This window comes from Pseudomonas sp. 2 (assembly GCF_056627435.1).
This window is the reverse complement of the sequence record NZ_JBWXNG010000007.1, coordinates 112,513-170,183: the sequence shown is the minus strand read 5'-3', so window position 1 is coordinate 170,183 and position 57,671 is coordinate 112,513. Positions and strand designations below refer to the sequence as shown.

Below are 57,671 nucleotides of genomic sequence, written 5' to 3'. Positions count from 1 at the left end.
CCGAAGGCACGATCACCCTGTCGGGTTGGCGCGAGGACGAGCACTGGCATCTGTGTTTGCAGGATGAAGGGCCGGGCGTGCCCGAGACAGATCTGGAAACCATCTTCGTGCCCTACCAGCGCCTGGACAACAGCAGCGAAGGCTTCGGCCTGGGCCTGGCCATCGCCCGCCGCGCGGTGCAATTGCAGGGTGGCCGCTTGTGGGCCAGCAATGGATCGCCGGGGTTGATCATGCATATGACGTTGCCGGGAACTAAATAACGCGAGCTTGCAAGCCTCATACCTGTGGGAGCCGGCTTGCTGGCGAATGCGGTGTGTCATCCTCAAGCTACTGTGCCTGACACTCTGCATTCGCCAGCAAGCCGGCTCCCACGGCCTTCGGCCAGAAGCCGACCCCGACCACACAGAAAATCCCGTAGCAGCACGGCTTGCCGGCGGGGCGTCCTTAAGATCGCCGCCGGCAAGCCGGACTGCTACGGGACGGATATCCGCCTGGCCAAAGTGTTTAGAAAGTTAATGCGCTTTACTCGCAAAAAGCAGTCATTATCATTCGTGATCTTCCTGCGTCATGTCGTTCCTTCGGAGATCATCGATGTCGTTGCGCCCCCTGCCCGCCCTTGCCCCTTTCCTGCTGCTGTCCAGCTGCCTGCTGACGACCGCCGTTCACGCTGCCGCTCAACCCGAGCCGTCCACCGCCCTCCAGTTGCCTGACCAGAACGTGGTCGCCACCGCCGAGGAAGAAATCAAACAGGCGCCGGGGGTGTCGGTGATCACCGCCGAGGACATCAAGAAGCGCCCACCGGCGAACGATCTGTCGCAGATCATCCGCACCATGCCGGGGGTGAACCTGACCGGCAACTCCAGCAGCGGCCAGCGCGGCAACAACCGCCAGATCGACATTCGCGGCATGGGCCCGGAGAACACCTTGATCCTGGTCGACGGCAAACCCGTCGGCAGCCGCAACTCGGTGCGTTACGGCTGGCGTGGCGAACGTGACAGCCGTGGCGACACCAACTGGGTGCCGGCCGACCAGGTTGAGCGCATCGAAGTCATTCGTGGCCCGGCGGCGGCGCGCTATGGCAACGGCGCGGCAGGCGGCGTGATCAACATCATCACCAAAAAGGCTGGTGCCGAGACCCACGGCAGCGCGACGGTCTACACCTCGTTCCCGACCCACAAGGACGAAGGCGCCACCAAGCGCATGAACTTCGGCCTCAGCGGCCCGCTGACCGACACCCTGAGCTACCGGGTCTACGGCAACGTCGCGAAAACCGACGCTGACGACGCCGACATCAACCAAGGCCACGAATCGACCCGCACCGGCAACCAGATCGGCACCCTGCCGTCCGGGCGCGAAGGCGTGCGCAACAAGGACGTCAACGGCTTGCTGAGCTGGCATCTGACGCCAGAGCAGACCCTGGACTTCGAAGCGGGCTTCAGCCGCCAGGGCAACATCTACACCGGCGATACCCAGAACACCAACAGCAACGCCACGGTGAAAAGCCTGCTGGGCCACGAGACCAACCGCAGCTACCGCGAGACGTATTCGATTACCCATCGCGGCGACTGGGATTTCGGCACCAGCCTGGCCTACCTGCAATATGAAAAGACCCGCAACACGCGGATCAACGAAGGCCTGGCCGGCGGCACCGAAGGCATCTTCAGCAACAGCGATTTCTACACCGCGACCCTGCACGACCTGACCGCCCACGGCGAGGTCAACCTGCCGCTGCACGCAGGCCTGGACCAGACCCTGACCCTGGGCAGCGAGTGGGTCGAGCAGAAGCTCGACGACCCGAGCGCCAACACCCAGACCACCAGCGAAGGCGGCGCCGTCACCGGCCTGACCAGCACCGGCCGCGACACCACCTCCGAGGCGCACATCTTCTCGCTGTTCGCCGAAGACAACATCGAACTGGCCCCCGGCACCATGCTCACCCCGGGCCTGCGCTTCGATCACCACGACATCGTCGGTGACAACTGGAGCCCGTCGCTGAACCTGTCGCACGCGCTGACCGACACCCTGACCCTCAAGGCCGGTATCGCCCGTGCCTACAAGGCGCCGAACCTGTACCAGCTCAACCCCAACTACCTGCTCTACAGCCGTGGCCAGGGTTGCTATGGCCAGACCACCAGCTGCTACCTGCAAGGCAATGACAGCCTCAAGGCCGAGACCAGCGTCAACAAGGAACTGGGCATCGAGTACAAGGCCAACGGCTGGGTCGCGGGCCTGACCTACTTCCGCAACGACTACAAGAACAAGATCGAGTCGGGCCTGTCCCCGGTCGGCAGCGCCACCGGTGGCACCGGCACCTACGCCAACGCCGCGGTTTACCAGTGGGACAACGTGCCCAAGGCGCTGGTCGAAGGTCTGGAAGGCACGCTGACCATTCCGCTGGCAGAAGAACTGACCTGGAACAACAACTTCACCTACATGCTGCAATCGAAGAACAAGGAAACCGGCGACGTACTGTCGGTGACGCCCAAGTACACCCTCAATTCGATGCTCGACTGGCAGGCCACCAACGACCTGTCGTTCCAGACCAGCGTGGCGTGGTACGGCAAGCAAAAACCGAAAAAATACGACTACCACGGCAACCGCGTGACCGGCAGCTCGAACAATCAGCTGTCGCCCTACGCCATCGTCGGCGTCAGCGGCACCTACGCGATCACCAAGAACCTGAGCCTGACCACCGGCATCGACAACCTGTTCGACAAGCGCCTGTTCCGCGAGGGCAACGCCCAGGGCGTGACCAACATCGACGGCGCCGGTGCCGCGACCTACAACGAGCCGGGCCGCACGCTCTATACCAGCCTGACCGCATCGTTCTGACAACCACGAGACTGCCTGATGAATGCCCTGATGAGACCTCTGGCGCTCGTCCTGCTGCTCGCCGCGCCGGGGTTGACCACCCTGGCGCGGCCCGCGCCGGATGAGCCGATGAACACGCAGATCCTGCAACGCCAGGACCTGCCCTACCGCTTCAACTCGTTCGATCTGGACTCGGTGGACGGCCAGCGCCACTACCGCATCTGGATCGGCCAACCGCGCACGCCTGCACCTGCCCAGGGTTATCCCTCGCTGTGGATGCTCGACGGCAACGCGGCGATCGGCGCGCTGGACGACAGCGCACTGAACAAACTCGCGCAAGGACGCGCGCCCCTGTTGGTCGCCATCGGCTACCAGACGCCGCAGCGCATCGAGCGCACGGCACGCACCCTGGACTACACCCCGCAACGCCGGGGCACCACGCTTCAGCAGGACCCGCTGACCCAGGTGCCCAGCGGCGGCGCGGATGCCTTTCTTGATTTGGTGCGCGACCGGATTCGCCCGCGGGTGGAACAACAGGTAAAGCTGGACGAACACGAGCAGACCCTCTGGGGCCATTCCTACGGCGGCCTGCTGGTGCTGCACACGCTGTTCACCCGCTCGCACCTGTTCAACCACTACGCTGCGGCCAGCCCATCGTTGTGGTGGGATGAGAAGCTGATCGAAGAAGAAAGCGGCCAGTTGCACACGCCCCATGCCAGCCTGCTGCTGATGCGCGGCAGCGCCGAACCCGCCACCCCGCAGGCGGCGCCCGGTGCAGGCGCGGACCGGTTGGCGCAGCAGTTGAGCAAACGGCTCAAGGGCATCGACGGGCTGAAGTTCGAGTATCACAGCTTCGAGGGCATGAGCCATGGCCAGACCTTGCCGGCTTCGCTGCGTTACGTCATGAACCGGTATCAGCCGTGATGTCTTGAGCGTTCGCCAGATCGCTGTCGCCGGCAAGCCGGACTGCTACGCAGATGGAGGTGTACACCGGATGTGTGTACGCCCCCCGGCCCCGTAGCAGTCCGGCTTGCCGGCGAGACATTTGCAGGGTCGCTATCGCATATCCTGGGTCGCCGCCCAGTGCCGCATCACCTCGGCAAACAGGCGCAACGTCAATCGCTGACAGCGGCGCGATGACATCCAGACAGGCGTGGCTCAGAGACCAGCACAATCCATGAGCCCTGCTCATGACTGCATTCGCTTTGCCCCACTTCGCTGCGACCCCTTTCGTGCGTGTCGCCCACGCACGAGAGCATCATCAGATCTTCTGGCTGACCGTCTGAACGACAGCGTTCTCGTTGTCGTCGGTCGATGTGGTCGGTAGCGACCTTGAATAAGACACGTAATACGCCAGCCCGACGAAAATTGCCCCCCCTACCGCATTGCCCAAAAATACGGCGCAGATGTTTTCAACGAAGTCGCCCCAGCTCAAGGCGTCGGCGAAGATGGCAGCCGGGATCACGAACATGTTCGCCACCACGTGCTGGAAACCGATGGCCACGAACGCCATGATCGGGAACCACATGGCGATGATCTTGCCAGTCACGTCCCTGCTGGCAAACGACAGCCAGACCGCCAGACACACCAGCCAGTTGCAGCCGATGCCGGAGATGAACGCCTGGCCGAAATCGGCGCTGGCCTTGGCTTTGGCGATGGCCAGGGTCTTGGCCAGGTACGCACCTTCGGTCAGGCCCAGTATGTGACCGAAGAAATAAGCGATGAACAGCGCGCCCAGCAGGTTGGCGAACGTCACCAACACCCAGTTGCGGACCACCGCGCCCACCGAAATACGTCCGGCGAACAGGGCCGTGGGCAGGGTCATCATGTTGCCCGTCAGTAATTCACCCCCCGCCAGGATGACCAGAATCAGGCCAACGGGGAACACGGCTGCGCCCAGCAGATTACCCAAGGAAGCCCACGCGCCAGGGATCATGGTGCTGACATGAATATCCAGCAGAAAGCCCAACGCGATGAAGGCACCGGCCAGGAAGCCCAGCACCATGATCGCCGCCACCGGCAGGTGCGATTTCTTGACCCCGGCTTCGATGGTGATCTCGGCGATCTGTTGGGGAGTATTGATGGACATGTTTTCAAGCTCGCACTCAATGGCCGACCGCGCAGCGTCGAGCCGCGTGCCAGGCAACGATTAATGAAGGGTTCAAGCGTCCGGTCTTGATGCGCGAACGTGCCAGCGGGCACGGCGCCAATCCTTTGGAAGGCGCGATGTGCGACTTCAAGTCACATCGCAGAAACGCCGAAAAAGACGTAATCAGTTGATGAGCAAGCTACCGATCCCACGCCAGAGCGTCCAATCGCTTGTTCCGATGAATCTATCGATCTCATCTATCGGTGCTGGATTGCTGGTGCCGATCCAGCTGACCAATGCTTTCTGCTACGGGTTGAACAACTGGCGACCGAGCCGCCGCCAGACCTCGCCCGCCTTTGCCCTGCTGGTCGAGGCCTTGCGTTATCGCGGCTGAGTCCGCGGGTGAATGAATCAGCGCACCTCTACCCGCTCGAAGCGCCCGGCCAGCACGCCATAGGCGAACACACCCAGCAGGCCGTGGGCAGCGACGAACCACAGCGCGGTGTTGAACGAGCCGGTGGTGGCGACGATGTAGCCGATCACCAGCGGCGTGACGATCCCGGCGATGTTGCCGATGCCGTTGAACACGCCGCCACTCAGGCCCACCATGTTTTTTGGCGCGGTGTCGGACAGCACCGCCCAGCCGACCGCCGCCAGGCCCTTGCCGAAGAAGGCGATGGCCATCAGCGCGATGACGATCCAGTTGGCGTCGGTGAAGTTGGCCAGCACCAGCACGGTGGACATCAGCATGCCGATCAGGAATGGCGTCTTGCGGGCAACCGAAGGATGAACGCCGCGACGGATCAGCAAATCGGAAAGCATCCCGCCCAGCACACCGCCGGAGAAGCCGCAGACTGCGGGCAGTGCCGCGACCCAACCCGCTTCCATGATGGTCATGCCACGGCCCTTGATCAGGTAGATCGGGAACCAGGTGATGAAGAAATAGGTCAGCGCGGTGATGCAGTACTGGCCCATGTAGATCGCCCAAAGGGTGCGGCTGGTGAACAGCTGACGGACTTCGTTCCAGTTGGTCTTGCCCTTTTTCTGGGTGCGGTTGAGTTCCAGGTCCACCAGTGCGCCGCCTTCGCGCATGTACTCAAGCTCCTTTGCGCTCAGACGCTTGTCAGAGTGCGGCTCGCGGTACAGGGCGAACCAGAACACGCTCAGCACCAGGCCCAGGCCGCCCATCCACAGGAACACGTGCTCCCAGCCCAGCGCGTGGGTCAACCAGGCCATCAGCGGGGTGAACAGCACCACGGCCATGTACTGCGCCGAGTTGAACAGCGCCGAGGCGGTGCCGCGCTCGCTGGTGGGGAACCAGCAGGAGACGATGCGGTTGTTGGCCGGGAACGCCGGCGACTCGACCAGCCCGAGCATGAAGCGCATGGCGAACAGGCTGATGGCCGCCGACGCGCCCATCAGGCCGAACCAGCCGACCGTGCCCTGGGCCATGGTGAACACCGACCACAGCACCAGGCTTGCGCCATACACCCGGCGTGCGCCGAAGCGGTCGAGCAGCCAGCCCCCGGGAATCTGCCCCAGCGCGTAGGCCCAGGCGAACGCCGAAAAGATCATGCCGAGCATGATCGGGTCCAGGCCCAGGTCCTTGACCACGCCGGTGCCGGCGATGGACATGGTCGCCCGGTCGGCGTAGTTGATCACGGTGACGATGAAGATCATCGAGAGAATCAGGAAGCGGTGACGGCCAACCTTCGCTTGCGCGTCGGCATAGTCCGCAGGAAGGGCTTTGCTGAGCATGGTGTGTCTCCCACCCGCTCGTGGGCGGGCATCTTGTTTTTGTTGTCGTACAACCTCGTCGCGATAATAGGAGCAGGGAACGATTCAGGTCTAACATAGAGACTGTATGGATTGATGCGGATATTGAATCGTGGAACTACATCAATTGCGCTGCTTCGTCGCCGTTGCCGAAGAGCTGCATTTCGGCCGCGCCGCCACGCGCATGCACATGACCCAGCCACCCTTGAGCCGCCAAGTGCAATTGCTGGAGCGGGCGCTGGGCATTCAGTTGCTGGAGCGCAACAACCGCTCGGTGAAACTCACCGCTGCCGGCACGGGCTTCTTGCGCGATGCGCGGCACATTCTGGCGTTTTCCGACCAGGCCGCCGATGGCGCGCGGCGTCTGGCGCGGGGTGAGGCCGGCAGCCTGACGCTGGGCTTCACCGCGGTCAGCGCCTATCAGATGATTCCGCAATTGCTGGCTCGCGCCGCCGAAGAATTGCCGGGGTTGCAGTTCACGCTCAAGGAGATGGTGTCCAGCGCACAGCTTGAAGCACTGGCCGCGCACCGCATCGATGCGGCGTTCGTGCGCCAGGTCAACGATGCCGAGGGGCTGGATATTCAGCTGATCAGCCGAGAGCCGTTGCTGGTGGTCATGCCCGACAGCCACCCGCTGGCCGGGGAAGCAGCGATTGCCGTGGCGGCGCTGGATGGTCAGCCGTTCGTGATGTACGCGCCAGACGAAGGCCGGTATTTCTACGACTGCATTGCCGGGCTGTTCGCCTTGCGCGGGGTCAAGCCGCGTTATGTCTACCACCTGGGCCAGACCCACACCGTGGTGAGCATGGTCAAGGCCGGTCTCGGTGTGGCGATCGTCCCCGCCTCCGCCGCGCAATTGCACAGCGACAATCTGGTGTTCCGGCCGTTGCTGGATGCGCAGTTGCACGCCGAGATGTTCATGGTTTCGCGGCGGGACAATGACAACCCGGCGTTGCCGGCGTTCAAGCAACTCTCTCAGGCAACGCATCACCTGTAGCAGTCCGGCTTGCCGGCGACGGCGTCCTCAAGATCGATCCCGCCGGCAAGCCGTGCTGCTACGGGATTGTGGGATGTTTACGATCAGCCTCTGGCCGAAGGCCGTGGGAGCCGGCTTGCTGGCGAATGCGGTGTGCCATTCGCCACATCATTGAATGACCCACCGCGTTCGCCAGCAAGCCGGCTCCCACAGGTTTAAAGCTCGACGGCTGATCCGGCACAACCATGGCCTACGACGATAGTCGCAATCGTCAAAATGGATTAACCGGTTGGTCCATTTTATGGTTTCATAGCGCCCGCTGACGAGCGCGCACGCGTGCTGCCTTTCTCCCACCGCCCTCACCCGTTGACGGCGGCCTTCGCATTTCAGGTCGATCAATGAGCAATTCTTCGCTACACCCCGCACATTCCGGCGTTCGCCGTGGGTTTCCTACGGCGCTGGTCGCAGGTTCGGTACTGGCCATGGCCTTCTCCGCGCCCGCGCTGGCCGATGACTGGATGGACCGCTCGACCATGACCGGCGACTGGGAAGGCAGCCGCAGCCGTCTGGCCGCGCAAGGGGTGAAGATCACCGGCGACTACAGCGGCGAGACCGTCTACAACGCCCACGGCGGCAAGCAGCGCGGCACCCGTTATTCGCAGAACATCAAGCTCGGCGCCCAGTTCGATCTGGGCAAATTGCTCGACCTGGAAAGCGGCGGCAAGGTGCAGCTGACCATCAACGACCGCCGCGGCAACGACGGCTCGGGCGACCTGGTCGGCAACCGCTTGCCAGTGCAGGAAAACTACGGCGGGCTGTACACACGCCTGACCGAGCTGAGCTACGAGAACACCCTGTTCACCAAAGACCTCACCTACAAGGTCGGCTACATGGCCATGGGCAATGATCTGGGCGGGCTGAGCACCGGCATCCTGTGCAACTTCATGAACGCCGGTTTCTGTGGCCACCCGCTGGCGATGTCCGGCGGCAGCGGCTGGAGCAACTACCCCAACGCGCACCTGGGCGGCATGGCCAAATACCGCTTCAACCCGAACTTCGCCGTGCAGGTCGCCGCGTTCAAGGTCGACGCCGCGAGCAACGGCGATTCCAGCCGTGCCTGGAATGTCACGCCCAAGGACAGCACCGGCAACATTCTGCCGATCGAGGCGATCTACAACGTACTGGGCGATATGCCCGGCGAGTACCGCGTGGGCTATTACTACGACACTTCGGATGCCCCGCGCATCGGCACCAACAAGGAAGTCGCCGGCCGTGAGGGCTCGTACTTCCTGATGGATCAGACGGTGTGGAATTCTGATGACGTCAGCGGCCGCAACGTGCACATGTTCGGCCAGTTCTCCAACGCCAGCGCTGCTGCGTCGCCGTTCCGCCGCTGGTACTCGACCGGTTTCGCGCTGAAGAAGCCGTTCGTCTCGCGCCCCAACGACACCATCGCCATCGGTTATGGCCGCGCAGTGTTCAACTCGCGCAGCCGCGACGTGCAGGAAAACGCAGCGCTGGCCCGTGGCGAAGACTTTCCGGACCTGGCCAGCGGCGAAGGTCTGGTGGAGATGACCTACGGCGCGCAAGTGACCCCATGGCTGACCCTGCGTCCGTCGGTGCAGTACATCATCGAGCCGGGTGCGTTCTACGGCGAGGACATCGACAACACCTTGATCGTCGGTTTGCAGGTCAAGGCGACGTTGTAAACCGCCACATCTGTGGGAGCCGGCTTGCTGGCGAATAGGTGGGTCATTCAATGATCTGGTGTCTGACCTGACGCTTTCGCCAGCAAGCCGGCTCCCACGGCCTTCGGCCAGAAGCGGGCGCAAACCTGCGATTTCCTTCAAACCGGTGGCAGATTCGCCAGAATCAACAACGCCCCCATCACCGTGATCGCCCCGCCAATGCGTGTGGAGATCTGTGCGAACGGCAGCAGTTGCATGCGGTTGGCCGCGGTGAGAATGGCGATGTCTCCGGTGCCGCCCAGGCCGCTGTGGCAGCCGTTGACGATGGCGGTTTCGATCGGGTACATGCCCATCTTGCGGGCGATCACCAGACCGGTCAGCACCAGGGTCAACACCGTGGTGGCGATGGTCAGCACGTTGCCGATGTGGAACGCGGCGCTCAGTTCGCTCCAGTGGGTCACGGCGATGGAGTTGGCGAACAGCAGCGGATAGGTCACGCAGGTGGTGAAGAACTTGAACAGCACCCGCGCACCCGATTCCAACGGCTCGGGCACCGCCTTGCACAGCTTGAGCAGCACCGCGAGAAACAGCATGCACACCGGCCCCGGCAGGCCGAACAGCCCATGCAGCAGCACCCCGGCCAGGTACAGGGTAATCGCGCACATGCCTGCGGCGATCACCTGATTGACCGTCTGCCCGTCGAACCCGCTCTCCTTCTCAAGCCCCGCGCCGGTTTCTTCCTGCGGCAATTCCATCAACTGCAAACGGCCGTTGCCGGTCAGATGCGGGAAGCGTTTGCCCAGCAGATCCAGCGCACCACAGGCCAGAATCGCGCACAGGTTACCCAGCAGAATGATCGGCAGCAGTTGCGCGAGGATCTTGCCTGAGTCCATGCCGAGGATTTCGCCGTAACCCACCGATAGCGGAATCGCCCCTTCACCCAGGCCCCCGCCCATCACCGGCACGATCACGAAAAACAGCACCTGACGCAGCTCCAGACCGCAGATCATGCCCACCGCGATCCCGGCGAACAGCGCCAGCACCGAGCCGACCAGCAGCGGCACGAAGATCTTGGCGAAGCCTTTGATGATCAGGTTGCGGTCCATGGTGAAAATGCTGCCCACCACCACCGACGACACGAACAGGTAGATGAAATTGCTCGACTTGGTGAAGGTGGTCACCGGCGCGATGATCTCCTGCGGCACCCAGCCCAGGCTCACCAGATACGAGGGCAGGAACGCCGAGACGATGGCCGCCCCGCCGATCTTGCCGAAGAATGGCAGGCTCTTGCCGATCTGCGCGCAGGTGGCGCCACCCAGGCCGATGATCGCCACCATGGTCGGCAGGTCGGCCTTGATTTCCTTGGTCAGCAGCAGCCCCGCCACCAGCCCCAGCAGCACCAGATACACCGGTAGCGGAATGAAGCTGATGCGGATTTCCATCAGGCGCCGCCAGAGCGTGGCCTGGCCGGCTTCAGGCGTGGCGACGCCGGGTTTTGCCAACGATTGGACGTTGTGCATGTGAACCTCGTTTTATTGTTGTTAAGGGTGTGCAGCGATACAGCAAACAGTGCTCAGGACAGCAGCAGCCCGGCCTGACGCGCCTGCTCGACGATCATCCGGGCGCGCAGCACGAACGGCGCGTCGACCATCTGCCCGTCCACCTGATAAGCGCCGATACCTGCCTCTTCGGCTTCATCGGCGGCGGCGATCACTCGCTGCGCGCGGTCGATTTCCTCAAAGGCCGGCAGGAAGGCCTCGTTGGCCATGTCGATCTGGGTCGGGTGAATGCAGGACTTGCCGGTAAAGCCCAGGCTGCGGGCATAGCGGGCTTCTTCGCGGTAGGCGTCAGCGTCCTTGATCGCGGCGAAGGCGGCGTCGTAGGCCTCGATACCGGCTTCACCGGCGGCCATGCGCACGGCCAGCTGAATCTGGCGGATCACACTGGCCTCGCGGCGGTTTATGCCCAGCGGCTCCAGCAGGTCGGCGAAGCCCAGTTGCAGGCCCATGACCCGAGGGTGGGCGCAGGCGATTTCAGCGGCCAGGCGCAGGCCGCGGGGGGATTCGATATTGGCGAGGATGCGGATATTGGCCGCCGAAGGATGCGCGGCTTGCAGACGCTCAAGGTCAGCCACCAGTTGCAGGATCTGCGCGGCGCTTTCGACCTTGGGCAGGTTGATGATGTCCAGGCGGGTGCCGACCAGCGCCTGCAAATCGTCCGCGTAATGCGCCGAGTCCTGGCCGTTGACCCGCACCACCAGGGTTTTCGAGGTGGGCGCAAGTTCCCTCAAAAAACCAGCCAACTGCTGACGAGCCGTCGCCTTGGCGCTTTCGGCCACCGCATCTTCCAGATCGAAACTGATGCCATCGGCCCGCGAGGCCACGGCTTTTTCGAAGAGTTCAGGGCGAGATCCGGGGACGAACAGTTTGCTGCGCATGGGCAATTCACTCGATGACGAGGCCCGTCGCAACGCGCGCCAGCCTCGCGCCGGGCGACAGGAGCAGATCCCATACCCGGCATTGTTCTTGGAAGCCGGGGATGCCCTTGAAAGGGGCCCACGGCGGATGGCCCATATTGCAAAAGCACAAAAGCTAACTAAAGTGCGTATTTCTACGTTTAGAATCCAGAATTTTTAGACTATGGACACGCGTTATCTCGACAGCTTCCTGCACGTCGCCGAACTGGGCTCCACTGCCGCCGCCGCGCGCAAGCTCAACCTCACCCCCACTGCCGTGGCCCAGCGGATCAAGGCGCTGGAACATGAAATCGGCCAGCCACTGCTCAGCCGCGCCGGGCGCAACATGCAGCTCACGGCTGCGGGCTCGGCGCTGCTGGCGCCGGCTAGCGAATTACTGCTACGCACCCGCGAGCTGCGGGCCATCGCCGCGCTGGACAGCGTCGCGGGCGAACTGCGCATCGGCTGTATCACCACGGCGCTGGCCTATCTGGTGCCCGACGTATTGGCGACGCTGATCAACAATTACGAACACTTGCACCCGCATGTGGAACCGGCGTTTTCCACCGAGCTGTACCGCAAGGTGCTGTCCGGCGAAACCGACATCGCGATGATGGTTGCGCCGCAGTTCGAGCTGCCCAAGGAGTTCGTCTGGCGCCCGGTGCGCGACGAACCTTTCGTGGTCCTCGCCCCGCGCCACCTGGCCGACCAGCATCCCCATGAAGTGCTGCGCAGCCAGCCGTTCATCCGCTATCACCGCCGCTCCTGGGGCGGCGTGCTGGCTGACCGGTATCTGTTGCAGGCCGGCATCCAGCCCCAGGAACGCTTCGAAATCGATGCACTGGACGCCATCGCCGCCATGGTCAAAGGCAACCTCGGGGTGTCGCTGGTGCCGCAATGGCGGCCGATGCATGCGCAGCTCAATGAGCTGGCGCAAATCCCGCTGCCGGGGGCCGGGCTTTATAGACCGATCGGTTTGCTGTGGAAGCGCAACTCGGCCAAGGAGCGCTTGATCGAGGTGTTCTGCAAAGTGCTGTTCGAGCAGATCAGGCTCTGATGAATCCATTTTTTATGGATTCTAAAGCCAGTCAAAACGCATTTTATTTCTCGATCGCGCTGACCAGAATGGCGCCATGTGCTGCCGGAGCTCGCGAATTCGTTCCGGTCAGCGATAACAAGATCGGAGAAACGCTTCATGTCGCACACTCCCCCGCAGGCCGCCAACGGTCCGCTTTCCGGCATCACCGTCCTTGATTTAAGTGCCTATATCGCGGGCCCCTACGGCTGCTCGTTGCTGGCCGACCAAGGCGCGACGGTGATCAAGATCGAACCGCCCACCGGCGATAACCTGCGCAAATATCCCTCCACGCTTGCCGCCGAAAGCCGGGCGTTCCTGGGCGTCAACCGCAGCAAGTCAGGCGTGGTGCTGGATCTGAAATCGCCGGGCGCTTTGGACGCGCTGCTTGAATTGGTGCGCCAGGCCGACGTGTTGGTCCACAACTTCCGCCCCGGCGTCCCGGCGCGGCTGGGTATCGCGTATGAGCAACTGCAGGCGGTCAATCCACGGCTGATTTACTGCGCGGTGACCGGCTACGGCGAGCACGGCCCGCTCAAGGCCAAGGCTGGCTACGATCAAGTGCTGCAAACCATGACCGGCATGTGCGCTGCCCAGGCCAAGCCCGACGGCGCACCGGAGGTGTTGTACGGCTCTGTGGTCGACTACTACGCAGCATCTCTGGTGGCGGGCGGTGTGGCCTCGGCGCTGTTCGAGCGTGAGCGCACCGGGCTGGGCCAGGAAGTCGGCGTCTCGCTGTTGCGCAGCGCCCTGGCGATGCAGTCGGCGCGGCTGGTCTGGGCCGACAGCGAGCCTCGCGAGCTGGACCGCGACATGCGCTCCGGTGGCATCACCGGCATTCATCCGACCCGCGAAGGCTACCTGTACCTGTCAGCCAACACCCCGCATTTCTGGCAGGCGCTGTGCGAGAAGACCGGCCTTGGCCATCTGGCGAGCGACGAGCGCTTCGACAGCGTGCGCAAGCGCGCCGCCAACCATGCACTGATCGTCCCGCAATTGCACGAAGCCTTGCAGAAACACAGCGCGCTGGAATGGGAGACGATTTTCGGCGAGGCGGTGCCTTGCGCTGCTGCGCGGCGGGTCGACGACATGTTCGACCACCCGCAATGCCAGGCCGAAGAGTTGATCACCGAATTCGAGCATCCCGTGGTGGGCCGCTATCAGGGCTTCACCCGGGCCATCGCCTTCAGCCGCACGCCCGGCCCTGCACCGTTCGCCGCACCGGTGTTCGGCGCCGACTCGGACCGGGTCATGGCCGAGCATGGCTTTACCGAACAGCAGATCGCCGACCTGCGTGCCAATGGAGCGTTGATCTGACCCAGACCACATGACCTGTAGGAGCGACCGGGGTGGCGCTCCACTTTATTCGCGAAAATCATTCGGGCGATAGAGATGCGTCGGATGTACCGGCCATTCGCGAATGAATTCGCTCCTACAGATAGATCCGTAATACGACTGCTTTTCCCACAAACACAATAAAAGGGATAACCCGATGCAACACACCCACACACTCCACCTGCTTGGAGGGCTGCAGGCATGACGACCTCCATCGCCGCGCCGCGTACCCTGCGCACCCGCTTTACCGAAAGCACCATCAGCCTGTTCGAACGCACGATCCCCGACCCGTTCGTGCTGGCGATTTTCATCACCGTGATCGTCGCCGTGGCGTCCTGGCTGGTCGCACCCAACGCCTCGTTCGATGCGCTGCTGGGTGGCTGGTACAAGGGCTTCTGCAACATCTTCACCTTTGCCCTGCAAATCACCCTGGTGCTGGTGCTCGGCCACGCGCTGGCCCATGCGCCGATCGTGCAGCGCTTCTTCACCCGCCTGGTGGCACTGGCCCGCACGCCGGCTCAGGCCGGGGCGATGATTTTCCTCTGCGTGGCGATCACCTCGTTCTTCAACTGGGGCTTTGGCCTGGTGCTCAGCGCCCTGCTCGCCCGGGAGATCGCCAAGCGCATGAAGGTGGACTTCGCCTGGATCGTCGCCGCCGGTTTCTCCGGCTGGGTGGTGTGGGCCGGCGGTTTGTCCAGCTCCATCGTGCTAGCCCAGACCACGCCCGGCAACCCGATGAACGTGGTGCAGAAACTCACCGGCCAGGTGCTCACCCTAAGCGACATGGTGTTCGTGCCGTACAACATGGTGCCGACCATCGCGCTGCTGGTGGTCATGCCGTTCGTGCTGGCGATGCTGCGGCCCAAGGATGAAGACGCGGTCTATCTGGACATCACCAAACATCCCGACCCGGAACCGGCCAAGCGTCCGCAAGGCAAGCGCAGCTTCGCCCAGTTCCTCGAATACTCGCCGCTGGGCAGCCTGATCATGGGCGCGCTGGGCATCGCGGTGGTGGTCTACTCGTTCGTCGGCAACCTGCAACTGTCGGGCGTCAACGGCGTGATCGTGATCATGTTCACCCTCGGCATCATCCTGCATGGCTACCCACTGGCCTACGCCAACGCGGTGAAGGCAGCGGCGCGGCAGAGCGGTTCGATGATGCTGCAGTACCCGCTGTATGGCGGGATCATGGGCATGATGGAAGCCACCGGCCTGCCGGGGGTAATTGCCAAGGTGTTCGTGGCGATTTCCACCACCCATACCTTGCCGTTCTGGAGTTACGTGTGCTCGCTGCTGGTGACCTTCCTGATCCCCAGCGGTGGCGGGCACTGGGCAGTGCAAGGCCCGTTCGCGATTCCGGCGGCAGTCGAGCTGCACGCTTCGCTGTCGGCCACCACCATGGCCGTGGCGATGGGCGAACAGGTGTCGAACATGATGCAACCGTTCTGGGCCGCGCCTGTGGTGGCCATGGCCGGGGTTGGCGTGCAGCGGGTGCTGGGCTTTACCTTCGTGACCTTTCTGGTGGCGGCGGTGATGTACGGTGCGGCGTTGTTGCTCTTGGTTTGAATTTCGAGGTGAACCGATGAAACACCCCCATCTGCGCGTGCCTGCCAACGGCTGTGACGCCCATATCCATATCATCGACCCGCGCTTCGCCCCGGCCGATCCGCGCACGCCGGTGTCCCACGGCCAGACCATGGCCGATTACCGCGCCGTGCGTGAACGCCTGGGGCTGCGCCGCGCGGTGATCGTGCAGGCCAAGTACTACGGCACCGACAACCGCTGCACGCTGGACGCCATCGCGCAGATGAACGGCCAGGCGCGGGGGGTTGCGGTGGTCGACACCTCTGTATCGGATGCAGAGTTGGTGCGCTTGCATGAGGGTGGCATTCGCGGTTTGCGCTTCAGTTTGTGGAACGCGGGCAATCAGGTGGTCAGCGTCGAGATGATCGAACCGCTGGCCGCGCGGATCGCCGAACTGGGCTGGCACGTGCAGATTCACATGGGCGCCGAGCAGATTCTCGAACATCAATCGTTGCTGGCGAGGTTGCCGGTGCCGGTGGTGTTCGATCACTTGGGGCGGCTGGGAGCAGGCGCCAATGCCAGCCACCCGGCATTCTGCTTCATCGCCCGGCTGATCGACGCCGATAAGGCGTGGGTCAAGCTCAGCGGCGCGTACCTGAACACGACTGAAGGCGGCCCACGCTACGGCGACGTCGGCCCGCTGGCCCGGGATTTCGCCGCTCTGGCGCCGCAACGCGCGGTCTGGGGCAGCGACTGGCCCCACGTCACCGAAGCCCACAAACCCGATGCAGCGGACTTGCTCGACCTGTTGCTGGACTGGACGGCCAACGACGCCACCCGCCAGGCGATTCTGGCGGACAACCCGGCGCAGCTTTATGGGTTTGATGGCTGACGAACGCGCCGGGCTTGCCCTCGATGGTGACCTTGCGCACGCTCCCGCCGGCAAGCCGTGCTGCTACGAGGAACAGGGGGCACACAAACTCTGCATCCAACCTCACCCCCGTAGCAGCACGGCTTGCCGGCGGGGCGATCTCAAGAGCTCATCCGTTGCTCCGCCGGACGCTCAAGAATTACCCGGCACGGGCAAGCCGTCCAACAACGCCGCGACATAATCGACAAACACCCGTGTCTTGGCGCTGCTCATGCGCCCGGCGGGGAAGACGGCCCACAGGTCGATGGGGGGCAGCACCCAGTCGTCCAGCACGCTGATCACCTCGCCGCTGGCCAGCTCCGGGGCGAACATCCATTCCGAGGCCATGACCAGGCCGAGATTGGCCAGCACCGCCGCGCGCACGCCCTCGGCGGCCGTCACCCGCAACCGCCCCTGGGGCGCGACGCTGCATACTTCATCCCCGCGACGCAGCTCCCAACTGTTGCCACCGATGCCGCGGTTGTAGATCACCGACTGATGGGCGTCCAGGTCGCGGGGATGCTGCGGCACGCCATAACGCTCGAAATACGCAGGCGTGGCGATGATGCGCCGCTTGCCCTGGGCGATCCTTTTCGCGGTCATGGACGAATCGTTCAGGTCGCCCATGCGCAGGGAGACGTCGATGCCCTCTTCCACCAGATCGACGCTGCGATCGTCGAGCATCACGTCGATGCTCAATTGCGGGTGCTGGGCCAGCAGCGGCCCCAGAAACGGAATCACATGCATGCTGGCGAAGGTCACGGCGGCGCTGACCCGCAGCCGCCCGGTAAAGCCGGACCCGGCACCGCGCACCGCAGCGTCGGCCTCGTCGGCCTGATCGATGGCCCGGCGTGCGGCGTCGTAATAGGTCTGCCCGGCCTCGGTGGGCGTCAGGCCACGAGTGGTGCGCAACAGCAGGCGCGTGCCGAGAGTTTCCTCAAGCGCAGCGATGGATTTGGACACCGCCGGCTGCCCCACGCCCAGGCGCTTGGCAGCCGCGGAAAACGAGCCGGTTTCAACGGCGCAGATAAAGGTTTGCATCGCGGCCAGGCGATCCATCGACAATCCTCGGGGCAGGCTCTACGCAAAAGGCCGTCACTGCAGTGACGGCCAGATGATTTTTCAGATGTTCAGCCGCGCAGGGCGGGCAACAGATCTGTAGGTTCCGGGCGCTGAGTGTAATCCGGATTCACCTCGGCGTACCGGATCAGACCGTCTTGGCCGATCACGAAGCGCCCCGGCATCGGCAGTACCCAGGCGTCATCATCGTTGAACAGCGGCAAGTCGTTGCCAAAGCCCTTGTACAGGTCGATCAGGTAGTCCGGCAGGTTGAAGCGCAGGCCGAAGGCGTCGGCGACCTGGCTTTTGACATCGCTGAGAATCGGGAACGTCAGCTGGTTCTGGCGCACCGACTTGCGGCTGTTGACCCGGGTCTGCGGTGAAATCGCCACCAGGCTTGCGCCCAGCTCGCGGTACTGCGGCAGCGCGGCTTCCAGCGCCTGCAGTTCCATGTTGCAGTACGGGCACCAGACGCCACGGTAGAAGCTGATCACCAGCGGCCCCTTGGCCAGCAGTTCAGTGGAGGACACCGGGTTGCCGTCCGGGTCGTTGAGGGTGAACACCGGCGCCTTGTCGCCGACCTTCAGGGTGCGCTGCGCCTGGCCTGAGGCGATCAGTTCGTCAGTGGCGCGTTTCATGATCGCGTGCACCGGAGCCGGTGCGTTGTAAGGCGGCTTGCCGGCGACGAAATCGGCTTTGAAGGCATCGAGTCTTGCTTGCAGGGTCATGGCTGTATTCCTGGTGGAGGATGAGGGTTTCGACGCGCTCATCCTCGCAACCCGGCTGCCTGCCCAGTAGACAGGCGCGGGTGATAACAGCCATTCCAGAAAGGAACGGGCCTACCAACGATAAGTCGCGCTCGCCTGCACCGTGCGCTGGGAGCCGTACCAGCACCACGAATAGGAATAGCAGGACGCAACGTATTCCTTGTTCGCCAGGTTGGTGGCGGTCAGCGCCAGGCGCAGGTTGTCGTTGAGGCTGTTGATGTGCGGGATGTCGTAGTGCACCGCCGCATCGAACAACGTGTAGCCCGGCACCTTGAGTGTGTTGGACGAGTCCTCGGACGAGCCGACATAACGCGCACCGCCCCCCACGCCGAAGCCGCTCAGCGTGCCGTTATGGAAGGTGTAATCGGCCCAGGCCGACGCGGTGTGGCGCGGGATGCCGTAGTTGGTGGTGCCTTGCTGATCCACCACGCGGGTTTCGCCGGTCGCCGGGTTCGGGTTGTAGGCGATGGTGCTGTTGGACTTGGTCACCCGGGCGTCCAGATACGCGTAGCTGGCGGTGACGTCGAAGTTGTCGTTCAGGCTGGCCTTGCCTTCGAGCTCGAAGCCGCGAGAGCGCACTTCGCCGCTCTGGGTCTGGCAGGTGCCGGAGCCGCAGATGTGGGTCGGGTCCGAATCCAGGGTCAGCACGTTGCTCTGGGTCAGGTCGAACACCGCAGCGGTGATGAAGCTGTTGCTGCCCGGCGGCTGGTACTTGATGCCCAGCTCATACTGCTTGCCCTCGGTGGGTTTGAACACCGAACCGCCGAAACCGGTGCCCGACTGCGGCTCGAACGACTCCGAATAACTCACGTACGGCGAGAGGCCGTTGTCGAACAGGTACACCAGGCCCAGACGCCCGGTGAACGCTTCGCTGTCCAGCGAGCTTTTGCTCTTGGTGCCCCGGGCAATGGTCAGCGTGCTGTTCTCATTGGTCGCCCAGTCATAGCGCCCGCCCATCAGCAACACCCATTTGTCCCACTTCAACTGCTCTTGCAGGTACAGGCCCTTCTGCTGGTTACGCTGGGTGCCATCGGTGGTGTAGGCCGGCTTCTGGATGTTGCCGGTGTAGACCGGGTCGAAGATGTCGATCGACGGGCCAGAGCCGTAGCCGGTCTTGGTGTCGGTGCTGATGTTCTGGTAGTCGGCGCCCATCAGCACGGTGTGCGACAGCGGACCTGTGTCGAATCTGGCCTGCAGCTGGTTGTCCAGGGTGTAGGCGTCCATGTTCACGTCAGTGGCGATGGTGTAGCGCTTGGCGGTGCGGAAATCCGGCGCCAGCACGTCGCTGCCGTTGTAGAGGCTGGCGTAGTTGCCTTCGGTGCGCAGGTAGCGGGCGTTCTGGCGGAACGTCCAGACGTCGTCGAAGTGGTGCTCGAACAGGTAGCCGACCGAGTAGTAGCTGCGGTCACTCTTTTCGATGCTCTTGTCGCCGTCGTAGAAATCGACGTCGATGTGGCGCCCCGTCGGGCTGTGCAGCACCGAACCCCAGGCCGGCACCGAGCCGTAGGACGCGCCTTTAGGGTCCTGCTGGAAATGCCCGAGCAGGGTCAGCGAGGTGTCTTCGCTGGGGCGCCAGGTGAAAGCGGTGGAAATCGACTGCCGACGGTTTTCGGTGTGCTCGATCTGCCCGTCTTCGTCGTTGTACAGCCCGGAGATGCGGTAGCCGTACTTGCCCTCGTCATCGATGGGGCCGCCGAAGTCGAAGGTGGTGCGCTTCTTGTCGAAGGTGCCGTACTCGACGCCGATTTCATGGAACGGCGTGTCGGTCGGGCGCTTGCTGACCATATTCACCACGCCGCTGGGGCTGGCCTGGCCATACAGCACCGAGGACGGGCCACGCAGGACTTCGACCCGCTCAAGATCGAACGCGTCCTTTTGCGGCAAGGCATCACGACTGCCGGGTACGCGCAGGCCGTCCAGGTAACTGGCCGGGGAGAAACCGCGCACGGTAAGAAGGTCCAGGCGCGAGGCGGTGGAGCCACGGGTTTCCGGGACCACGGCGGCGGTGTAACGCAGGATCTGGGTCAGACTCTCGGCGCCCTGGGCTTTCATCTGATCCTTGGTCACCACCGAGATCGACTGCGGGGTTTCGGCCAGCGAGGTGTCGGTCTTGGTCGCGGTCAGGCTGCGGTTTGCGACGAAGCCGGTGACCGGGCCTGTCGGGCTCTCCAACTGATACGCGCCGTCGATGGCGGTGGCGGACAGCTCCATGGCGTCGCCCGCAGCCGCCGGTGCCGGCTCGATGCGATAGCGGCTGGACGACAGCGCCAGCGCCTGCAATCCGGTGCCGCTGAGCAGCCGGGAAAGACCCTGGGCGGTGTCGAATTCACCGTTGAGCCCTTGAGTCTGCTTGCCCGAGGTCAACGCCGGGTCGAAGGCCAGGCTCAGCTTTGCTTGTTCGGCGAAGGCGTTCAGGGCCTGGCCCAGATCTCCGGCGGGAATGGCAAACCGGATCACTACGCTTGCCGCATTGGCGGGCGAAGACGGCTCGACGGCGTGCACCGAAACTGCGGAGCAGCTCATCAATACAGCGAGGGCCAAGGGGTGAAGCGGACTGACAGCGCGTGACATGGGACTTCCTGTGAGAGGTGTTTTACTAGTCATGACGCGCAGCGGAGGAAATCGGGTAAGGGATGAGAGCGATTTTCATCAACTATTTTCGAGTTGTTCGCAAATCCCCTCTGTAGGAGCGAATTCATTCGCGAATGGCCCGTTCAGGCGACACATACGTATCGTCTGAAGAATCTTTCGCGAATAAATTCGCTCCTAAAGAGGCGGTGGCGTGTCAGCGTCACCACAGGTGTCGGCTTCAGCGTCTTTTGACGACCACCACCAGATCAGTGAAATGCTCGACCCGGATCGGCAGGTTGTCGGCCAGGGTCGCCAGCGCTGCGTCGGTGTCGTCCAGGCGGAACACGCCGGAAACCCGCAAGCCTTGCAACTGGCCCTCGTCGAAACGCACCAGCCCCCGGCGATAACGGGCCAGGGCGTCGAGCACTTCGCTCAAGGGTCGGTCGTTGACCTTGAGCACGCCGCGGGTCCAGGCCGCCGGGTCGTCATTGCCGATCGGTTGCGACGGCTGGACCTGGCCGTCGCGCACCCGGGTCTTCTCCCCTGCCCTGACCTTCACCACGTCCGCGCCCTTGCCTTGCACCGCGACCACCGACTCGATCACGGTCACCGTTGTGGCGCCGTCATCGTTGCGCTTGACCAGATACTGGGTGCCCAGCGCAGTCGCCGTGCCCTGATCGGTCTTGACCACGAACGGGCGGTTCGCATCCTTGGCCACCTGCACCCACATTTCGCCCTGAAGCAGCTCCACTTCACGCTGATGGCCGTCGAAGCGGATGTCCAGCGCCGACTGACTGTCGAGCTGCACCTGGCTGCCATCGGCCAGGAGGATTTCCTTGCGCTCGCCGGTGCCGGTGCGTTGGTCGGCCATCCATACCGGCAAGCGGTCCACGCCCGCCCAGGCACACAGCAGCAAACCCAGCAGCGCCAGAGTCTGCGCACTGCGCGCGGCGATTCGGGATTTTGGGCGAGTGAAGGCGCGCTTCAGCGCAATGCGCGCAGGCGCGGCCGGCACTTCATCGAGGCTGCTCCACACCGCCTGCATGCGCTGCATGGCCACGGCGTGCCGGGGATCGCGGGCGTGCCAGGCGTCGAACGCCTTGCGTTCGGCCTCGCCGCAGGCTTCGTCATTGAGTTGCGTCAGCCACTGCGCGGCTTCGACGATCATCTGTTCAGTAGGCGTGTGCGCAGCGTTCACCAGGCCGGCTCCGCGCTGTGGGTGGCCTGGTAGCAATGCACCAGGGCACGGGCGATGTAGTTTTTCACGCTGGCGGTCGAGACCTGCAACTGGCTGGCGATCTCGCTGTAGGTCAGGCCGTCCAGGCGGCTGAGCAGAAACGCCTCGCGCACTTTGGCCGGCAACGCGGCGAGCATCTCGGCAATGCGCTCCAGCGCCTCCAGCGCCATATGAATGGCCGCCGGGTCCGGCATGCCGGCATCGCCAACCTGCAACGCCAGTGCTTCAAGATACGCCGCTTCGATGCGCCGACGCCGGGCGCCGTCGATCATCAGCCGACCCGCAGTGGTGGCCAGAAACGCCCGGGGTTCCTTGATCTGCGAAGGCTCGGCCAGGGTCAGGATGCGGATGAAGGCATCGTGGGCCAGATCCGCGGCCCGCTGCGAACAGCCCAGTTTCTTGCGCAGCCAGTTGTGCAACCACCCGTGATGATCGCTGTAGAGCTCGGTCATTTGCTTCTGGCGAAGCACGACAGCATCCTGAGCCCCGAGAAAGTCACGCATGTGCAAGTATTTCGCAAATAAGAACTATTTAAAGAATGGCGCACATTGCCAGCAATCCGGCAGCAGGGCAAGCCGGGCGATACACAGCTCGTCCGACAATTTTTTTGCCTGTGTCATTGCAAAAAGCTGCCATCACACTGCAACCTCCGCAGTTTCTGTGGTTCAGACTATTTCGATACCGACAAAATCGCGCATCATGGCCGCAGCCAGTTCAAGGGAGATCTACATGCGCTTCACTTTATTCACCACGGGACTCGCAGCCTTTTCATCGCTGCTGATGTTGTCCGGGACGGCGCAGGGCAGCGAAGAAACGCAACTGATCCAGTCCATCAATGTCTTTCGCAGCGAAGCGCAGCCCTGCGCCAACGTCGTCTCTCAGGAACTCCCGCCGCTGACCGCCGACCCGCGCCTGAACCTGCCGGCCGCCGGCAGCGTCGATCTGCAACAGACACTGGCCCGCGCCTCCTACCCGATGGTGACCGTGCAGGCGATTTCCCTGTCCGGCCCGCGGGACGCGCAGTCGGCGATGAAAGCAGTGCAGGAGAGTTTCTGTCAGGTGGTGCTCGATCCGCAGTTCGTCGACATCGGCGTCAGCCGGGTCGATCGCGACTGGCGCATCGTGCTGGCGCGCCCGTTGCTGGCCGGCGGGCTGGGCAATTCCCAGGCCGAGGGGCAGAAACTGCTCGGGTTGATCAACGCCGCGCGCAGCGTGCCCCATCAATGTGGCGGGCAACCTTACAGCGCGGCATCGCCGCTGACCTGGAACGACAACCTGGCCAGCGCCGCCGAAGGCCACACCCGCTCGATGGCCAACAACAATTACTTCGACCACAAGGGCCGCAACGGCGGAACGCCCGGGGATCGTGCGGAGCTGGCGGGCTATATCGGCCAGCAGATCGGCGAGAACATCGCCGCCGGCCAGGACAGCGCGCGCAAGGTGGTCGAAGGCTGGCTGGCAAGCCCCGGCCACTGCGCCAACATCATGAACCCGTCGTTCCGCGAGCTGGGCGCATCCTACGCGACCGATCCGAAGAGCGATGCGGGGATCTACTGGACGGCGATGTTTGGGGTGCAGCAGTGAAGGAAAGCTTTGCAACAACGAAGCACCGATCAGTGGGAGTGAGCTTGCTCACGAATGCATTTCCGGGCATTCATTGATGTCACGACGTGCGCAGCCATTCGTGAGCAAGCTCACTCCCACAGTCTGTGCTCTACCCGTTCACTTCGCCTTGCCGTCCCTGGGCTTGTAGAACAGAAACTTCCCGGTTTCGGCGGTCTTGATGTACTCCTTCGCCCAGTCCGGCTTGACGTTGCGGTCGTGGAAGTACATCGCGCCCTTGGTCAGGTCGGTCAGTTGCTGGTTGAGCGCCTTGCGCGCGATTTCCTTGGAGGCGGCGTAGCGGTCGTCCTCCTTGACCTGATCGGAACGCCCGTCGCACCACCAGGAAAACTGGCAGGCCTTCTTCTCCACGCCCTGTTTGACCACCGCGCAGATGCTGTCCGGATAGCCCTCATGACCCAGGCGATTGAGCACCACGCTGGCCACGCCTTCCATGTCCGCATCGCTGCCGCCCTTGGCTTCCCAGTAGATGGTGCGCGACAGGCACACCAGCGGGTCGTCCACCGGCTGTACGCCGGCCGGGTCCACCGCCTGGGCTTCGGATTTGGTAATGACTTCGCTCTTGGGCACCGCTGGCGTGGGGCCGTCCTTTTCGGCGGCTTTTTCTTCCAGCACCTGGGCCTTGCTGACCACCGCTTCAGGTTGCGGTGTCGCATCGTCAGCCAGCGCTACGCTCACCGAGCACGTCAGCGACAGGGCAGTAAAAAGAGAAATGAGGCGCATCGTCGAACCTTCTGTGTGAGGCCGATCATTCCTGCACCCGTGTCATGTCAGAGCGACCTTTTTCAGGCTCGTCCATCGGCCATGAACCGGAACATCGCAAGCTGTCTTCGACTGGTTTCGGGTTGTTATCAGGCACACGCCGAGCAGCAAACGCGACTGTAAAACAGATCGCTGGCAGCAGCATAGTGGCCCTTTGGTTTAAGTCAATGAATACGGGCATGCGGGATGAGTGGCGCTTGCCAAAGCAGGCGCCGTTTGCGGATATTGGCGGCTGTTTTTCCAACTCGACGCGTAGCTGCCGATGCCGTTCAAACCCTGGATTCTGATCAGCCTGATGCTCTGCGCAAGCCTGGCCCAAGCCGGTGCCGCGCAGCCGCTGGCGACGGCACTGCAACAGGCCGCACCGGATGCCGATCCACATGTCATCGAACTGGCCGTCAACTCGGCACAATGCCGCGCGGCGCAAACCTCAGATCAACCGACTCGCCTGGCAGTGATCGACTACTCGTTGCCCTCCACCGCGCAACGCCTGTGGGTGTTCGATCTGCCGAGCCGCGCCCTGCTGTTTCGCGAACTCGTCGCCCACGGGCGCAACAGCGGCGAAAACATGGCCACGCAGTTTTCCAACGAACCAGAAAGCCTGGCGTCGAGCATCGGCCTGTACAGCACCCGCGAACCCTATACCGGGCGCAACGGCTATTCGCTGCGCATGGACGGCCTGGAGCCGGGTTTCAATGATCGGGCGTTCGAGCGGGATGTGGTGATTCACGGGGCCGAGTACGTCAGTGACGCCTTCGCCCGCGACAACGGCCGAATCGGCAGAAGCCACGGTTGCCCCGCAGTGGGGACCGCCGTGGCCAGGCCTTTGATCGATACGCTGAAAGAGGGGCAGTTGCTGTTTATCTACTACCCGGATGCGCAGTGGCTGAAGGATTCGACCTTCATCCACTGCGCTGCCGGGCGCTAACCCCGAGACACGCTGCCCATTGCCGGCAGCCTGCCAGGCGCCGTCGCAGCCGTTGTTTTCTCGCTCGTGGGCGCCGCCATCTCAGGCTCCCCATTGAGCGCCCGGTTCATCTTCTCGGTATCCAGCGCGCCCACCCACTTGGCGATGGCCATGGTGCCGACGCCGTTGCCGATGGTGTTGGTGATCGCCCGCGCCTCGGACATGAAGCGATCGACACCCAGCAGCAAGACCATCCCCGCCACCGGAATCGTCCCCAGCGAGGCCAGGGTCGCGGCAAGGATGATGAAGCCGGAACCGGTCACACCCGCCGAACCCTTGGAGGTGAACATCAGCACCGCCAGCACAATCAGTTGATCGGTCAGGGTCAGCGGCGTGTTGGTGGCCTGAGCGATGAAGATCGCGGCGATGGTGTAGTAGATCGCCTGGCCGTCCGGGTTGAAGGTCAGCCCCGAGGGGATGATCATCCCGGCCACCGGCTTGGAAACACCGGCCTTTTCCATCTTCGAAATCATCTGCGGCAGCACCGATTCCGACGAGCTGGTGCCCAGCACCGTGAACAGCTCCTCCTTGATGAAACGCAGGAACTTCCACAGGCTGAAACCGCTCCAGCGGCAGATCGGCCCGAGCACGAAGATCACGAACAGCGCGCAGGTCAGGTACACGCAGGCCATCAGCTTGCCCAGCGAGAACAGCGAGCCGAAACCGTACTTGCCGATGGTGAAGGCGATGGCGCCGAAGGCACCGATGGGCGCCAGGCGCATGACCATGTTGACGATGCGAAACATGCCCTGCATCAGGCTGTCCAGCGCATCGACGAACACCTTGCCCCGCGGCCCGACCTGGGCCAGCGCCACGCCGAGCAGAATCGAGAACAGCAGGATCTGCAGCACGTTGCCCTTGGCGAACGCGTCGACGATGGTGTCGGGGATGATGTTCATGACGAAATCCATGAACGAGGCATGCTTGGCAGCTGTGGTGTAGGTTGCAAGGCTTGAGGTGTCGAGGGTCGCGGCGTCGATGTTCATCCCGGCGCCGGGCTTGAACACGTCGACCACCACCAGGCCGACCACCAGCGCCAGGGTCGAGACCACCTCGAAATACAGCAAGGCGCGAAAACCCACACGGCCCAGTTCCTTCATGCTTTCCATGCGCGCGATGCCCGAGACCACGGTGAGGAAAATCACCGGTGCCAGCAGCATTTTGATCAGTTTGATGAAGGCGTCGCCCAAGGGCTTGAGCGACGCGGCGGTGTCCGGCACCCACACGCCGACGATGGCGCCGAGGATGACCGCGATAAGCACTTGTACGTAGAGCTTGGACAGGATTCTTTTCATGACAGGGCCCTGATTTTTTATTGTTGTCAGGATGTACCAGAGGGCAGACCTGCGCCCGCCCTCTGTAGGAGCGAATTCATTCGCGATGGCCAATGCAGGCAACACATTTGCGTCAGTTGCACCCACGTCTCGCGAATCAATTCGCTCCCACAGTATGTAAAGCCTCGTTGATCCGAATCAGCGCTCGATCAGCGCCAGCACCGCATCGGTAACCTGGCGCGTGGTGGCCGTACCGCCCAGATCCGGGGTGTGCAGGCCGCTCTCGGTGACCGCTTCGATGGCCGACATCAGTTGCCGGGCGGCGGCGCCCTCGCCCAGGTGTTCGAGCATCATGGCGGCGGTCCAGAAGGTGGCGATCGGGTTGGCGACGCCTTTGCCAGTGATGTCGAAGGCCGAGCCGTGGATCGGTTCGAACATCGACGGGAAGTTGCGCGACGGGTTGAGGTTGGCGGTCGGCGCAATGCCCAGGCTGCCGGACAGCGCGGCGGCCAGGTCAGAAAGAATGTCGGCGTGCAGGTTGGTGGCAACGATCACGTCCAGGGTGCCGGGCTTGAGCACCATGCGCGTGGTCACGGCGTCCACCAGCTCCTTGTCGACTTTGACATCAGGGAAATCCTTGGCCACCTCGTAGAAGATCTCGTCCCACAGCACCATGCCGTGGCGCTGGGCGTTGGACTTGGTGACCATGGTCAGATGTTTGCGCGGCCGGCTGCGGGCCAGCTCGAAGGCGAAGCGATGGATACGCTCGACCCCGGCTCGGGTGAACACCGACACCTCGGTGGCGACTTCTTCCGGCAAGCCCCGGTGAACGCGCCCGCCATTGCCGGAGTATTCGCCTTCGGAGTTCTCGCGCACCACCACCCAGTCGATCAGCTCACCGTTGTGCAGCGGGCTTTTCACCCCAGGCAGCACGCGGGCCGGACGCACGTTGGCGTATTGATCGAAGCCCTGGCAGATCGGCAGACGCAGGCCCCATAGCGAGATGTGATCCGGGACGTTCAGCGCACCCACTGCACCGAAGAAAATCGCATCGAAGGTTTTAAGCTCGGCCAAGCCGCCTTCGGGAATGTAGTGGCCGTTCTTCAGGTAGTTGTCCGAGTTCCAGTCGAAGTGTTTGAAGTCCAGGCTGAAGCCGGATTTCTTCGACAGCGCCTGCAGCACTTCCACACCGGCGGCGATGACTTCAACGCCGATGCCGTCGCCGGGTACCGCAGCAATTTTGTATGCACTCATGATCGACTCCACTCTTTTCACGTTTTTGTTGTGTCGCCTGAACCGGGCTGTTCAAGCGGGGTGTGAGCGGAGTATATGTAGTGAATCCAACGCAGTGAGTGACTCGAAATCACTACATAAATAACTTTGAGTTACCAATGAACCAGACCCTGGATTTGCAGTTTTTCTATCTCCTGGCCAAGCAAGGCAGCCTTGCCGCCACCGCTCGGGAAATGGGCCTGACGCCGCCTGCGATCAGCAAGCGGCTGAGTGCACTGGAGGCGCGGCTGGGCATCCGCCTGGTCAACCGCACCACGCGGTCGATGAGCCTGACCGCCGAAGGTGAGCTGTATTTCTCCCACGCGGCACGGATTCTCACGCAGATCGATGAAGTGGAGCAGTTGGTCAGCAGCAGCCGGGCGGCGCCCAAGGGGCTGATCCGGGTCAATGCATCACTGGGCTTCGGACGACGCTATATCGGCCCGGCGCTGGCGGCGTTTTTTGCCCGCTATCCGGAAGTGGAGATCCAGCTGGAAATCAGCGACCACCCACTGGACCTGACCGCCCATGGCTTCGACCTGGGCATTCGCTTCGGCAGCCTGCCGGACGCCGGGTTTCACGCGCGCAAGATCGCCTCCAACCGCCGCTTGCTCTGCGCCTCGCCGTTGTATCTGGAGAAGCATGGGACACCGACGAAACTGGCGGATCTCCAGGATCACAACTGCATTTTCCTGCGCCAGAACGAAACGCCCTATGGCGTGTGGAGCTTCACCAATGGCGGCAAGACCCAGAACGTCAAGGTCCGCGGCGCGCTGGGATGCAACGATGGTGAGGTGGCGCTGAACTGGGCGCTGGAGGGGTTCGGCATTCTGTTGCGCGCCGAATGGGACATCGCCCGCTACGTGCGCAGCGGCCGGCTGCGCCTGGTGCTGGAAGACCAGACCCCGACCCGCGCCGACGTGTATGCGGTGTATCCGCAGCAGCTGCACCTGTCAGCCCGGGTGCGCAGCCTGATCGATTTTCTGGTGGAACGGTTCAGGCATATCGACCGGCTGGATGATCGCGAGTCGGAGCGCGATTGAAGCGCCCTTGAGCCCGCCCCGCCGGCAAGCCGTGCTGCTACGGGTTATGCGTCGTGCTCACCGCCCGCTTCTGGCCGGAGGTCGTAGGTGATGGCTTACCTCGATCTGCTTCTGGCCGGAGGCCGTAGGAGCTGCCGGGGTGGCGCTCCACCTTGCCAGCGATCTGTCGCGAAGCGGCAGTAAAATCAGGCTCATTCATCGTGTCAGACAGACCGAATCAGCTGGGTTTACTGCCGCTGCGCGCCAGATCGCTGGCAAGGTGGAGCGCCACCCCGGCAGCTCCTACGCCCTCCGGGCAGAATCAAGAGCGAATCCCGTGGCGGCCTAAGCCGTTACTGCCCATCCGCCGCATGCAGGGTGCGCAGTTGCAGATCCGCCGCGCTTTTCTTCTGCCACACCGGCCAGTACTCGGCGCGTTTGGCTTCGACCGAGTTCTTGTTGCTCTCGAACCAGTTGATCGATTTCGGCGAGTTGGTCACCAGCTTGGTGTCGGCGATCCAGTCCTTGAAATCGCTCGATTGCAGGCTGTACTCGGCTTTGGCGTCACGAGAGACAGGCCACATCGAGAAACGTGCCTTCCACATGCCCATGCGCGGGGTGACCATCGAGTAGTAAGTCTTGCCAGGGGCCAGGTCCGCTTCCAGGAAGTCGGCGGCCTCGGAGACCACCATGAAGGTGCGATGGCCAGGCGCGGTCGGATACGCGACTTTGGTGCCGTTGGCCAGAATGCCGATGAACTCGGTCTTGCCGCCGGTCACGTCATACAGCGATGCATCGATGGCCTTGGCAGTGAATGCGCTGCGCATGAACACCACCTGTGCGCCGTCCTGCGCGCTGGGCTGGACGGTCTGGTTGTCGACCGGTTGCATCATGGAGGAACAGCCGGTCAGCAGCACGCTGCCCAGCAAAGTCAAAGCACACAAGATACGCATCTACAGCTCCTTGATTGAAACATCGGGCCCGATAACGCATCGAGCCAGGAGTTGTATCGGCGAGAACGTGTACCGCTAAAATGAAAATGTCGATTCCAAGGCTCTAAAACGCCCTTTGCGCAGCGAAATCAGCGCGCAATCGCCGCTGGGCCTGAAGCGTTGCTCACATCGCCGACATGTATTTCAGTGAAATGCCGAAGGTGAGGCAGCGCCTGACCCTGCTCATCAAACAAATGGCAACGCGCCCCCGATACCCCCACCGCCAGCACCTGCCCGGCCTTGACCGATGACAGCCCGTCGCCCTTGACCATCAGGTCGCTGCCATCGGCAGTCTGGGCGTGGGTGAAGGTCTCGCCGCCCAAGTGCTCGACCACCAATGCAGTGACCGGAATCTGCGCGTCCCCTGCCCCGCGCTCGGACAGATGCTCCGGGCGCAGGCCCAGGGTCAGCGCCTGGCCGGGCCGGATGTTTTCTGCGGTCACCGGCACCAGCAGACGCGCGCCGCCCGGCAGGCTGACCTGCACGCCTTCGGCACTGGCGGCCACGGCCTGCACCGGCAGGAAACTCATCTGCGGCGAGCCGATGAAGCCGGCCACGAAGCGGTTGCGCGGGTGATGGTACAGTTCCAGCGGCGAGCCCACCTGTTCGATGCAGCCCTTGTTCAGCACCACGATCTTGTCGGCCAGGGTCATGGCTTCGACCTGATCGTGGGTCACGTAGATCATGGTGGCCTGCAGGTCGGCGTGCAGTTTGGCGATCTCGATGCGCATCTGCACCCGCAGCGAGGCGTCGAGGTTGGACAGCGGCTCGTCGAACAGAAAGACTTCCGGCTCGTGAACGATGGCCCGGCCGATCGCCACCCGCTGGCGCTGCCCGCCCGAGAGCGCCTTGGGCTTGCGTTCCAAGAGCGGTTCGAGCTGCAGGATGCGCGCGGCATTGCGCACCTTGGCTTCGATCTGCTCCTTCGGGGTTTTCTGCATTTTCAGGCCAAAGGCGATGTTGTCGTAGACCGTCATGTGCGGGTACAGCGCGTAAGACTGAAAGACCATTGCCACGCCGCGGTCGGCGGGTTCCAGGTAGGTCACGTCGCGCGCGCCGATGCGGATCTGGCCTTGGGTGATGCTTTCCAGGCCCGCAATGCAGCGCAGCAAGGTCGACTTGCCACACCCCGACGGCCCGACGAACACCACGAATTCGCGGCTTTCGATATTCAGGTGGATGTCATGCAGGACCTTGATGTCGCCATAGGCCTTTTCGACGCCGGTCAAACTGAGCTCAGTCAAAATCGTGTCCCCTGAAATTATTGTTGTTCGGGTTTCGCATGCCCCTGTGGGAGTGAGCTTGCTCGCGAATGCGGTACATCTGCGACGTTGAAGGCGCCTGACACTACGCTTTCGCGAGCAAGCTCACTCCCACAGGAATGTGTTTGGTCGCGAACTTGACAGCCAACCATTTCCCTCTACGATCATTTGTAATTCCAAAAATACAAATGTCAAGGAGCACACCGAATGCGGGCTGCGTATATCCATGGCATCCGCGACATCCGCATTGGCGAGCGGCCAGTGCCAGTGCCCGTGGGCGATGAAGTGTTGCTGCGGGTCAGTGCCGTGGGCGTGTGCGGCAGCGACCTGCATTACTACAAGGAAGGCGCCATCGGCCACGCCCGGATCACTCAGCCGTTCATCGCCGGGCATGAATTCGCCGCCCGCGTGGTCGAGGATCAGCCACAGCTCAATCTCAAGGCCGGGCAACTGGTGGCGGTGGATCCGGCCAAGCCCTGCGGGCAGTGCGAGTGGTGCCATCGCGGCCACGTCAACCTCTGCCCTCACGTGCAGTTTCTCGGCTCGCCGCCGCACACCCACGGCGCCATGACTGAATACATCGTAGTCGCGCCCAGCCAGATCTACCCCGTTCCCGATCACTTCACCCCGGTGCAGGCGGTGATGCTCGAACCGCTAGGCGTAGCCATCCATGCGATGGACCTGGCCGGCACGAAAAAACTCTTCGAAACCGTCGCCATCATCGGCTGTGGCCCCATCGGCCTTTGCCTGCTGCAACTGGCGAAAATGCTGTGCAAGAAGGCCGTCTACGCCATCGACCCGATCAATTACCGGACCGAAAAAGCCCGGCAACTGGGCGCCGATCAAGTGGCGGCCGATCACGCGGCGATTGCCGAGTGGACCCACGGCCGAGGCGTCGATCTGGTGCTGGAAGCGACCAACTCCCCGGAAGGTTTTCAGATCGCCGCGCAGTCGGCGCGCATTGGCGGGCGGGTGGTGCTGGTGGGTATTCCCGACGGCGATCAATACACCCCGTTGAGCGCGTCGCTGCTGCGGCGCAAGGGCCTGGATATCCGCCTGTCGCGGCGCATGGGCCACGTTTACGAACGGGCGATCGCGCTGGTGGCGCAAGGCCTGGTGGACGTGGATGGCCTGGTCACTCACCGCTTCGATCTGGCTCAGGCTAAACAGGCGTTCAGCTACCCCTCTGAGTTTCTCGATGGCGCCCTGAAAACGGTGATCCTGCCCAACCCGGAATGAAAACGCTGTAACACTCCCCCAACGTCATCCTCACCAACAAGAACAAAGAGGTCACGTAATGAACAAGCTGCTATGGAATGCCTTGGCCCTGTCAATCGCCCTGGGTTCAGGCGCCGCTCAGGCCTGGACCCTCGAAGAGGCCGCCGCGCCTTACAAGGGCACCGAGATCAAGGCGATTTTCCTCGATCGCCCGGGTTATGCCGCCGCCATCAAACTGCTGCCCGAGTTCGAGAAGAAGACCGGGATCAAGGTCAGCTACGAGATCATCCCGTACGAAAACACCCGCGAGCAGGAAGTGCTGCGCTTCAGCAGCACCGAGCCGCTGGACGTGGTGCTGACCGACGTGGTGTGGATTGGCGAGTTCGCCGGTAACGGCTGGCTGGAGCCGATCACCACCTTTACCAACGATGCCAAGCTGGCCGACCCTGACCTCAAGCTCGACGGTTTCTTCCCGATTTTGCTGGAATCCTTCGGCGGCTGGGACAAACAGACCTACGGCCTGCCGTTCGATAACTATTCGGGCCTGCTGTTCTACAACAAGTGCATGCTCAAGGACGCCGGTTTCGACAGGCCGCCAGCGACCTGGGACGAGGTGCTCAAAACCTACGGACCCAAGCTCACCGACAAGACCAAGGACCGCTACGCCTACGCGCTGCAGTCGCGCCGGGGCGAGACCCAGTCGGCAGACAGCTTCATGCGTTTCCTCTGGCCGTTCGGTGGCTCGTTGCTGGACGCCAACTTCAAGTCCAACCTCAATTCCAAAGCCTCTCAGGAAGGCCTGCAATTCCGTCAGGACCTGATGAAGTTCATGCCGCCGGGCATCGTCGATTACGACCACAACGAGGCGGTCAACGCGCTGGCCCAGGGCAAGGTGGCGATGATCACCGAATGGTCGGCGTTCTACAGCACCTTGGCCGACCCTGCGAAATCGAAGATCACCGACTGCCTGGGCGTGGCCACCGAACCCAAGGGCCCGGCCGGGCTGAAACCGGCGCTGGGCGGGTTCTCGCTGGGGGTCAACGCCAACTCCGGGGACAAACAGAAGGCCGCCGCGTGGCTGTTCATTCAGTGGGTCACTTCCGAGGCCATGGCCAAGCCGTACCTGGAAGCCGGTGGCGTCAGCGGGCGGATGTCGGTGTACAAGGACCCCGAGGTGCAGAAGAAATACCCGTTCGTGCAACCGATGGTGACCTCGTGGGAAGGCGGCGTGCCTGACTACCGCCCACGCTTCCCGCAATGGCCGGAAATCTCCGAAGTGGTCGGCGAAAACGGCACCGCCATCATGCTCGGCAAGACCAGCGTCGACGCCGGGGCCAAGAGCATTGGCAGCAAGATGGAGGACATCCTCAAGAAAGCGGGCTATTACGACGGCAAGGCCAAGCTCTTGAAATAGTGGTGATCCTGTGGGAGCCAGCTTGCTGGCGAATGCGGTGCGTCATTCAACATAGATGTATCTAGTCTGACGCCTTCGCCAGCAAGCTGGCTCCCACAGGGTCCTATGAGCGATTCAAGACTCGTGCTCGATTTGAGAGACATCTGCAATGTCCAACAAGAAAAAACCGGTGTTCCCGACCCTGTGGAACAACACCCGGGCCGCCCTATCCTTTCTCGCCCCGGCCACCGTCGCGCTGGCGCTGATCGGGATCTTTCCCACGGTCTTCGCGCTGGTCAATTCGTTCCGCCAGTACAACCTGGCGCGGCCCAAGGACCCGACGCCCTTCATCGGCTTCGACAATTACCTGAGCGTGCTGAGCGATGCCTCGTTCTGGGCGGCGCTGGGGCGGACCGGGCTATTTCTGGTCACCGTGGTGCCGATCCAGCTGGCGCTGGGCCTGATCATCGCCTTGCTGCTGCACAAGCCCGGGCTGTCCGGCTTCAAGCTACTGGCGCGGATGAGTCTGGTGATTCCGCTGGCCACCGCCCCCGCCGTGGCGGGCCTGATCGGGCGGCTGATCTTCAACCGCGATTTCGGGGTCGCCAACGCGCTGCTGGCGATGCTCAACGCCGGCCCGGTGGAATGGTTGGGCGACACCACCAACGCCTTCATTGCCGTGGCGCTGATGGACATCTGGCAATGGACGCCCTTCTGCGCCCTGGTGCTGCTGGCGGGGCTGACCATGGTGCCCAATGAGATCGAAGAAGCCGCGCGCCTGGAAACCCGCAGCCGCTGGCAGATCGTGCGCTACGTGCAGCTGCCGTTTCTGCTGCCCAGCGCCACGGTGATCCTGATCCTGCGCACCGCCGACATCCTGAAAATGTTCGACACCGTGTTCACCATGACCCGCGGTGGCCCCGGTGCCGCCACGGAGCTGGTCAGCGTGTACATCCAGCGCGTCGGCTTTCGTGTGTTCGATCAGGGCGTGGCGTCCGCGCAGGCGATTCTTCTTCTGATCCTGACCATCGTGCTGGCGCGTCTGTACATCAAATTCGTCTACCGGGAGATCTGACATGGCCACCGTTCCCGCCGGCAAAATCCCTGCTGTCTCCAACGTTTCTCCCAGCCTGACCCGGCCGCGCATGAAAGTCAGTGCCTGGCATCTGGTCGGTCTGTTGGCGATCTTTCTGTTCGCCGTGTTTCCGTTCTACTGGATGGTCGCCACCAGCCTGAAGACCCAGGCCGAAGCGCTGGCCTCGCCGCCGGTGTGGGCCTTCACCCCGCACCTGGACAACTACATCAAGGTGCTGTTCGAGCGCGACGTGCTGCACAGCCTGGGCAACTCGCTGATCGTCGCCGTGTGCACCACCGTGCTCGCGGTGGGCCTGGGCACACCGGCGGCCTACGCATTGGCGCGCTTCGAGTTCAGGGGCAAGGAAGACCTGTGGTTCTGGTTCATCACCAACCGCATGCTCAGTCCCATCGTCGTCGCCTTGCCGATCTTTCTGATGGCGCGCAACCTGGGCCTGATCGACACCCATCTGGTGCTGATCCTGATCTACCTCACCTTCAACCTGCCGATCGTGGTATGGATCTGCACCGACCAGTTTCGTGGCGTGCCCAAGGATCTGGACGAAGCCGCGCGACTGTCCGGCGCCTCGCGCTTCACCATCTTCTGGCGCATCGCCCTGCCGCTGGCGATGCCGGGGGTGGCGGTGTCGGCGATCTTCTCGTTCATCTTTTCCTGGAACGAACTGCTCTATGCCCTGGTGCTGACCCGCAACAGCGCGCGCACGGCCCCGGTGACTGCCACCAGTTTCATGAGCGGCTACGACCTGCCCTGGGGCGAGATCATGGCCACCGGCACGCTGATCGTGTTCCCGGTGATCATTTTTGCGTTGATGGTTTCAAAGCATCTGGTACAAGGTCTGACCATGGGCGCCGTGAAATAGGCGCCCCGCCTCCAGGCCATACCAAGGACATCGCCGTGCAGAATCGCTATCCGGAATTTACCGCCGACGCCGACACGGTGAACGCGGAGGATCAACTGAACATCCGTATCGCCTGGTACTACTACGTCAACAACATGACCCAGCAGCAGATTGCCGATCGCCTGGGCCTGACCCGGGTGCGGGTCAACAAGGCCCTGGCCACCTGCCGCGAAACCGGCGTGGTACAGATCCGCATCAACTCGCCACTGGCCTCCTGCGTGGAACTCGAAGAGCGCCTGCAGGAGCGCTTCGGCCTGGAGCGGGTGACGGTGGTGCCCTCACCGGACGATCCGTCGAGCATCTTTCGCGTGCTCGGTGTCGGCGTCGCGCCGAGCATCGAAGAGTACTTGAGCGACGGCTGCATCATCGCCGTGGGCTGGGGTCGCACCCTGCGTCAGGCGGTGCGCGAGTTGCAGGGCCGCTCGCTGCCCAACAGCACCGTGGTCTCGCTGCTCGGCGGGCTGCATTACGGCTCGGCGAACAACACCGTGGAGATCGCATCGAGCCTGGCCGGGCTGTTGGGCGGCTCCTATTACTACCTGGCTGCCCCGCTGTTCGCGCCATCTGAGCGCTACCGCGACATGATCCTCGCCGAAACCTCGGTGCAGGCGGTGCTGGGCAAGGCTCGCGATGCCGACGTGGCGCTGCTGACCGTGGGCGATCTTTCCGAGCGCTCGCTGATGCTGGAGCTGGGCCTGGTCAACCCCGAAGACGCCCGCTCGCTGCGCGCTGCCGGTGCCGTGGGCGACCTGCTCGGGCGTTGGCTGGACCGCGACGGCATCGAGGTCAATCACCCGCTCAACCGCCGCGCCATTTCGCTGGACCCGGACGACCTGCGCCAGATCAAGAAAGTCGTGCTGGTCTCCGGCGGCCCGTACAAGGCCGAAATCATTCGCGCGGTGCTGTTGCGCAATGTCGTGCACGAACTGGTGATCGACGAAAGCGCGGCGCTGGAATTGCTCGAACAGCCACATCCACAAGACAGCTGACTCAACCTCTGGAGCGACCGCCATGCCCTCCCACGACTTCATCGGCAAACGCATTCTGGTCACCGGCGCGGGCAAGGGCATCGGCCGCCAGACCGTCGAATGGCTGCGCAATGACGGCGCCACGGTGATCGCTCTGGGGCGTAACCCGGCGGACCTCGCCTACTGCGAGCAAACGCTGGTGGTTGATCTGGCCGATGTGGCCGCCACCCAGGCCGCCGTGGCGTCGATGCTGCCCATCGACCTGCTGGTCAACTGCGCCGGTGTGGTGGAGCTCGAATCGTTTCTCGACACCTCGGTGCAGACCTTCGATCAGATGATCGCGGTCAACACCCGCGCGCCGATGGTGGTGGCGCAGGTGGTCGCCCGGGACCTGATCGCTCGCGGCGTGCCGGGCGCCATCGTCAATGTGTCGAGCCTGGCCGCTGCGGTGGGAACCCGCGATCACGCCGCCTATTGCGCCTCCAAGGCGGCGCTGGATGCGCTGACCCGGGTCATGGCCGTGGAGTTGGGGCCGCATGGCATCCGGGTCAACAGCGTCAACCCGGTGGTGACCCTGACGCCCATGGCCCACAAGGCCTGGAGCGATCCGGTCAAGGCCGCTTCGATGCTCTCGCGCATCCCGCTGGGGCGTTTCGTGCAGCCTGACGAAATCGCCGCGACCATCGCCTTTCTGCTCAGCGATGATGCAGCGATGATCAACGGCGTGACCCTGACCGTGGACGGCGGCTTCAGCGCCGGTTGAGCGCGGCCAGGCGCGGGTACAGGTCACGAAGCCGAGGGTAGAGTTCGCTGTACAGCGCCAGCAATTCGCGATGGAAATCGCGCAGCGCGGGGTTGGGTGTAAAGGTCTCGCCGCCCTGGGTCATGGCCTGTGCGGCACTGGCGAAATCCGCGTACCAGCCCGCGCCGACTGCCGCGGCAATCCCGGCGCCCAGGCTTGACGCTTCCTGGGTGACGGCACGAATCACCGGGCGGTCGGTGATGTCGGCGATGATCTGGCACCACAACCGGCTCGCCGCGCCGCCGCCAATGGCGACGAAGGCGTTCACCGGCTCGCCGGTTGCTTCGACCATTTTCTGCGTGGCCAGCGCCTGTTCCAGCGCGATGCCTTCCAGCACGGCGCGATAGATCTGCGCCCGGCCATGGTCCGGCGACAGCCCCAGCAGGCAGCCCCGCGCATCCTGATCCCAATACGGGTTCATCACCCCATTCCAGTACGGCAACAGAATCAGCCCTTCGCTGCCGGGGGCGACCCGCGAGGCTTCTATCTCCAGGCGGATCAGGCTGTCGGGTTGAGCGACCACGTCGATCTCGAAAAACTGCCGCAGCAGGCTGTTGATCAGCAGCGTTCCCGAGCGCAGCGAGGTTTCCAGCACATAGCCTGTGCGATCGATGGCGCAGAGCGTGCGGAAGGCGTCGTTGACCCGCGGCGTTGTGGCATAGACGCCGGAAACGATGGCCGTGCCCAGATTCAGGTACGCCGTGCCGGGGCTGACCACGCCGATACCCAGCCCGCCCGCCTGGCTGTCGCCGCCGCCCGCCACCACCGGCGTCCCGACGGGCAGCCCGGTCAACTCTGAGGCATTTTTGCTGACAGCACCCAGCGCCGTGCCGGGAGCAACCGCTGCGGGGAAACACGCGGGGTCGAGGGGAATCGGCAACGACTGCAACACGTCCGGCGCCCACTGATGCTGATGAATGTCGAAGGCGCCGAACGGATCGGCACTGGCCCAACTGGTGACGAACGCGCCGGTCAGTTTGCGCACCAGCCAGGCGTGGGGGTCGTAGACATGGCGGATCTTGCGGAACAGTTCAGGCTCGGCGTCGGCCAGCCAGGCCAGGCTGTAGATCGCCGGCGCCCAGTCATGGGGCTTGCCGGTGATGCTGTGCAGGCGCTCGTGGCCGACCCGTTTGCACAAGGCCGCCACCTCCTCCTTGCGGCGCTCGTCGAGCCAGAGAATGGCCGGGCGCAGCAGGCTATCGTCTGCGTCGGTGACGGCCAGGGTCTCGCGCTGATTGACCACTGCGACGGCTGCAATGGCCTGGCCTTCGATCTGTGCCAACAGCGCCTGCAACGCCTGCCGGGTAGCCCGCCACCAGTCTTCGGGGTCCTGCTCATAGGCGTTCGCCTGCGGCCGCGACAACCCCAGCGGCGCCCGGCCCTGGGCAATCAGGCGGCCGTGGGCGTCCCAGGCAATGGCCTTGCAGGTGGTGGTGGAAAGATCGATACCGATAACCAGCCCGTGCATGCGCGCCCTGCCTCATCAACCGTCCTTAAAGGAGGGAGAGATTAGTTGAAATCGTCATGAGCACCCAAATACCAACGGGCCTGGTTCCGTGATGCTGAACAATACGTCCCGTAGCAGTCCGGCTTGCCGGCGTTCTGCCGCGCAGCGGCAGTGAAATCAGGCAACCCGGTTTTGTCAGGTAAACCGCATGTACAGGTTTTGCTGCCCAGCGCCAGGCCGATGGGCGCATGAATGCGTTCGAGCGTGGCGGCGTCCATCCCGGCAATGCGCTGCAGCCGTTCCATGCGTTTGGCGCTGGTGTTTTTCGAGCCCATGACGCCGATGTAGAACGCCGGCAGGACCGGCTCCAGGCGCACGTTGTCGAGCTGCAGCGGTTGCTGAAATTCCTCACGGGGCTCGCAGATGATCACCTCGAATCCAATGCTGCGGCGAATTCGAAAATGGATGCATCAGGCGATAAAGACGCTGATGCTGCCATCGCATTGACAACCTCAGGCCTGCTCATCGACGCTTGTGCATCGAGCCCACGCAGGAGCGCAAGATGGCGAGCAAAGACGAAATCTCAGCATTTATCGCACGGGAATTTCCGCAGACGCGGATCGTGGTCGAGGCGGTCGGTGATCAGCGGGCGACCATTTCCCAGGTCGTCGAGCATGCGGATTTGCGCCCCGGCGGCACGGTGTCCGGCCCCACGCTGATGGCGGTGGCCGATGTGGCGCTGTACGTGGCGGTGCTGGGGGTGATCGGCATCGTGCCACTGACCGTGACCACCAGCCTGACCATCAATTTTCTGCGCAAACCCGAAGCCGGGCGGCGGATCATCGCCCAGTGCCAACTGATGAAAGTGGGCAGGACCCTGGCCGTCGGCGAAGTCTCGCTGTATTCCGAAGGCCTGCCGGAGGCGGTGGCGCACGTGGTGGGCACCTATTCGATTCCGCCACGCAATTGAACATCACGGGCGCGAACCTTCATCCGGGGAAACACTCTAAACCCCGCTCGCCTGTCAGCGCGCCAGGCGCTTGAGCTAACCTGCTTCTCCCCCACTTCATCGATGGAACGCATATGAAACCTTATCTGTGGCTCGGTCTTCTCGGCACCCTTTCCATGGGCGCCCTTTCTACGGCGGTTCAGGCAGAAACACTGGATGTGCCGATCAATCTGGTCAGCGTCGAAGGCGCACCGCAACCCATCGGCCAGGTCACCATCAGCGAAACGGCCTATGGCCTGGTCTTCACCCCCAAGCTGAGCGGTCTGCCCGCAGGCATCCATGGCTTCCATGTGCATGAAAACGGCAGCTGTGACGTGGGTGTGAAGGACGGCAAGAAAGGCGCGGCACTGGCCGCCGGCGGGCACTTCGACCCGGCGAAAACCGGCAAGCACCTGGGCCCCTACGCCGACGGTCATCTGGGCGACCTGCCAGCCATCTACGTCAACGCCAAGGGCGTCGCCGATTACCCGGTGCTGGCGCCACGCCTGAAGAAAATCTCCGAGATCAAAGGCCACGCGTTGATGATTCATGCAGGCGGCGACAACCACTCCGACATGCCGATGCCTCTAGGCGGTGGCGGTGACCGGGTGGCTTGCGGCGTGATCTGACCCTTCATCGCACTGTAAAAAACCGCTCATGCCGCCTGGCATGAGCGTTTTTTTTGTGCGCCTCAGAACTTCCAGCGGGCGTTGACCACCGCATTGCGCGGCTCGCCGTAGCTGCCAGAGTTGAAGGTGCCGAGGCCGTCGTAATACTTCTTGTCGAACAGGTTGTTGACGTTCAACCCCACGCTCAGGTGCTCGTCGACCTTGTAGTTCGCCAGCAACCCGACCACACCGTAGGGCCGCTGATGGGCCTTGGTGGCGAAGTCTTCGTTGACCGCGTAGATGTCGCTCTGCCAGGTCATGTTGCCGCCCACGGTCAGCTTGTTCAGCTCGCCCGGCAAGCGGTAGGTGGTGCCCAGCTTGAACAAGTTCATCGGCTGATTGGTTTCCACCCGGTTGTCGTCCTTGTCATGGGACTCGCGGTAGGTGTAGCCACCGATGATGTTCCAGCCCGGCAGGATCTCGCCGGAAATCTCGGTCTCGATGCCGCGCGTGGTGGTGCCGCTGATGGCCCGGTAGATTTCCTGCGCACCGCTGTCGTCCACCAGTTGCGGGGTGTTTTTCTGTTTGACTTCGAACAGCGCGACGCTGGCGTTGAGCGCGCCGTCGAGGAATTCGCCCTTCAGGCCGATTTCATAGTTGTCGCCTTCCAGCGGTTGCAGCGAGGTGCCGCCAGCGGTCTTGTAGAAGGTCTGCGGCAGGAAGATGCTGGTGTAGCTGGCGTAGACCGAGTAGGTGTCGTTGAGGTCGTAGATCACACCGGCATAAGGGGTGACCACGCCCGTCTTTTTGGTGCGATCGCGGGCGGTGGCTTCGCCGGTGAAATCGTCGCTGCTGTCGTCGCGCTGGTTCCAGTTGCTGACCCGGGTGCCGAGGATGATCGACAGCGAGTCGGTGGGTTTGAGCCGCAAGGCGCCGTACACGCCGTTCTGGTTCAGGCGCGTGAGATTTTCCTCGGTCTTGCCCAGGTGCGGCTTGCCGCCGGGGTTGCCGTCGTATTCATAAATGTTGTCGACCGGAGGCGTGGCACGCTCGTAGGTCGGGTAGTTGAGGTGGGTGTAGGCCACATTGGCACCGAACACCAGTTCATGCTCACGGCCGCCCAGCTGGAAGGGCCCTGTGACATAGAGATCGGCGTTGTCCTGGGTCTGGTAGCTGTCCAGCCGGTTGACGAACATCGACACCCCGGTGCCGGTTTCGAACTCCGGCGCGCCGGAACTGGCCGAGCCCACTACGCCATGGCGGTAGGCGTATTGATGGCTGTACGCGGCTTTCAAGCTCCAGTCGTTGGCCAGCTTGTGCTCCAGCACCGTGGAGAAGTTGTAGTGGCTGTTGTCCAGGTAACTCCATTTCGCGCCAGGGTTGAACGAGCGGGAGAAATGGGTCGCCGTGCCGTTGCTGTTGAACAGCGGAATGTGGCCGAAGCTGACGCCGTCCGAATCGTTGTTCTGGTAGTCCAGGCTGAAGCGCAGCAGGGTGTCTTCGCTCAGGTCGACATCGACGGCGCCGTACATCACGCGCTTTTCCGTGCTGTACCAATCGACAAAGGAGCGGGACGTTTCGTAGGCACTGACCAGCCGTCCGCGAATGTTGCCGCTGTCGGTCAACGGGCCGGACACATCGGCCTCGGCGCGGTACTTGTCCCAGGCCCCTGCCTCGCCGTACACGTAGCCCTGGAAATCCTCCGTCGGGCGCTTGCGCACCAGGTTCAGTGTGGCCGAGGGCGTGCCCGCGCCGCTGAGCAAGCCGGTGGCGCCGCGCACCACTTCCACCCGGTCATAGATCGCCATGTCGGCCAGGGTGCTGGTGAACTGCTGGGATTCGTTGGCCGTTTGCGAGGGAATGCCGTCGTACTCGAAGTTCTGGATCTGGAAACCGCGTGAATAGAAGGTGTAGCGATCGCTGTCGCGGTGGTTGCTGGACAAGCCCGGGGTGAACTTGACCACGTCGTCCAGCGAGGCCAGGTGGTGATCGGTCATGACCTGCCGCGGGATCACGGTGACCGACTGCGGGGTTTCCTTGAGCGACAGGCCCATCTTGGTCGCGGTGCTGGTCTGGCGCGGCGTGTAGGTGCCGCTGTACTCGGTGGTCTCGTCGATGCCGGTGCTGACCACGCTGGTCGCGCCCAGCTGCATCGCCTGGGAGGTGTCGGCGCGGTACAGCACATAAACGCCCTGGGCACCGGGCGTGGCGATCAGGCCAGAACCCGCCAGCAGCGTGGCGAACCCCTGCTCGACGCTGTAATTGCCGTTGAGCCCCGCGCTCTGTTTGCCATCGGTCAACCCGGCCTGGAACGACAGCACGATGCCCGCCTCGTTGGCGAACCGCCCGAGCACCGCCCCCAGCGGCCCCGGCGCGATGGCGTAGCTCTTCTGCACGCTGGCCGCCTGGGCATAGGCGCCGCCGAGAAACACCGGCTCCAGCCAGGCCAGGGACGCCCCGAGCAAGGCCAGTTTCAGGGTGTTTCTCGGCTGGAATGCACCTGGCTGTGCAGGCTTTTTGTTCGGGCTACGCATGCGCTCTCCTGAAGCCCCGGCAAGGGGCGTTGTAAGGGTTTCTCACAAGGAGTCGCGCGAGCCGCTGCAAATCGACAATGTCTTTGCGAAAAATTTTATGCGGTAGTTTTTTTCGCGATCAAACGTGTCCAAAAACCGGTGTGGCGCTCGACACCCACCGGCAACGAACGGGCGATGGCCGACAGCGCCAGATCGATGTCATCCAGCGGAAAACTGCCGGAAATCCGCAGATGCGCGACCTCAGGCGCGCAGCCCAGGTAACCGCTGCGATAACGCTGCAATTCGCCAATCAGACGGTCCAGGCGCCAGCCATCGATCACCAGCCGACCGTTGATCCAGGCGTCGGCAGAAGGGTCCAGCCCATGCTGATCGAACAGTGCCTGGGCATTGAAGCTGACGCCCTGGCCGCTGTTGATTACCGGCTGTTCGCCCGTGGCAGCCTGCGGGCGGACCGCAACGGCGTGTTCGAATACGGCCAATTGCGTGAAGCCGTCCTGCTGCCTGACGCTGAACCGGGTGCCCAGCGCCTGCATCGCGCCCTGGGCGCTGCGCACGATAAAGGGCCGGGCATCCTTGGCGGTGGCCACGTAGATCTCGCCTTTTTGCAGCACGAGCAGGCGCGTTTGCCCGGTGTAGGCGATGTCCACGGCGCTGTCGGTGTTGAGCACCAGGGTGCTTCCGTCATCGAGCTTGAACGTCAGTCGTTCGCCAGTACCGGTGCGCAGATCTGCCAGCAACACCGGCGCCTGACGATAGCCCGCCCAGCCCAGTGCACCGACCCCGATACCCAGCAGCAGACTCTTGAGCAACGCCCGACGCCCGCTGCTCGCCATGCTCCGCCCTGCCCGATCAAGCACCTGATACCCCAGTGCGCCCTTGGCATTGCCCAGTTGGGTCTGCAACAGGCCCACCCGCTGCCACGCCCACTGATGCAGGGGATGTTCGTCGTGCCAGGCTTGCCATTGGCGTTGCAAGGTGGCGTCGCCGGGGGCTGCGCCAAGGCGCGCGAACCAATGGGCGGCAAGGCTCAAGGCCTGTTGTTCGGGCGAGCGGCTCACTGCTCGTGTTCCAGCGCGAACAGCAGGCAATGCTCGGTGGCGCGGGCGATGTATTTGGTGATCGAACTGACGGAAACGCCCATCTGCGCGGCGATGTCCTTGTAGCCCAAACCCTGCAATTGCGAGAGCAGGAAGGCTTCCTTCACCCGGGCGCCGAGGCCCGTGAGCATGGCGTCCAGCGCGTGCAGGGTTTCCAGCAGGATCAGCCGTTCTTCCGGGGAGATTGCATAGCGCTCAGGCTGCTCGGCCAGCACCTGCAGATAGGCCTGCTCCACCGAGGTGCGGCGAAAGCTGTCGACCATCACTCGCCTGGCGACGGTCACCAGAAAGTGTCGCGGTTCGATCAGGTCATGGGCCACCGGCGCCTTGCGCTCGGCCAACAGCACCCGCATGAAGGTGTCCTGGGCCATGTCCGCCGCTTGATGCGAGCAGCCCAGCCGACCACGCAGCCAGTTCACCAGCCAGCCATGATGCGCACCATAAAGCGCCGCGACGCCTTGGGAGTCGCTGGTAGAAGAGGAAGAGACGGGCATGATGAGAATTGCGAACAAATGATAATTGTTCGCAATATATTTCAATCGGACACATTCGGCAATCTGACAACCGGTTAATCGCGCAGAGCACGTCGGGCCCGTGGGAGTGAGCTTGCTCACGAAAGGAGCCGTGCATCCTCGGCAGATCCATCGGCTGAAAAAATATTCGTGAGCAAGCTCACTCCCACCGGGTTAGAAGTCAGCCGCGTGTAACGGATGCTGAATCAACCCCAGAGAGTGCGCCCAAAGAAGGTCAAGGTACGGTCCCACGCCAACTGTGCCCAGACAGGATCGTACTGGGTGCCTGCAATCCGCCCGGTGCCGATGGCGGTTTCGTTGGCGAAGGCGTGATGCGCCAGGTAGCGATGGAACTCGATGTCGACCCCGCCCTCGCCGAGTTTTTCTTCCAGTTTGTCGACGTTTTCCGCCGGGAAGAATTCGTCCTGGGTGGCCCAGTGCGCCTGCACCGGCACCTTGATGGCCTTGGGGTCGAGGTATTCGAGGGGCGGCATGCCGTAGAACACCACGCCTGCGGCAAGCTCCGGAATGAAATTCAGCGCCAGCAGGGTCAGCGCGCCGCCCATGCAGAAGCCGGTGACACCGACGTTCGGCGTGTGGCCCTTGAGGTACTGCACGGCGCCGCGGATGTCCTGGGTGGCGGCATCGGCGAAGTCCAGCTTGCTCATCAGGTGATGGGCTTCTTCCTCTTCCACGGTCATTTCACCGCGATACAGATCCGGCACCAGCGCCAGATAGCCCGCAGCAGCAAGGCGATCGGCGACGCCGCGAATCTGCTCGTTGAGGCCCCACCATTCCTGAATCACCACGATGGCCGGGGCGCCTTCGGTCTTGGCCGGGCTTGCCAGATAACCGCTGACGTCCTTGCCGTCCGGGCGCTTGAAGGTGATGGTCTTACCTGTTGCTGGGTGTGCTTTCGATTGAGTCACATCGGTCTCCCGAGCCTGTGAAGAGGTTGATGGGCGTCGCCACTGCATCGCTGGCGGGCATTTCCCGCGGGCGACGTTGTTCGGCATGACGCATCTCGCGCAGCTGTTTTTGCAGGGTCGCCACCGGGGGCGCATACAGAAAGCCGAACGACACGCTGTTGCGCCGGCCCTTGACCGCATGGTGCATCAGGTGGGCCTGATACAGTCGCCGCAGGTAGCGATGGCGTGGCCGCGGCCGCGTGGGCCAGTGGCGATGGACGATGCCGTCGTGGAACAGAATATAGATCAGCCCGAACGCCGCCACACCCGCGCCCACCCACTGCAGCGGATCATGGCCGCTGTTGCCCAGCACGATCAGGCCCACGGCGACCAGGCCCAGCACCAGCAGGTAGATATCGTTGGTTTCGAAGGCGCCCAGATGTTCCTCGTGGTGCGAGCGGTGCAAGAACCAGCCCCAGCCGTGCATCACGTATTTGTGCGCAAGAAAGCCCACACCCTCCATGGCGATCAGCGTGGTGAGGAAAATCGTGAAGTTGAAAATCATGAGTTGAAAATCATAGGAGTTGCATGGCCACGGGGGTCCGGACGTCGAGGTGCAGCATACCGGGCCACGGCTGAAAATCAAAAATCGCCGAGCGAATGGAAACGGCATGCAGCTACTGTTTGCTTTCCTGTGCCAGCCATGTAAAACATGGCCCTAGGGTGAGCGCACAACTCGCTCACTGTACTAATGCCTGCCATCGAACACGGATGACCGGCATCGCTTTCAAGGAATTCAGAATGGCTCCAAGACACGTAATCAATGCCCAGGTCAGCCCCAAAGGCAGCCTGGAGACTCTGTCGCAACGTGAAGTCCAGCAGCTCAGCGCCGCAGGCTCGGGCAGCACCTACAACCTCTTCCGCCAGTGCGCCCTGGCTATCCTCAACACCGGCGCCCATGTCGACAACGCCAAAACCATTCTCGAAGCCTACAAGGACTTCGAAGTCCGTATTCATCAGCAGGATCGCGGCGTACGCCTGGAACTGCTGAACGCCCCCGCCGACGCGTTCGTCGACGGCGAAATGATCGCCAGCACCCGGGAAATGCTGTTCAGCGCCCTGCGTGACATCGTCTACACCGAAAGCGAACTGGACAGCCAGCGCATCGACCTGAGCAACTCTCAGGGCATCACCGACTACGTCTTCCACCTGCTGCGCAACGCCCGCACCCTGCGCGCCGGGGTCGAGCCGAAGATGGTGGTGTGCTGGGGCGGCCACTCGATCAACACCGACGAGTACAAATACACCAAGAAAGTGGGCCACGAACTGGGCCTGCGTAAGCTGGACATTTGCACCGGCTGCGGCCCCGGCGTCATGAAAGGCCCGATGAAGGGCGCGACCATTGCCCACGCCAAGCAGCGCATCCATGGCGGGCGTTACCTGGGGCTGACGGAGCCTGGCATCATCGCCGCCGAAGCGCCTAACCCGATCGTCAACGAGCTGGTGATCCTGCCGGATATCGAGAAGCGTCTGGAAGCCTTCGTGCGCGTCGGTCACGGCATCATCATTTTCCCGGGCGGTGCGGGGACGGCCGAAGAGTTCCTTTATCTCTTGGGCATCCTGATGCACCCGGACAACGCCGGCCTGCCCTTCCCGGTGATCCTGACGGGCCCGCGCAGCGCGGCGAAGTACCTGGAGCAGTTGCACACCTTCGTCAGCGCCACGTTGGGCGAAGAAGCACACAAGCATTACCAGATCATCATCGACGACCCGGCGGAAGTGGCGCGGCAGATGACCGAAGGGCTGACCGCCGTGCGCCAGTTCCGTCGCGAACGCGCCGACGCGTTCCACTTCAACTGGCTGCTCAAGATCGAAGAAAGCTTCCAGCGCCCCTTCGACCCGACCCACGCCAATATGGCCAGCCTGCAACTGTCCCGCAGCCTGCCACCCCACGAACTGGCGGCCAACCTGCGCCGGGCGTTTTCCGGCATTGTGGCGGGCAACGTCAAGGACAAGGGCATCCGCCTGATCGAGGAGCATGGCCCGTATGAAATCCATGGCGACGCCGAGGTGATGCAGCCGTTGGACCGTTTGCTGCAGTCGTTCGTCGAGCAGCACCGGATGAAGTTGCCGGGCGGCGCGGCGTATGTGCCGTGCTATCGCGTGGTTTCATAAGCAACACACGCCGGACGGCGACGGTTGTTCACATCCTCAATCTGTGGGAGCCGGCTTGCTGGCGAATGCGGTGTGTCATGCAATATTGATGTATCTGACACGACGCATTCGCCAGCAAGCCGGCTCCCACAAAACATATCTGCGTATCACCCGCTGGAACTCAAATGATCAACATCCGCCCCATGACCGCCGCCGATTTCGAGGCGTTCTGGCCCACTTTCCAGGCCGTGATCAAGGCGCAGGACACCTATGCCTATGATCCCGACCTGACCTTCGAGCAGGCGCTGCAGCTGTGGCTCGAATACCCGCTGCACACGCTGATCGCCGAACAAGACGGCGTGCTGCTCGGCAGCTATTACCTCAAGGCCAATGCTGCAGGACCCGGCAGCCACGTATGCAATTGCGGCTACATGGTCACGTCAGAGGCGCGGGGGCGCGGCATTGCCCGGGCAATGTGCGAACACTCGCAGCAACTGGCGCTGGACAGCGGTTTCAGCGCCATGCAGTTCAACTCGGTGGTGGCCACCAATGAAGTCGCGGTCGCGCTGTGGCAAAAGCTGGGCTTCGACACCGTCGGCCGCCTGCCCCGCGCCTATCGTCACCCCCGCCTGGGCCTGGTCGATTGCCTGGTGATGTACAAATGGCTGGCCGACATGCCGGCCTCGCGCAAGGCCAAGAGCCCGCTGCTGATCGGCCGCAAGAACATCGAATCGGTGGTCTCCCGGCCCCGTCGCCCGCGCCCGGAAAAACCTGCCTGATTTATCTTCGAGCCGTTCTGGAACCGCTTCTGCGCTGACGCCACTCAGTCCACACAGTACCCACTGCATGGACGGCGTCAGCATGGTTTCGCTCCCACAATTTCTCAGACCCAACGCCACGACTGCCACTGGCGCAGTGCACAACGGCCCGCCCGCCAATACCGGAGGGCCGCAACAGCGCACGGGCGTGATGGGCCGCATGGCGGCCGCCAGCCAGTCGCTCAGAACCCATGGCCGGAACCTTCGGGAGGGCATGTTCCGCGCGCGCCAGACAGACGCGACAGCCGTCCCCCGCAGCGGACGTTCGGCTCCCGCCACCACTGCCGCGCCCCCTCCCGCCATGGAGATGGGCACGCGGATGAACATGGCATTGGATGGCAAGCAACTGGTACTGGGCACGGACGGTCGCACCAATCGCACAGAAGAACTGCTCGATGGCGTACTCAACAAGCCCGGTGCCCAGTACAAAGCGCTTACGAAAATACCCGAGGCCCCAGGCAAGACCGAATACCTGCTTGTCGATGCCCGCGACCGACTGGTCCATGCCCACGCCAGCGACTTGGCGGTTTCAGTGTTCAAGAGCAGCCAGACTCAAATCAACGCCGCCCTCGTGGCTCGCCCCGACAACGCGCATCGCGCACAGATCACCGGTGTACACGTCGACAGCCACAACCAGGCCTGGCGTATCCACGAGAAAAAACTCTACGCGCTGGAGGATGATGGCCGGTGGCAGGAGCGCAAGCGTCCGGCTGGCGTCAAGAGCCTGCACAGCATGGGCGACGGGCAGGTCTATGCGCTGGGCGAAGACGGCAAGGTCCGCTCACTGCAGCAGCCGAACCTGCCGCTGGATTTCACCCACAAGGTGTCTGCCCTGGGTGCGACTTCCACAGGCCGCTTGATTGCGCTGTCAACCGACGACGACGGCAACACCGTGCTGGAGCGGCTCAAGGCCTTCAGCGAAGACCTGCACGACATCCAGCCACTGCGCTTGCCGGCCGGCATCAATCACGCCGAAGCCTTTACGCCCAAATCGGTGGCGGTGATCGGTGACACGCTGTTCGCGACCTGCGCCTCGGGCAAGCTGCTCAAGGCGCACATCGCCGATCACGACGACATGCCGTCGCTGGACCCCGACGCCGACGCTGACAGCTACGAGCCAAGGCCTCCGACCCCGGGCCTCGATCTGCAACTGCAAGTGGAGCAGCCACGCCCGCGCCTGCAGGACACCTTCGGCGAACACAGTTTCAGTGACTTGTTCCATGACGACCAAGGCCAGCTGCACGCTCGCATCAAGGACCAGAAAGGCGTCGAACACAGCGCGGCGTGGGACCATCAGCTCAATGACTTCAGGCCCGGTTGGCACATGGGCGCGCTGGTCATGGACCGCCAGAAAGGCCTGCCGGCCCTGCTCCCCGAGGCCAGCCAGCAGATTCGCCTGGCGCGAGGAGCCATCGCCCGCCACGGCGACGATCTGTTGACTCAGGATCCGCGCACCGAGGAGTGGAAGAAAACCAGCGAAACCGACATCAAGGGCCTGATCGCCGCGAAGGACGGCTTTGCCTACCTGATCGACAAGGACAACAAGCTCAAGCAATTGAAAGTCGCGCCCCAGGCCACCGCCCACGACCTGGGCAAGGGCCTCGATCTGGCCCTGCCCGGGCGCGGCACCGAAGCCAAAGGCACGATCCTGCGCGGCGCCGAGCACCTGAGCGTGGAAAAGGCCGCCGTGCAGAACGACCAGCGCTACCTGACCCTGAGCGCCGGCACCCTGCGCCTGCATGACCAGAACGGCGAGCGCGCCACCCTGCCCGCCGTGCCGGGCAACGGTAACATCACCGGCATTTCCAGCGAAGGCAAAGACTGGTTCGCGCTCAAGGACGGCGTGGTGCAGCAACTGAGCGGCGCTGCCGCCGACCCGAAAAGCCTGTCCGCCGACCGCCAGTGGCAGGCGGCATCCACCGCTGGTTTGCCGGATGGCGCAACGCCGCAGGATCTGTACACCGACAATGAAGGCCGCATGTGCCTGAAGGCCTCCGTTGCAACACCCACCGAAGCCGATGCCAACGCCCGCGCCGACCGCGAATTCGTTCACGACGACAACGGCCAGTGGACGCCCGCCACGCCCACGGCGCCCGCCGCCGGCACAAACCACCAGCACTTCAACGACCTGACCGCCGGCGAGCCTGACTTCACCCGCCGGGGCAACATCAAGACCAACTTCAACGTGCTGGGCCGCAACAACGTCGAGACCGCCCGGCTGAAGAACTACGCGCCCAATACCCTGACCCAGAACTACGTGACCTCGCACCTGGCCTCCACCGGCGCGTTCAAGGTGCCGGCTGACAGCGTGCAGCACGCCTGGTCCGGGCGCGAAGGGCTCAAGGCGGTGTACCGGCACGAAATCGACGCGCTCAAGGAACTGCGCTCGGATGCCAGCCACAGCCCGCTGAAAGTGGCGAAATCCACCGCCGCGCGGCTGGACAGACTGGATTCGCTTACGTTGAGCCCTGAGATGGCCGAACTGACCGAAATCTTCAAATGGTTTCACCAGAGCGTCGCCGACGACATGCAGAAAACCCTGCGAGAACTCGCGCAGGACAAGGGCGCGCTGCTCAAGAATGGCGACAACAACCTGGCATTCCGCCCTGGCAAGCCACCCAAGACCGACCTGCTGGCCGAAGTCTCTCAGGTGCTGAAAAACAATGGCGGCACTGACACCGACGAGCTGGGCGCGATGATCAAATCGTTGCGCGACCACGGCTTCACCCTCGAACACCGCAACCCGGAATCGTCACTGGATAAATCCCGTGTGCGCGGCGACAACCAGGCACTCCTGTGCGCGCGGCTGGCGGTCAACGTGCAGGTGATGAAAGAACTGAGCAGCCAGCTCGACCGCATGGTCGTGGATGCCGGGCAGCCCCACGGCGCGCGGCCCGAGCGCATCGCACAACGGCTGGCCGATCTGCACAACGACGCCTGGGAAGGCAACCCGATCAAGCGTTACACCGACGCCGGCTTTCGCAGCTACGCAGCGCTGGAAGCCAGTTACGACGCGACCAAGAGTCTGCTCAAGTACCTGCGCAAGGAAAACCACCCGGTCAAGCGCAACGCTCTGGAAAGCCTGAAGTCGAGCAATGACGCCGAGCTCAAGCGGAACCTGACCCAGGCCCTGAAGGAACTCGAACCCCGGGAGAGCCTGAAGATCACCCGCAACTACGGCGGCGGCATCACCGGCGGGGTCAGCGGCCCGGCGGGCGATTCCTTTCTCGGCTTTCGCGGTTCGATCGACCCCGACCGCACCTACGGCCTGACCTTCACCCGCTTCGACCGCGGCCTGAAAGTGGCCCTCAACCGCGAAGGCACGGTCAGCGGCACCGCCAGTTTCGGCTTTGGCGGCGGCATCACCGACGTCAAGACCACGCCCGGCGACAGCCACGAGAACCACCAGACCAACGGCGGCTGGTTCGGCGCCAGCCTGGACGCCAAGCACAAGTACAGCGACAACACCGCGCTGAGCTTTTTCATCCGCGACGATGAGCTGGAAGGCTTTATGAATGACCTGATGACCACGCCGCTGCATCGCAGCAAAAACCCCGACGGCGGCGGCCTCAAGCCCATGGAACTGCTCAATCGCAGCGTCGAACAGGAAGTGCGCACCACCGCCAAGCACAACTTCGACCTGGAGCTGGGCGCCAACGTCGAATCACGGACCAACTATGGCCAGACCGACGCCGAGCCGGTGGCCGGTTTCATGCGTTTCGGCGTGGGCTTGCTGGCCAACGCCGCCCTGCTCAGCGCCGAGCGAGAACGCACCCAGGGCCGCGGCAACGACGGTTTGAAAACCGACATCTACAGCAGCAACCGCGCGCGGTTTCTGGAAAAAGGCTCGGTGACCGGCTACGGGCGGATGTTCAGCACCATTTTCACCTCGCGCCCGGACAACCTGTTCGTCGCGGGCGGCGCACCCATGGGCATCGCCGCCAGCCTGTCGCTGGACAGCAAGACCGGCAAAAGCTACGACGTGCGCTTCAAGGACGCCCTGCCGGTGCAGGCCAGTGATGTGAAGAGCCTGGAAAGCAGCCTGGAGAAAGCCTTCCCCGAATTGAAACGAGACAAGGCCGACGAGCGCAGCGTCGACGAGCGCCTCGCCAGCCTGCACACCCAGTACGGCAGCCAGCGGGCGGTCAACGATGCCCAGCATTCGGCGCTGATGAGCCTGGCCCAGACCCGACGCCAGCAGCAAGCCAGTGCCCAGGGTGGCAGCCTGATGTCGTTGATGGACATGGTGGTCAAGCACAGCAACGTCAACCGGGTGGATCAGGCGGCGCTGACCAAGCGCGGCATTGATGTGGTCAAGCAAATGCTCGGCAAGGACGTCAACCCCGGCAATGCTGAGCGCATCCACGACCTGATGAACGCCGACCCGCAACTCAAGGCCTTGCTCGACGAGCTGAAAAGCGCCAAGGGCACGACCCGCGCCGAGCTCAAGCTGGAAGTGACCGACAGCTTGAAAAAGGAAATCGAAGACGCGGCGATCAAAGGCACGCTGACTGACGCCGGGTTGAAAAACCAGCTGTCCAATCGCGACAACCTGCGGATCAAGAGCATCGCCATTTTCACCAGTGCGGCCAAGGACGACTCGCTGGGCGTGCCCCTGCCCTACGTCAGCTTCAAGAGCGGCAGCGCGCTGGCCATCGAGCGCCTGCGTGGCGAAGTCAGTTTTGAATATGGCCTTGATCAGACCACGCCGAAGAAATTCAGCCTCGATGGCGAACTGGCCGACAAGGCCGATTCGCGACCGGCCCGGGAGATGGCCGTGGATGACCATGGAGCCTTCCGCCCGGCGTGATGTCTGTGCTGTTGCAAGCCACCGAATTGTAGAACCAAGGAGCTTTATTCATGACCCTCGCCAACGCACTGATCGACGCACTGGGCAAGCAGTTGGGTACGCCGCTGAAACTGGAAAACGGTGTGTGCGCGCTGTTCGACCAGGAACGTGAAGTGGCCATCATCGAAATCCCGGCTTCCGGGGACGTGGCCATCCTGCATTGCAAACTGACCTTGCGCCCCGACCCGGGCCTCTATGAGCGGTTACTGCGCCTGAACTTCGACACCGGCGCCATGAGCGGTTGCTGGCTGGCGCTGGATGAACACAGCCATGTGCGCCTGTGCAGCGAGTTGCCGCTCGACGGCCTGAGCGAAGCCGGGTTCGTGCACTGGGTGCAGGGTTTCGTGCGCCAGACCCACGAGATTCCGGGCCTGTTGCGGGTGCACACGGCGGCGGCGCCGGTCCGGCGTTTCGTCTGATCAGTCGGCCAACGCGCTGAAAAGTGTGACAAACGCCGCCAACTGACGTTTTTTGCCAATTGCACGCCGCTTCCAAACTTGCCGGAATGCCATCTCTCTACGATTCTGTAGGGACGGCCCGACTCCGCGGCCGCGATCACAAATACGTGCCGGAGAGGCCAGCATGACGACCGTAGCCGAACTACTGAAGTTGAAAGAAAAGCACCACGGTGAAGTTCATACCGTCAGACCTGACCAGATGGTGATCGATGCGATCAAGTTGATGGCCGAGATGAACATCGGCGCCGTGCCGGTGGTCAAGGACGGCAAGGTGGTGGGGATCGTCAGCGAACGTGACTACGCGCGCAAGATGGAACTGGCCGGACGCGCCTCGGTGGGGACGCCGGTCAGCGACATCATGACCCACGAAGTGAAAACCGTCGGTGGCCATCACACGGTCGACCAGTGCATGAACATCATGACCAACGGCCGCCTGCGGCATTTGCCGGTGGTCGAAGACGGCAAACTGGTGGGGCTGCTGTCCATCGGCGACCTGGTCAAGGCAGCCATCGCCGAACAGGCGCGGTTGATCCAGAAGATGGAAGAGTACATTCGCGGGGATTCTTACTGATCGATGCAGGGCTTGCTGGCGAAGTTGTCCTCACGATCGCTCCCGCGGGCAAGCCCGGCTGCTACGGGATTTGAGGCGCTTGCATGTTCCAAGTCAAACCCCGGCCCCGTAGCAGCACGGCTTGCCGGCGGGGCGATTTCATATTCACCGCACAATCATGCTCACTGCACCGGCAAGAAATTCAGAAACAACAGGCTCTGCGCATAATTGAGCCCGATCCGCCGATAGCGCTCATCGAGCATCTGCGCCAGCAAATCCAGGCGCGCCACGATCTTGCCGAACTCGGTGGCGAAGCTCAGGTTGCTGCCCTCCTCGGAAATCTCGTTGGAAAACAGCATCAGCTCGCCATTGGCATTCTGCCGCTGGCTCAGCAGCCAGGTGGCCTTCTCGATGTTGCGCGCCGCGTTGCTGACGAACTTCGGATTGATCTGATCGGTCATGAAGAATTCCAGCTTGCCGCCGTGGGCGGTGACCAACATGCTGCCGATCGCATAAATGAATGCACCGACCCGATCACCCAGAAACTCAGGGCTCAAGGCATAACTCAAGGCTGCCAGATCGCGCCGGTTGCCCAACTGCGGCAACGGCGTGCGCTGCTCGATGGCGTTGCGCACATTACGTTCGGCAGACCGCGCATCGACAAAGCCGGACTTGCGCCACTCGGCCGGGTTGCGCAGGTACAGCTTGCTCATCAAAAGATACAAACTTTCCAGGTTGTCGTGCATGGCCAGGGTCGCCATGCGATCAACGCTGGTCTGGAAGAATTCCTGCGGCCGGGTTTCGCTGAACTGGGTCGCCATGTCGCGACCGTCCTGACGCGTGCAACCCGCGGCGCAGAGCATCGCCAGGCACACCGCCAGCAGGGCGCGCCCCGTCCGGCGCACTCGAAAATCAAAAGAATCAGAGGCCATCTATCACAAGCTTCAACAGTCTGGACGCCGCGCGGCTCGCGGCGTCCCGGCCATGGATAGAGCCGCAAACCGGGAAAAAGTGCGATATCGGAGGAAATTGCCCTGCCCTGCACGCAGATCGGGTCGGGAAAACTCGACACCGATTTGACGCCGCCGCCGCGTTTCACCAAGCTAGCCGCCTTCACTTGTTTTCAGGAAACACCCCGCGTGATGACCCCTAGCCTGCACTGGCGCCGCTTTCTGTTCTGCCTCGCCCCGCTGATCGCCCTGCTCGCTGCCTGTGACGGCGGTGCGCCCAAGACCAAACCGTCCGAAGCCACCACCTACGTCAGCGTGGAATGGGACAAGCTGCCCGCCGTGAGCGATCAGGACCTGATGTCCGGCTACAACAGCTGGTTCTCGGCCTGCAAGCGTCTGGCGAAAGATCCGGTCTGGGGCAGCACCTGCACCATGGCCGCGCAAGTACCCGCCAACCCGGCGGCGGTGCGCGAGTTCCTCAAGAATCAACTGCAGGTCTACAGCCTGCGCTCGGCCGAACACGGCGCCAACGGCCTGATCACCGGCTACTACGAACCGATCTACAAGGGCAGCGAGCAGCACAATGATGCCCACCCGGTGGCGATCTACGGCGTGCCGGATGACTTGATCATCGTCAATCTGGACAGCATCTACCCGGAACTCAAGGGTAAACGCCTGCGCGGCCGTCTGGATGGCCGTATCCTGCGCCCTTACGACGACGCCGCCACCATCGGCGAAAAAGGCGTCAACGCGCCGGTGCTCGCCTGGCTGGAAAACCCCATCGACCTGCAATTCCTGCAGATCCAGGGCTCGGGTCGCGTGCAACTGGAAAATGGCCGCCAGCTGCGCATCGCCTACGCCGACCAGAACGGCCACCCCTACAAACCGGTGGGCCGCTGGCTGGTGGAACAAGGCCAGCTGACCAAGGACGAAGTGTCCATGGGCCGCATTCGCGACTGGGCCATCGCCCACCCGGACCGTGTGCATGAACTGCTCGGCAGCAACCCCAGCTACGTGTTCTTCACCCTGCGCCCGGACAGCAACGAAGGCCCGCGCGGCTCGCTCAACGTGCCACTGACCGCCGGCTACAGCGTGGCGATCGACCGCAAGGTGATTCCGCTGGGCAGCCTGCTGTGGCTGTCTTCGACGCGCCCGGACGGCACGCCACTGGTGCGCCCCGTGGCCGCGCAAGACACCGGCGGCGCCATCGCCGGCGAAGTGCGCGCGGACATGTTCTGGGGCACCGGCGATGCAGCCGGGGAGCTTGCGGGCAACATGAAACAGCAAGGCCAGATCTGGATGCTGTGGCCCAAAGGCGCAGCGCTGCCCGATGCCAAACCCAAGGGATGATTGCGCGTGAGCACTGAAGTGATGGAAAGCGAACAGGTGGTGTTGAGCGGCAAGGCGGTCGAGTTGCAACCGCTGCAGGATTTCCACGGCGCCGATCTGGTGAATGCCGCCACGGACGGCGAGTTGTGGAACATGAAAGTCACGGTCATTCCCGGGCCCGAGACTGTCGATGGCTACATCGCCACCGCCCTGGCAGGTCGCAAGGCAGGCAGCGTGATGCCGTTTGCCATCGTGCAGCGGGAAACCGGCCGGATCGTCGGCAGCACGCGCTTCTGGAAGATCGACCGCAAGAACCGCAAGCTGGAGATCGGCCACACCTGGCTGGGCCAGTCGGTGCAACGCTCCGGCCTGAACACCGAGATGAAATTCCTGCTGCTGCAATACGCGTTTGAAAAAATGCAGTGCGTGCGTGTGCAGTTCACCACCGACGAGCTCAACGAAAAATCCCGCGCCGCGATCCTGCGCATCGGCGCGAAACAGGAAGGCATCGTGCGCCACGAGCGCATCATGCCGGACGGGCGCAAGCGCAACTCGGTGCGGTTCAGCATCATCGACGACGAATGGCCTGAGGTGAAAGCCATGTTGCTGGCGAAGATGGGCCGATTCACCTGAAGCCACCTGCGGCA

The 57,671-nt window shown here is 63.1% G+C and carries 49 protein-coding genes and 1 pseudogene (1 of these 50 running past the window's edge); 28 read left to right on the top strand and 22 right to left on the bottom strand.

All coding sequences use genetic code 11. The features are described from left to right. The 3 genes from AC1MEK_RS13925 to AC1MEK_RS13915 form a co-directional block, all read left to right on the top strand. Positions 1-260, top strand: the end of a protein-coding gene (locus AC1MEK_RS13925; RefSeq protein WP_480396863.1) for a HAMP domain-containing sensor histidine kinase. It extends 1,078 nt beyond the left edge of the window; 260 of the gene's 1,338 nt are visible here — the last part of the coding sequence; the start codon falls outside the window, past its left edge; it ends in the stop codon at positions 258-260. A gap of 331 nt (positions 261-591) precedes the next feature. Further along, positions 592-2,832 (top strand): TonB-dependent siderophore receptor, encoded by a 2,241-nt coding sequence (locus AC1MEK_RS13920; RefSeq protein WP_480396862.1) that lies wholly within the window; start codon positions 592-594, stop codon positions 2,830-2,832. Between the two features lie 18 nt (positions 2,833-2,850). Beyond that, on the top strand, positions 2,851-3,735 hold the full coding sequence (locus AC1MEK_RS13915; protein ID WP_480396861.1) for an alpha/beta hydrolase: 885 nt from the start codon (positions 2,851-2,853) through the stop codon (positions 3,733-3,735). 337 nt (positions 3,736-4,072) lie between these two features. Here AC1MEK_RS13915 and AC1MEK_RS13910 read toward each other — a convergent pair whose 3' ends face one another. Next, positions 4,073-4,900 (bottom strand): formate/nitrite transporter family protein, encoded by an 828-nt coding sequence (locus AC1MEK_RS13910; RefSeq protein ID WP_480396860.1) that lies wholly within the window; start codon positions 4,898-4,900, stop codon positions 4,073-4,075. 238 nt (positions 4,901-5,138) lie between these two features. Between AC1MEK_RS13910 and AC1MEK_RS13905 the strand changes: the two genes are divergently transcribed. After that, the gene (locus AC1MEK_RS13905; protein WP_480396859.1) at positions 5,139-5,294 is read left to right on the top strand and encodes a hypothetical protein; all 156 of its coding nucleotides are present in this window, start codon (positions 5,139-5,141) and stop codon (positions 5,292-5,294) included. Positions 5,295-5,311: 17 nt separating this feature from the next. Here AC1MEK_RS13905 and AC1MEK_RS13900 read toward each other — a convergent pair whose 3' ends face one another. Continuing rightward, a complete protein-coding gene (locus AC1MEK_RS13900; protein ID WP_480396858.1) occupies positions 5,312-6,658 on the bottom strand; it encodes an MFS transporter in 1,347 nt (448 codons plus the stop codon). 130 nt (positions 6,659-6,788) lie between these two features. Between AC1MEK_RS13900 and AC1MEK_RS13895 the strand changes: the two genes are divergently transcribed. Together AC1MEK_RS13895 and AC1MEK_RS13890 are read left to right on the top strand one after the other, a co-directional pair. Next, on the top strand, positions 6,789-7,673 hold the full coding sequence (locus AC1MEK_RS13895; RefSeq protein ID WP_480396857.1) for a LysR family transcriptional regulator: 885 nt from the start codon (positions 6,789-6,791) through the stop codon (positions 7,671-7,673). A 461-nt stretch (positions 7,674-8,134) separates the two neighbouring features. After that, positions 8,135-9,361 (top strand): carbohydrate porin, encoded by a 1,227-nt coding sequence (locus AC1MEK_RS13890; protein ID WP_480397026.1) that lies wholly within the window; start codon positions 8,135-8,137, stop codon positions 9,359-9,361. 137 nt (positions 9,362-9,498) lie between these two features. Here the strand turns inward: AC1MEK_RS13890 and AC1MEK_RS13885 are convergent, their stop codons facing one another. Beyond that, the gene (locus AC1MEK_RS13885) at positions 9,499-10,860 is read right to left on the bottom strand and encodes a 2-hydroxycarboxylate transporter family protein (RefSeq protein WP_480396856.1); all 1,362 of its coding nucleotides are present in this window, start codon (positions 10,858-10,860) and stop codon (positions 9,499-9,501) included. Positions 10,861-10,913: 53 nt separating this feature from the next. Next, positions 10,914-11,777 carry an HpcH/HpaI aldolase/citrate lyase family protein gene (locus AC1MEK_RS13880; RefSeq protein ID WP_480396855.1) on the bottom strand — a complete coding sequence of 288 codons (864 nt, stop codon included), beginning with the start codon at positions 11,775-11,777 and terminating at the stop codon, positions 10,914-10,916. A 202-nt stretch (positions 11,778-11,979) separates the two neighbouring features. On the opposite strand from AC1MEK_RS13880, the gene AC1MEK_RS13875 reads away from it, so the two are divergent. From AC1MEK_RS13875 to AC1MEK_RS13860, 4 genes are all read left to right on the top strand, one after another. Continuing rightward, positions 11,980-12,852: a LysR substrate-binding domain-containing protein gene (locus AC1MEK_RS13875; protein ID WP_480396854.1), complete on the top strand. Its 873-nt coding sequence runs from the start codon at positions 11,980-11,982 to the stop codon at positions 12,850-12,852. Positions 12,853-12,990: 138 nt separating this feature from the next. Further along, on the top strand, positions 12,991-14,187 hold the full coding sequence (locus AC1MEK_RS13870; protein ID WP_480396853.1) for a CaiB/BaiF CoA transferase family protein: 1,197 nt from the start codon (positions 12,991-12,993) through the stop codon (positions 14,185-14,187). Positions 14,188-14,406: 219 nt separating this feature from the next. Next, positions 14,407-15,771 carry a TIGR00366 family protein gene (locus AC1MEK_RS13865; protein ID WP_480396852.1) on the top strand — a complete coding sequence of 455 codons (1,365 nt, stop codon included), beginning with the start codon at positions 14,407-14,409 and terminating at the stop codon, positions 15,769-15,771. A 16-nt stretch (positions 15,772-15,787) separates the two neighbouring features. After that, entirely contained in the window at positions 15,788-16,621 is an 834-nt protein-coding gene (locus AC1MEK_RS13860; protein WP_480396851.1) for an amidohydrolase family protein, read from the top strand. Between the two features lie 171 nt (positions 16,622-16,792). Here AC1MEK_RS13860 and AC1MEK_RS13855 read toward each other — a convergent pair whose 3' ends face one another. The 5 genes from AC1MEK_RS13855 to AC1MEK_RS13835 form a co-directional block, all read right to left on the bottom strand. Beyond that, a complete protein-coding gene (locus tag AC1MEK_RS13855; protein WP_480396850.1) occupies positions 16,793-17,698 on the bottom strand; it encodes a LysR family transcriptional regulator in 906 nt (301 codons plus the stop codon). A gap of 71 nt (positions 17,699-17,769) precedes the next feature. Then, positions 17,770-18,426: a peroxiredoxin-like family protein gene (locus AC1MEK_RS13850; protein WP_480396849.1), complete on the bottom strand. Its 657-nt coding sequence runs from the start codon at positions 18,424-18,426 to the stop codon at positions 17,770-17,772. 111 nt (positions 18,427-18,537) lie between these two features. Then, on the bottom strand, positions 18,538-21,036 hold the full coding sequence (locus AC1MEK_RS13845; protein WP_480396848.1) for a TonB-dependent siderophore receptor: 2,499 nt from the start codon (positions 21,034-21,036) through the stop codon (positions 18,538-18,540). A gap of 238 nt (positions 21,037-21,274) precedes the next feature. Next, positions 21,275-22,234 carry a FecR family protein gene (locus AC1MEK_RS13840; protein WP_480396847.1) on the bottom strand — a complete coding sequence of 320 codons (960 nt, stop codon included), beginning with the start codon at positions 22,232-22,234 and terminating at the stop codon, positions 21,275-21,277. Continuing rightward, complete coding sequence (locus AC1MEK_RS13835; protein ID WP_480396846.1) at positions 22,231-22,776, bottom strand: sigma-70 family RNA polymerase sigma factor; 546 nt, start codon at positions 22,774-22,776, stop codon at positions 22,231-22,233. The genes AC1MEK_RS13840 and AC1MEK_RS13835 overlap by 4 nt, the downstream gene beginning before the upstream one ends. Before the next feature lie 226 nt (positions 22,777-23,002). Here AC1MEK_RS13835 and AC1MEK_RS13830 point away from each other — a divergent pair, with 226 nt between their 5' ends. Next, positions 23,003-23,857, top strand: a complete 855-nt coding sequence (locus AC1MEK_RS13830; protein ID WP_480396845.1) for a CAP domain-containing protein — start codon at positions 23,003-23,005, stop codon at positions 23,855-23,857. 138 nt (positions 23,858-23,995) lie between these two features. On the opposite strand, the gene AC1MEK_RS13825 is transcribed toward AC1MEK_RS13830, so the two are convergent. Further along, positions 23,996-24,619 (bottom strand): cell wall hydrolase, encoded by a 624-nt coding sequence (locus tag AC1MEK_RS13825; protein ID WP_480396844.1) that lies wholly within the window; start codon positions 24,617-24,619, stop codon positions 23,996-23,998. 301 nt (positions 24,620-24,920) lie between these two features. Between AC1MEK_RS13825 and AC1MEK_RS13820 the strand changes: the two genes are divergently transcribed. Continuing rightward, a complete protein-coding gene (locus AC1MEK_RS13820; RefSeq protein WP_480396843.1) occupies positions 24,921-25,586 on the top strand; it encodes a murein L,D-transpeptidase catalytic domain family protein in 666 nt (221 codons plus the stop codon). Here the strand turns inward: AC1MEK_RS13820 and AC1MEK_RS13815 are convergent. Beyond that, complete coding sequence (locus AC1MEK_RS13815) at positions 25,583-26,920, bottom strand: dicarboxylate/amino acid:cation symporter (protein WP_480396842.1); 1,338 nt, start codon at positions 26,918-26,920, stop codon at positions 25,583-25,585. The two genes, AC1MEK_RS13820 and AC1MEK_RS13815, sit on opposite strands and share 4 nt — an antisense overlap. A 177-nt stretch (positions 26,921-27,097) precedes the next feature. Then, on the bottom strand, positions 27,098-28,153 hold the full coding sequence (locus tag AC1MEK_RS13810; protein ID WP_480396841.1) for a tartrate dehydrogenase: 1,056 nt from the start codon (positions 28,151-28,153) through the stop codon (positions 27,098-27,100). A 137-nt stretch (positions 28,154-28,290) separates the two neighbouring features. Between AC1MEK_RS13810 and AC1MEK_RS13805 the strand changes: the two genes are divergently transcribed. Beyond that, a complete protein-coding gene (locus AC1MEK_RS13805; protein ID WP_480396840.1) occupies positions 28,291-29,214 on the top strand; it encodes a LysR family transcriptional regulator in 924 nt (307 codons plus the stop codon). 332 nt (positions 29,215-29,546) lie between these two features. Here AC1MEK_RS13805 and AC1MEK_RS13800 read toward each other — a convergent pair whose 3' ends face one another. Both AC1MEK_RS13800 and AC1MEK_RS13795 read right to left on the bottom strand, forming a co-directional pair. Next, on the bottom strand, positions 29,547-30,146 hold the full coding sequence (locus AC1MEK_RS13800; RefSeq protein WP_480396839.1) for a hypothetical protein: 600 nt from the start codon (positions 30,144-30,146) through the stop codon (positions 29,547-29,549). 128 nt (positions 30,147-30,274) lie between these two features. Further along, entirely contained in the window at positions 30,275-31,429 is a 1,155-nt protein-coding gene (locus AC1MEK_RS13795) for an ABC transporter ATP-binding protein (RefSeq protein WP_480396838.1), read from the bottom strand. A gap of 225 nt (positions 31,430-31,654) precedes the next feature. On the opposite strand from AC1MEK_RS13795, the gene AC1MEK_RS13790 reads away from it, so the two are divergent. From AC1MEK_RS13790 to AC1MEK_RS13765, 6 genes are all read left to right on the top strand, one after another. Continuing rightward, positions 31,655-32,686, top strand: coding sequence for a zinc-dependent alcohol dehydrogenase (locus tag AC1MEK_RS13790; protein WP_480396837.1), 1,032 nt, complete (start codon positions 31,655-31,657; stop codon positions 32,684-32,686). Between the two features lie 58 nt (positions 32,687-32,744). After that, entirely contained in the window at positions 32,745-34,079 is a 1,335-nt protein-coding gene (locus AC1MEK_RS13785) for an ABC transporter substrate-binding protein (protein ID WP_480396836.1), read from the top strand. A gap of 148 nt (positions 34,080-34,227) precedes the next feature. Continuing rightward, positions 34,228-35,133 carry a carbohydrate ABC transporter permease gene (locus AC1MEK_RS13780; RefSeq protein WP_480396835.1) on the top strand — a complete coding sequence of 302 codons (906 nt, stop codon included), beginning with the start codon at positions 34,228-34,230 and terminating at the stop codon, positions 35,131-35,133. 1 nt (position 35,134) lies between these two features. Next, on the top strand, positions 35,135-36,013 hold the full coding sequence (locus AC1MEK_RS13775) for a carbohydrate ABC transporter permease (RefSeq protein ID WP_480396834.1): 879 nt from the start codon (positions 35,135-35,137) through the stop codon (positions 36,011-36,013). A 35-nt stretch (positions 36,014-36,048) separates the two neighbouring features. After that, positions 36,049-37,041 carry a sugar-binding transcriptional regulator gene (locus tag AC1MEK_RS13770; RefSeq protein ID WP_480396833.1) on the top strand — a complete coding sequence of 331 codons (993 nt, stop codon included), beginning with the start codon at positions 36,049-36,051 and terminating at the stop codon, positions 37,039-37,041. 22 nt (positions 37,042-37,063) lie between these two features. After that, positions 37,064-37,783 carry an SDR family oxidoreductase gene (locus AC1MEK_RS13765; protein ID WP_480396832.1) on the top strand — a complete coding sequence of 240 codons (720 nt, stop codon included), beginning with the start codon at positions 37,064-37,066 and terminating at the stop codon, positions 37,781-37,783. On the opposite strand, the gene AC1MEK_RS13760 is transcribed toward AC1MEK_RS13765, so the two are convergent. Both AC1MEK_RS13760 and AC1MEK_RS13755 read right to left on the bottom strand, forming a co-directional pair. Further along, the gene (locus tag AC1MEK_RS13760) at positions 37,770-39,290 is read right to left on the bottom strand and encodes a xylulokinase (protein WP_480396831.1); all 1,521 of its coding nucleotides are present in this window, start codon (positions 39,288-39,290) and stop codon (positions 37,770-37,772) included. The genes AC1MEK_RS13765 and AC1MEK_RS13760 overlap by 14 nt on opposite strands. A 194-nt stretch (positions 39,291-39,484) precedes the next feature. Beyond that, positions 39,485-39,718 (bottom strand): annotated as a pseudogene (locus AC1MEK_RS13755) (XdhC family protein); the annotation flags it as partial. Between the two features lie 113 nt (positions 39,719-39,831). On the opposite strand from AC1MEK_RS13755, the gene AC1MEK_RS13750 reads away from it, so the two are divergent. Beyond that, positions 39,832-40,239, top strand: coding sequence for a PaaI family thioesterase (locus tag AC1MEK_RS13750; protein ID WP_480396830.1), 408 nt, complete (start codon positions 39,832-39,834; stop codon positions 40,237-40,239). 113 nt (positions 40,240-40,352) lie between these two features. Continuing rightward, entirely contained in the window at positions 40,353-40,886 is a 534-nt protein-coding gene (sodC, locus tag AC1MEK_RS13745) for a superoxide dismutase [Cu-Zn] SodC (RefSeq protein ID WP_480396829.1), read from the top strand. 62 nt (positions 40,887-40,948) lie between these two features. Here the strand turns inward: sodC and AC1MEK_RS13740 are convergent, their stop codons facing one another. From AC1MEK_RS13740 to AC1MEK_RS13720, 5 genes are all read right to left on the bottom strand, one after another. After that, a complete protein-coding gene (locus AC1MEK_RS13740) occupies positions 40,949-43,399 on the bottom strand; it encodes a TonB-dependent siderophore receptor (protein ID WP_480396828.1) in 2,451 nt (816 codons plus the stop codon). Between the two features lie 95 nt (positions 43,400-43,494). Further along, positions 43,495-44,457, bottom strand: a complete 963-nt coding sequence (locus AC1MEK_RS13735) for a FecR domain-containing protein (RefSeq protein WP_480396827.1) — start codon at positions 44,455-44,457, stop codon at positions 43,495-43,497. Continuing rightward, positions 44,454-44,990: a sigma-70 family RNA polymerase sigma factor gene (locus tag AC1MEK_RS13730; RefSeq protein ID WP_480396826.1), complete on the bottom strand. Its 537-nt coding sequence runs from the start codon at positions 44,988-44,990 to the stop codon at positions 44,454-44,456. Before AC1MEK_RS13730 ends, AC1MEK_RS13735 begins: the two co-directional genes overlap by 4 nt. A gap of 224 nt (positions 44,991-45,214) precedes the next feature. Continuing rightward, positions 45,215-45,937 carry a dienelactone hydrolase family protein gene (locus tag AC1MEK_RS13725; RefSeq protein ID WP_480396825.1) on the bottom strand — a complete coding sequence of 241 codons (723 nt, stop codon included), beginning with the start codon at positions 45,935-45,937 and terminating at the stop codon, positions 45,215-45,217. Then, positions 45,903-46,481, bottom strand: a complete 579-nt coding sequence (locus AC1MEK_RS13720; RefSeq protein ID WP_480396824.1) for a sterol desaturase family protein — start codon at positions 46,479-46,481, stop codon at positions 45,903-45,905. The genes AC1MEK_RS13725 and AC1MEK_RS13720 overlap by 35 nt, the downstream gene beginning before the upstream one ends. Positions 46,482-46,717: 236 nt before the next feature. Here AC1MEK_RS13720 and ppnN point away from each other — a divergent pair, with 236 nt between their 5' ends. The 5 genes from ppnN to AC1MEK_RS13695 all read left to right on the top strand — a co-directional run bounded on the left by ppnN (position 46,718) and on the right by AC1MEK_RS13695 (position 54,766). Beyond that, positions 46,718-48,091 carry a nucleotide 5'-monophosphate nucleosidase PpnN gene (gene ppnN, locus AC1MEK_RS13715; RefSeq protein WP_480396823.1) on the top strand — a complete coding sequence of 458 codons (1,374 nt, stop codon included), beginning with the start codon at positions 46,718-46,720 and terminating at the stop codon, positions 48,089-48,091. Between the two features lie 164 nt (positions 48,092-48,255). Continuing rightward, positions 48,256-48,849 carry an N-acetyltransferase family protein gene (locus AC1MEK_RS13710; RefSeq protein ID WP_480396822.1) on the top strand — a complete coding sequence of 198 codons (594 nt, stop codon included), beginning with the start codon at positions 48,256-48,258 and terminating at the stop codon, positions 48,847-48,849. Positions 48,850-48,931: 82 nt separating this feature from the next. Beyond that, the gene (locus AC1MEK_RS13705; protein ID WP_480396821.1) at positions 48,932-53,698 is read left to right on the top strand and encodes an AvrE-family type 3 secretion system effector; all 4,767 of its coding nucleotides are present in this window, start codon (positions 48,932-48,934) and stop codon (positions 53,696-53,698) included. A gap of 50 nt (positions 53,699-53,748) precedes the next feature. Further along, the gene (locus tag AC1MEK_RS13700; RefSeq protein WP_480396820.1) at positions 53,749-54,156 is read left to right on the top strand and encodes a type III secretion system chaperone; all 408 of its coding nucleotides are present in this window, start codon (positions 53,749-53,751) and stop codon (positions 54,154-54,156) included. A gap of 163 nt (positions 54,157-54,319) precedes the next feature. Further along, positions 54,320-54,766, top strand: coding sequence for a CBS domain-containing protein (locus AC1MEK_RS13695; RefSeq protein ID WP_480396819.1), 447 nt, complete (start codon positions 54,320-54,322; stop codon positions 54,764-54,766). Between the two features lie 161 nt (positions 54,767-54,927). Here AC1MEK_RS13695 and AC1MEK_RS13690 read toward each other — a convergent pair whose 3' ends face one another. Continuing rightward, entirely contained in the window at positions 54,928-55,608 is a 681-nt protein-coding gene (locus AC1MEK_RS13690) for a hypothetical protein (protein ID WP_480397025.1), read from the bottom strand. Between the two features lie 279 nt (positions 55,609-55,887). Between AC1MEK_RS13690 and mltA the strand changes: the two genes are divergently transcribed. Both mltA and AC1MEK_RS13680 read left to right on the top strand, forming a co-directional pair. Continuing rightward, positions 55,888-57,045: a murein transglycosylase A gene (mltA, locus tag AC1MEK_RS13685; RefSeq protein WP_480397024.1), complete on the top strand. Its 1,158-nt coding sequence runs from the start codon at positions 55,888-55,890 to the stop codon at positions 57,043-57,045. A gap of 21 nt (positions 57,046-57,066) precedes the next feature. Further along, positions 57,067-57,657, top strand: a complete 591-nt coding sequence (locus AC1MEK_RS13680) for a GNAT family N-acetyltransferase (RefSeq protein ID WP_480397023.1) — start codon at positions 57,067-57,069, stop codon at positions 57,655-57,657. Positions 57,658-57,671: the final 14 nt, after the last annotated feature.

Bases quoted from the DNA above. Each gene is read 5' to 3' on its own strand.
- AC1MEK_RS13800 (WP_480396839.1), bottom strand. From the start codon at position 30,146: ATGCGTATCTTGTGTGCTTTGACTTTGCTGGGCAGCGTGCTGCTGACC.
- AC1MEK_RS13870 (WP_480396853.1), top strand. From the start codon at position 12,991: ATGTCGCACACTCCCCCGCAGGCCGCCAACGGTCCGCTTTCCGGCATC.
- AC1MEK_RS13875 (WP_480396854.1), top strand. From the start codon at position 11,980: ATGGACACGCGTTATCTCGACAGCTTCCTGCACGTCGCCGAACTGGGC.
- AC1MEK_RS13815 (WP_480396842.1), bottom strand. From the start codon at position 26,920: ATGAAAAGAATCCTGTCCAAGCTCTACGTACAAGTGCTTATCGCGGTC.
- mltA (WP_480397024.1), top strand. From the start codon at position 55,888: ATGACCCCTAGCCTGCACTGGCGCCGCTTTCTGTTCTGCCTCGCCCCG.
- AC1MEK_RS13705 (WP_480396821.1), top strand. From the start codon at position 48,932: ATGGTTTCGCTCCCACAATTTCTCAGACCCAACGCCACGACTGCCACT.
- AC1MEK_RS13730 (WP_480396826.1), bottom strand. From the start codon at position 44,990: ATGCCCGTCTCTTCCTCTTCTACCAGCGACTCCCAAGGCGTCGCGGCG.
- AC1MEK_RS13845 (WP_480396848.1), bottom strand. From the start codon at position 21,036: ATGTCACGCGCTGTCAGTCCGCTTCACCCCTTGGCCCTCGCTGTATTG.
- AC1MEK_RS13865 (WP_480396852.1), top strand. From the start codon at position 14,407: ATGACGACCTCCATCGCCGCGCCGCGTACCCTGCGCACCCGCTTTACC.
- AC1MEK_RS13890 (WP_480397026.1), top strand. From the start codon at position 8,135: ATGGCCTTCTCCGCGCCCGCGCTGGCCGATGACTGGATGGACCGCTCG.
- AC1MEK_RS13855 (WP_480396850.1), bottom strand. From the start codon at position 17,698: ATGGATCGCCTGGCCGCGATGCAAACCTTTATCTGCGCCGTTGAAACC.
- AC1MEK_RS13785 (WP_480396836.1), top strand. From the start codon at position 32,745: ATGAACAAGCTGCTATGGAATGCCTTGGCCCTGTCAATCGCCCTGGGT.
- AC1MEK_RS13780 (WP_480396835.1), top strand. From the start codon at position 34,228: ATGTCCAACAAGAAAAAACCGGTGTTCCCGACCCTGTGGAACAACACC.
- AC1MEK_RS13880 (WP_480396855.1), bottom strand. From the start codon at position 11,777: ATGCGCAGCAAACTGTTCGTCCCCGGATCTCGCCCTGAACTCTTCGAA.
- AC1MEK_RS13700 (WP_480396820.1), top strand. From the start codon at position 53,749: ATGACCCTCGCCAACGCACTGATCGACGCACTGGGCAAGCAGTTGGGT.
- AC1MEK_RS13790 (WP_480396837.1), top strand. From the start codon at position 31,655: ATGCGGGCTGCGTATATCCATGGCATCCGCGACATCCGCATTGGCGAG.
- AC1MEK_RS13825 (WP_480396844.1), bottom strand. From the start codon at position 24,619: ATGCGCCTCATTTCTCTTTTTACTGCCCTGTCGCTGACGTGCTCGGTG.
- AC1MEK_RS13690 (WP_480397025.1), bottom strand. From the start codon at position 55,608: ATGCTCTGCGCCGCGGGTTGCACGCGTCAGGACGGTCGCGACATGGCG.
- AC1MEK_RS13910 (WP_480396860.1), bottom strand. From the start codon at position 4,900: ATGTCCATCAATACTCCCCAACAGATCGCCGAGATCACCATCGAAGCC.
- AC1MEK_RS13835 (WP_480396846.1), bottom strand. From the start codon at position 22,776: ATGCGTGACTTTCTCGGGGCTCAGGATGCTGTCGTGCTTCGCCAGAAG.
- AC1MEK_RS13805 (WP_480396840.1), top strand. From the start codon at position 28,291: ATGAACCAGACCCTGGATTTGCAGTTTTTCTATCTCCTGGCCAAGCAA.
- AC1MEK_RS13710 (WP_480396822.1), top strand. From the start codon at position 48,256: ATGATCAACATCCGCCCCATGACCGCCGCCGATTTCGAGGCGTTCTGG.
- sodC (WP_480396829.1), top strand. From the start codon at position 40,353: ATGAAACCTTATCTGTGGCTCGGTCTTCTCGGCACCCTTTCCATGGGC.
- AC1MEK_RS13810 (WP_480396841.1), bottom strand. From the start codon at position 28,153: ATGAGTGCATACAAAATTGCTGCGGTACCCGGCGACGGCATCGGCGTT.
- AC1MEK_RS13775 (WP_480396834.1), top strand. From the start codon at position 35,135: ATGGCCACCGTTCCCGCCGGCAAAATCCCTGCTGTCTCCAACGTTTCT.
- AC1MEK_RS13750 (WP_480396830.1), top strand. From the start codon at position 39,832: ATGGCGAGCAAAGACGAAATCTCAGCATTTATCGCACGGGAATTTCCG.
- AC1MEK_RS13915 (WP_480396861.1), top strand. From the start codon at position 2,851: ATGAATGCCCTGATGAGACCTCTGGCGCTCGTCCTGCTGCTCGCCGCG.
- AC1MEK_RS13765 (WP_480396832.1), top strand. From the start codon at position 37,064: ATGCCCTCCCACGACTTCATCGGCAAACGCATTCTGGTCACCGGCGCG.
- AC1MEK_RS13920 (WP_480396862.1), top strand. From the start codon at position 592: ATGTCGTTGCGCCCCCTGCCCGCCCTTGCCCCTTTCCTGCTGCTGTCC.
- AC1MEK_RS13740 (WP_480396828.1), bottom strand. From the start codon at position 43,399: ATGCGTAGCCCGAACAAAAAGCCTGCACAGCCAGGTGCATTCCAGCCG.
- AC1MEK_RS13885 (WP_480396856.1), bottom strand. From the start codon at position 10,860: ATGCACAACGTCCAATCGTTGGCAAAACCCGGCGTCGCCACGCCTGAA.
- AC1MEK_RS13830 (WP_480396845.1), top strand. From the start codon at position 23,003: ATGCGCTTCACTTTATTCACCACGGGACTCGCAGCCTTTTCATCGCTG.
- AC1MEK_RS13860 (WP_480396851.1), top strand. From the start codon at position 15,788: ATGAAACACCCCCATCTGCGCGTGCCTGCCAACGGCTGTGACGCCCAT.
- AC1MEK_RS13760 (WP_480396831.1), bottom strand. From the start codon at position 39,290: ATGCACGGGCTGGTTATCGGTATCGATCTTTCCACCACCACCTGCAAG.
- ppnN (WP_480396823.1), top strand. From the start codon at position 46,718: ATGGCTCCAAGACACGTAATCAATGCCCAGGTCAGCCCCAAAGGCAGC.
- AC1MEK_RS13905 (WP_480396859.1), top strand. From the start codon at position 5,139: ATGAATCTATCGATCTCATCTATCGGTGCTGGATTGCTGGTGCCGATC.
- AC1MEK_RS13695 (WP_480396819.1), top strand. From the start codon at position 54,320: ATGACGACCGTAGCCGAACTACTGAAGTTGAAAGAAAAGCACCACGGT.
- AC1MEK_RS13900 (WP_480396858.1), bottom strand. From the start codon at position 6,658: ATGCTCAGCAAAGCCCTTCCTGCGGACTATGCCGACGCGCAAGCGAAG.
- AC1MEK_RS13820 (WP_480396843.1), top strand. From the start codon at position 24,921: ATGCCGTTCAAACCCTGGATTCTGATCAGCCTGATGCTCTGCGCAAGC.
- AC1MEK_RS13720 (WP_480396824.1), bottom strand. From the start codon at position 46,481: ATGATTTTCAACTTCACGATTTTCCTCACCACGCTGATCGCCATGGAG.
- AC1MEK_RS13680 (WP_480397023.1), top strand. From the start codon at position 57,067: ATGGAAAGCGAACAGGTGGTGTTGAGCGGCAAGGCGGTCGAGTTGCAA.
- AC1MEK_RS13850 (WP_480396849.1), bottom strand. From the start codon at position 18,426: ATGACCCTGCAAGCAAGACTCGATGCCTTCAAAGCCGATTTCGTCGCC.